Below are 57,671 nucleotides of genomic sequence, written 5' to 3'. Positions count from 1 at the left end.
ACAATGCCAAGGTTTTCTTAATGAACTAATCCCAACGGGCATTGCCGATCTTTTCTTCTTTGACGGAGAAAAAATAGCTGACCTTGCTGAAGATGAATCTGGAACAGTTCTGAAAACTGCAGTTCGTCGCCTACTTGGTTTGGATATCATTGCAAAACTGAAAAGTGATCTTGCAATTTTCCTCAAAAAACACGGTTCTGAGAAATTAAGCTTATCGGTAAAACAAGAACTTAATTCTTTAGACTCTATTCGAGCTAAGCATGAAGAAAATGCCAAACAACTCCGCAGTAAGGCAGATTCTATAGCAAAGGAAATAGAATCAACCTCGAGCGAAGTTCTCGAGTTAGAAAACAAGCTATCTCAAAATGGCGGCGCTTGGGCTAAAACTCGAGAAGATGAGCAACAAAAAGTCGATAGCTTGCTTAAAGAGAAAGTAGAGCTTGAAAAACAAATCCGCATGGAGATGGAGACAAGTCTTCCATTCGCACTTGCACCTAATGCAATGCAGCGCCTTCAAACTCAGATCAAACAAGAACAACAGATTAAAAAGAAACAGAACTTTGGCAATGAGCTGGACTCATTCTTAGAAACACTACGTTCAAAATACCCAAGTTTTGATACAGAAATGGCTCAAAGCGCGATTGCTGATAGCTTTAAAGTACACGTGGGTGAATTTGATTCTGCCGAGCTGCTTTTAGATATCTCCGACCGTCAAGCAAATACTATTGACTATCAACTATCTAATCTGTCTCATGAGTCTTTTTCGCGTTTTGATGAAGCACGGGTTCGTCTTCAAAAAGTAGAAGAAGAGATCGATAACGCATCAAACAATATTGCACGAGCTCCTGAGCAAGAGCAGGTGCAAGAGCTTTTTGCAGACGTACGCAAATTAGATAAGAAAAAAGAAAAGCTGATTATCGAATACCATGCTTTGCTTGAAGAAGCAAAACGCGAATTGCGCCAAGCACTAGAAACAGCTCGTCAAATTCAGAAGCTACACGATAAGAATAAAGATCAATCCAATAAAGATCAGAGTATTAGCAATGCTCAAAACTCTATCTTATTGCTTGAGAAATTTGGTGAGCACCTAACTAAAGCTCGCGTCAAGCAGTTAGAAAACGAGTTCGTCAAGTCTTACAAGAAGCTAGCTCGTAAAGAAGATTTACAGCTCACCGCTTCAATCAACCCAGCAACATTCGATGTTGAATTGGTTGATGAACATGGTATTAAGATCAATCGTAAGGCAATGTCTGCGGGTGAAAAGCAAATCTACGCGATCTCAATTCTAGAGGCTCTTGGTCGCACATCTGGCCGTAAGCTACCAATCATCATTGACACTCCACTAGGCAGATTGGACTCACATCACCGTGACAAGCTGGTAGAGAACTACTTCCCAACCGCAAGCCACCAAGTTGTGATTTTATCTACCGATACAGAGATCGATAGAAACTACACAAGTCTTATCCAAGACGATATTGCTCGTACTTACGAGATCTGTTTCGACGGTACAACTAAGGCTTCAACGTTGAAAGAAGGTTACTTCTGGAAAGAATCGATTAAGGAGGTCGTGTAATGCTACCTAATCGTATGAACTTAACCCGCTCTACTGAAGAGCAGCTTAAAAAGCTAAAGGGTTATACTGGAATCACTCCAAACGTATCAGCGCGTATCGCTTTCTTCCGCTCCATCGAAAGTGACTTTCGCTACCAAGGCCAAGAAGCCAAATTAGACGGCTCACTTGTACTAGATAAATACACGTGGCTTGGTGAAACAGGTGAAGTGACAGAGTTAGTGCTGAAGATGTACTACCCAGAGCTTGATACAAAAGAGTATCAACAAGCTTGGGCAGCACATGTGGAAGATGGAGTTGCTTCGATTCGAAACCATAAGAACCTAAGTAATCTGAGTCTTAGTATCTGACCAATCCATAGAAACCAGTAAGCCTGAATAATCAATGGTCAGGCTTACTGGTTGATCAGATCCGAATTGGTACAAATTATAGATCTCTAATTTTTCCCAAACTGTCTAAAAGGGACTTAAGAACTATCACTTGGCTCGTACCGTTTTCGTCTTGTATTTCATGAGTAAGGCCCTCAAACTTACAGTCTTCATGAGAGATTTCGTCAATAGAAGCCCCCTCGTTTTTTAGCTTAATGACTGCAACTACGAACTTTTGCTCTCGCTGTGTAGTAGTTGTTTTGTCAGCAGTTTGCACCAGACGTAAACCTGATATTCGTGGAGTGATTACTGTCTTGCGACGACCGCTACACCGACTTTATCAGCAAGTTTTAGAGCTTCGGCTTAAAATTGAGGGGGATGTTTTATTCTAGTTTTTAGTTGTCATGATTTACCTCGTTAGTAATTCTACTCACTTAACTCTGTGTCCAACAGTGGTGGTGCAGATCAGTCCGGTGCCTCACCAGTATTCTTACAATATCCATCTTTCAGCTAGAGGGGCGAGCTAACGAGGCTCGAACAAAAATTCACAAGTATAATTTATTTTGGGTATTAAAATTATTAAAAAAACAATAAATTAATATCTGAGTGTTGACATTGTCTAAAAAATGCATTTAGAATGAAAAGGTAATCAAGTCTGGTTAAGACAAATGACGATTACAAGCTCTGGATAGAGCACTGGAAAGGTTAACTGGTAAGTTAGCAGGAAAATATGAAAATCGCATCTGATCTCCTGATCTATCTTGCCTGAACCTTAACTTTATTTTTTAAATTAAGGAGCAGACAATGTCCTCAAAAGTCATTATCAAAGTACAAGACCAATCAATCCAAGAAGGCCTTGTAGAAAAAATCATCGGTAATACAGATCTCAAGTCTATTATCTCTCTTATCGACAGCACTGGTTTGAGTGCGAACCCTCGCAAAGCAAAAAGAAATGCTGTAACGGCAGCTATTATTGAAACTCTTCATGAGACCCCTGATCTCTTTCACTACATGTCAAAAGGTATTTTGCTTGCCTCAAGTAATGTCCGTGGTTTAGAGCGAAAACGCCTTGAGCTAAAGATTGATGATCCAACCAAAGAAGGTATTCTTGATGGTGGCCATAATACATTTGCGATTGGATGCTATGTTCTAAATTGGGCTGGATACCAAGCTTATGACAAGATCAAGGGTTGGGATCACCTCAAAGAGATCTGGGATGAATATGCAGATGAAATTGATGCCATCACATCAGACTTGCCGCGTGACATCCGTATTCCTATTGAAATCATCTATCCTTCGAAGGAAGCCTCTGGTCTTGACGATTTTAACGATTCAGTTTTAGCCATTAGTGCAGCCCGCAACAACAATGCCCAACTAAAAGAGACAGCGAAAGCAAACAAAGCTGGATTCTATGATGTTATCAAGGACTCCTTAGATCCTGAACTAGTTGGTGAGATCGAGTGGCAAGAAAATGATGGTGGTCGTATTAAAACTGCCGACATCGTTGCCCTAAGCTTGATTCCGCTATCAATTCTTCCTTCAGAAGAGTATACGTATGCAAAAGTCGTTCGAGATAACCCATCGATGATCTCTTCATCTAAGGGAGCTTGCATTAAATTGTACAATGAATTTATGAGCTCACCGGGTGTGACACAAAAAGACTCCGACGGTGTAAAAGTCCGAGTTTGCGACCCGCTTGTTGAATCTGCTTTAGAGATGATGCAAGACATTCCTCGTCTTTATGATTACATCTACAAAGCATTTCCTGATGCATACAATAGTGTAAGTAAAGGCTTTGGGCGCATTAAAAGCGTTAAAATTTTAGATGCAGAAAAGTGGAAAGACGACAAAAAGTCCTACATGCGCAAGCCAGCTCTTACCAAGTTCTATCAAGAAGAGGTTGCGTACCAGCTCCCGGACGGGTTCATTTATCCTTTGCTTGTTGCGATGAACGAGCATATGGAAATCAAAAACAATCGTGTTCAATGGAAGAGTGACCCGCAAGAGTTCCTGAAAAAGAACATTGGCTTTGTATTTGAGAATGGCCTCCAGTCACTGATCAAAGGTCAGAATTACGAACCTGGTAACGTGACAAAAGACAACAACACTTACAAGTTTGTTTCGAATATGTACAAGCTTGCATATCAACTTAATCAGTAACCAACCTGAATTTCTCTTGGGAGAGCTTGCTCTCCCATAATCAACACTCATGCTCTTCCATGACTTTTATTAGTTAGGGGTTTCTATACTCAAAATTTACATAATCGAGTATAGGACTCGAGCTTAGATCAAGTTCTAGCTGATAGAACAGTCTGAAGGGATTTACTACAAAAAGGAAAAAACATGCTAGAAGACCTAAATTTTCTAATTGACGCAAAAGCGAAACTTTTAGGGGTTTCGACAAATGAAATTAAATCAGCAATGGCAACTAAATATTTGCTAGACGAAGAGGGAGTCGATGACCCTCTTCAAATGATTAGAGACATCGACTTAAGTGATATCCGCAATTAAAGGTATATCTTGGGTAGCAACGCATCTTTGACCGGAACGTTGCTACCTCTTACATCCTACTATGCAACTTATGTGGAAACAACTGCGTAAACGTGCCACAAAATCAAATAGCCTAGTGGTAACTTTTTTAACTATCGGTGTACACACCATAGATATAAAGCATATTACTTGCAGTCTATCGAGAAGTCATAATTGTGAAGCCAAGGGCAAATAGTTGTGAGCCAGTCTTCTATAGTTCCTGCCGATTTTACTACATCGTGCGATACATACCCTTCAAGCGGTTCAGAGTCGATAAAATACTCTATGTCTAAACTTATCGATACTTCTACTCCTTGCTCGTCTGTTTCACCTACCTCCAAGTATCGAGATATCACAGATTCACTGCTTTCTATGATTGAATCTTCTGCTGATTGGTATCTATCAATCTCTTCAAATATTTTTTTTGCTCTTTCTTTATAAACTTTAATGAATTCGTCGTGCGACAACCCTTCTATCACATCGAATATTTTCCCTGTACTCTCAACTGGACAACCACCTAATAAATCTGACTCAAAATCACTTAGTTCTAATTTTCTTGCAATTGTATCCAATGAATACAGTTTTGCTTCTGCACAACTAATCCCGCTATATAATAATGCTAGTTCATAACTCATAAATGGCCTCTAACCTTGTAATTCCCAAAACGCTCTATCTCGCATCTTGACTATCTTCTTAGCACCATCGATGTATAAGCTATAGTGCTTCTCTAGCTTGTTGATGGTCTCCATCAGCTTCTCTTGTTCGGCTTTTTCGTTTACCCCAAACATGGCTTTAAGCTCTTGCGGGCGAATCTTGGCAACGCGGTGAATTACCCACGTAAGCACATAGCTTGAGTAGTCGTTCTCACCGGTTTGGAAGTGTGTAATGTCTTGAGTAGACAGAATCACACCAACGCCATACTCACGACCTTCTTTTAAGATCTTGCGCAAGCTTGGGAAATTTTGAGACATAAAGTTGTCGGCTTCGTCCACCAAGATCATCTTAGTGATTTGTCGGAAATCGCCTTGAACTTCTGGCTTACCTTTCTTCTGCATTTGTGAGTAGAACAAATCCAGTGTTAATGCTACAACGAGGTTTTGGATCTCTGACGGATAACCTGCCAATTCAACAACTGTAATGCCATCAACAAGATCGTAAAGGCTCATACAGTTGGTATTATCGTCTTCGAAAATCTCTAGTTCGTACAGGCTTTCAAGTGCCGCGTATAACGAATCTTCATCTGGGTCAGTTTCAATAAACAAGTCCCACACCTGTGAGATTGTCGGTGCTGGTTTTGTCCAAGTGCTTGGATCCGCTTTGCGAATACCAGCTAACTCATAAGCTTCACCCACCAACTTACGTAAACGCAGTTGCTGTTTTTGTCCTAAGCCAAAAGCTTTACCCATGGTTTCAGAAAAACCACGTGCGGTGTGCACAGGCAGCATTGGCGTATCACCAAACAAACTCAATGGGTTATATGGCAGTTTATGAAGGTTAAACTTCTTACCCGCTGTCGCTTGTTGGAACTTATCGTCTACATAATCAGATTTGTAGTCGAAAATAAGCATGCCAATTGGCGCACCGTTTACGTTGTCTGCCCGATTACGATAAAGCTGTGTAATCACCGATTTAGTGAACTGAGTTTTACCCGTACCCATGGTGCCTATGATACCGGTGTTGGTATTCATAAACTTGGCGGTATTAGTTGGTTCCCAGTTCAATGGGGCTTGTGTTAGAGCATTATGACCAAAGAGCACATTTAAGTTAGTGTCCGATGGCAGTGACTTGAAGGTATCTACTGCGTCAGCACCTTGCACCGAAACGTCTTTATCTGGAGCTGTTTGTCCTTCTTCGACCTCAGAGCAACACGCTTCAGCTTCGGTGTTTAGCTCAATCCCTGAGTCATCTGTTTCTTGGTGTACGTTATTACTCGTAACATTAACTTGGCTGTCGGCTTCGAGCGCTTCTGCTTGCGTTTTTCCACCTAGGACATATTCGGTCGGTACGTGACATAACTTGACGATATCTAACTCGTTAAGCACTTCTTGCAGTGGCGTTTCGACCAAACGAGGAAGTAAGCCCATCGGAAGGTCAACTTTTAGCACGCCTTCCAACATTTGGTATTCTGGTTGCAAGCAACTTGCGCCCTCAAGATGGCTGACAACAAATCCATCTGGATAATCAGCCACTTTTGCTAGCGAGTAATCGCCTTTCAGCCACTCTTCTTTGTTGTCTAGCAGTACGTCAAAGTAGTTTGGAGCGAACACGTTGTACAAGCGGTACTTGTCTACCTGCATGAGCACTTGACGCATGAACAGGCCGCGGTAAAGCTTGCTGGCAAGGTTGTCATTGCCAAGCAGATCTTCGCTCAGATAGCGCAACAACTCTTTTGATTGCTTAACTGCTTTTTTATAGTCAGGAATTGAACCCGTTTTTACTTCCACGGGTAGCAAGTACATGTCTTGCCCTTTAAAGCCAACAAGCAACACATCATCAGAAATCTCACCTTTTTTGTAGCCATGAACGTTACGCGAGAATTCACTGTCTGACATTTTCAGGCCGATGTTTCCTGAGACACGGATCATTTCTGCCACAGAAAGCGGAACCCATGTGATATCTGAGTTATGCACTAAGCTGGTTACAAACTTATAAGCACCAATAACACCTTTGCGCTCTTTGTTGATGGTTGGCGCGCAGGTCATCATCTTCAACAGCCAGTCACCATTAAAGGCATTGAACTCATTGATTTGGCCACCATCCCCCTGCTTAAGGACTTTTTCAAACAGACCACGCTCCGCTGTTACGGTAATCGCATCGTAGCTGGATGAGCTGGTGTACTGATCGGAATAGTGAATCAGCACCACATCTTCATTGCTGTGGAAGAAGTCTAATGTCACTTTTGGATCAATGATGGTTGTCCAAATGGAGCTGTCGTATGAGCGCTCTAGCAAACCTTTAAAATCTTCACTCACTGCAAGTGCAACTGCGTTTGCACCGTGATACTGCGTATTCGGCTTTAACGCCGGCTTGAGTAAAGCACCAACGTATTTGGCCATCATCAGGTGTGGATGGTCTTGATAATCCGTTCCCTTCAAACCAAAGCCAGTAAAGTAAGAGCCAGATTTACTCTCAGACGCGTCACCCGTTAATAGACCATCACATGCAATCCCCGAAGCCATGTCTTCGATTGCAATATCTGAGCAATCCACTTTGTCGTTATTACGGAAGAACGAGAGGTGCGCGTATGACTGGCCGTCTTTATTCGCCTGCTCATTGGTAAACTTACTGTAGGTTAAACGAGTGCGAAGGATATCAATGATGGTATCCGCCACTTCACGTACTTTACCTTTGTTCAGCTCTAACCACTCTTTCAGTTCGTCGTAATTGGCGGTTTCTGCAAATCGGTCAAACGCATTGAACGTCAGTTTGTCATCATAAAGGTTGATGTGAATCGAAGCCGCTTGTTCTTGATTGCTACGGATGTAATCGACTAGCCCCATGAACAACTCTTCAGCGCTGTCTTGATTCACTGCGTTAATGATGATGCTCTTTTCAGAACCTGTGAATAGTTGACTAAATGCGGTCTGGAACTCGTCAATTTTTTCTTTGACGAGTTTACGAACGAATGTCAGTGAGCTCTTCTCTTGAGGGACGCTCTTGATCCAAAATGCGTTTTCTTTCACCTGTTGGTTGTAAGCAAACTCATGCTGAGGATGATAAACATACGGCAACAAGCCTTTTGGTGATAGGCGCTCAAACGTCACATCTGGCAAGCTAGCAAAGCTTTCATCTTCACGAATCACTTTGCGTAGATTTAGGTAGTAAGCCAAGATTAACGGATGGAACGGAGAGTAATACTCTTCACCTTCAGATTTAACCAAACCAATTTGCAGCGCGGCTTTTTGCTCTTTGGTCAGCATACTGCCCGTTGGAATCGCTTCAAAATAAGCAAGACATGCATCGACTACATTTTGTACAAGCGTCGTGAAATCATCCCCCCAAGAGGCTAAAGATGGCGTACTACGGCGCTGCTCAAGGTAATCATACAATTCGACATAAGATGAATGCATTGCGTCATCAATGGCTTGCACATCATCCAACTTGATTGTGTCAGAGTCAGAAATAGAAACGACTTTGTCATTGATGAAGGCTTCTTCCCAGCGCAGCAGTTTTAAACGAACACCAGGTACAACAAATTCGCTGTTATCGATGCCAACTTTACCTTTTTGGGAGTAAAACTCGCCGTTGTATTCATCTTTGAATAACTTATGGTAACGGCCTCGGTTGAGTAGCAAAGGCAAGCTCAACGAGTCTGTTGCTACTGCACCTTCGACATTGAACTTAAGTTGGTTGTCACCTGATTTAACAGCGAAGTCAATCTCATCCGCTTCATTGGCAAGCGCCTCAAAGTCCACCAGCGAGTGTTCTGCTACGTCAACAACTTGTTTTGCATCCGTCAAAGAACAAGCTATCCCCTCTTCAGCTCGAATCTGAAGCTTATTTTCTTCCATGTTCAAGGTTAAACGCTGCTTCGCAGGCGCTGGCTCGATCAAGAAGATGTTTTTGAATGGCTCAATGTAAAATTCACCCTTACGAACAACGAGACAGCGGAAGTTGTAGACCTCAGACTTGTTCTCGCGCTTGAGCGCTAGGTTGAAGAACAGCGGTTCATTGTTGTATGTCCCTTTCAAACTTGCTCGTGTTGTTTTTAAACTGTTGCGTGTTTCAATTACTTCTTCGTTATTAAGCGCTTTTGCTGGCTGAATTTTGAATTGGCTTTTATCAAGATTACTTGCACCTTGGAAAATCAACTTCAATTCAAAGTCGTTGACGCCTTCATCAAGCTCAATAATAAGGTGGCGATCACGCATACCGGCTTTAGTTTCTGCACGGTTGCGCGCAGTAATAGTCATGCCCTCGCTAGCTTGCTCTTCTTCAAGAACAAGTTGCTGCTGTGAATTGCGTTTTTTCTCTTGTAGAAACGCCTCAAACTCAACATCTTTCCACGCATCAGTTTCAGAGAAGTTTTCGTTAATGAATTTCTCACCAAACGACTTCAAACGATCCTGAAGCTGATCGCCGAAGTGTTCCACTTCAAAAGAAAGTTCTTCATAGAGTGCACGGTTGTCTTCCAAACGTTTTTTAATTTGTTTTGGGTTACCACTCATCTCTGCAACGAGCGGATCTTCAAACATACCAAGCTCATTGAAGCGCAGATCACCATCTTCCACAGCTTTGTATAGTGATTCGAAACCGAACATGGTCGCGCCATCTTCAAGGATCGCATCAAACTGGTCATCCAAAAGACAATTAGACACATCACGGCCTTTGTCTTGTTGATCAATCAGCCCTTTCATCGCCGCTTTGATCTTGCTTGGGCTCCACACCTGACCAAGCTGAGCCAGATCTTCTGCTGAGTTAATCAAGGTATCCAACAAGCTATTGTGAATGACCACCAGCGCGCAGCCCTTCAAGTAGCCTGACTGGCTTGCAACTTCATCACGTAGGTGAGAGATATAGTTTTCTGTAAAGCCTTGGTACTCAGCAGGATCTTCACTATGAATAACAGGTACGATCTTACAGTTAGACAACTGAATAAATGGCAGCTCGATACCGTTACTCGCACTAATACTACTTTGTGAATGTGCGATCATTGCTTGGTACAAACGCACACTGTTTTCACTATCTGGTGACTTGAACTGATAACGGAAGCCTGCCTTGATGTGAGCTTCTGCATCAGCCAGAAACTGCTCAACTAGAAAGGTCTCAAATTGTTTTACGGACATAAACTGCGTCTCCACTATCACTCATGCGCTCAACGTTACCAATGCGCTCATAGAATTTAATTAGTTCTTGTTCGGTTTGTTTATCTACGAAAATGCCACGTTGTTTAAATGCGGCAATAAGCTCGTGGAAACGGAGTTTGTCCTTTTCTCCAACAACAAGGTTGGTTAATAAAATGATGTAGTCTTGGTTAAGTACCAACACTCGGCCACTGCGACCTCGGCTTTGAATAAAGTGAGCAGCAAGATACTTTTCTACTTCAGAAACGTATTTTTTGTTGATGTTGAATCGCTCGCCGAAACTAAACTGTGCCATGGCTAACTTCATGATATTGCCAAGCCAGTCCAACGCAGATTCCGATTCATCAAGTGATGTATCAAGTCCACGCTGTGCTTTAAATGCTCGCGCAAAGTTCTCTAAGTCACTTTTTAGATGTTCATAGCGAGATTCTTGAATCCCCTTTGAAATCGCCCACAATGGTACTTTGGCAGCATTCTTGTCACCCATGCCAGGCTGGAGAAGTTCTAGCATTGTCAACATTGGGAACAAACGAGTCGCCGATTCATTGAAAAGCTTGTAACCGTGATTTTTGATGTGCGTACGTTCATTGCTAGCACGCTCATGATCCATGATGAAGTACAAAGGCTTTGCTGTTGGCTCCTCACCAGAGCGCCAATCTGTGAGCGATAGGCTTAACTGAGCGGTGTAAGCAAAACCGTAAAAAGACAAAAACGATTCGATTTCACTTAACAGGTACTTAGGTCGACTTGCCAAAAACTTCAAATCATCACGAAATGCTTTAGATAGGTATGGCAAGTACGGATGCTCACTTGCTTGCATTGATGAATCACTCTTCATCTTGCCACGCAGAGTTGAAAGCATCTCTCGTTCGATAAAGTTGAGTTTTGCATCAAACTCTTCGACACGCATGTTCTGAAGTAAGTTGGTAAACATAGAAGCAACACGAGAATCGCCTGCTGCAAACTCACCTTTTTGCGCACGAAATAGTAAAAGCTCAGGGCTCACAGAGAAGATATCTTTGTTGTCAAAGTACATCTCTCGTAGTACTGCCCAAAACTCTTCTTCGCCTAACTTCTCTTCAAATGCAGACTGACAGTCAGAGACAAAATCCTCGTATTTGTAGCCTTCAATCTTCTTACGTAATAATCCACGCAATACAAGACCAATCACCGCATCGCTATCAAAGTCATTGCCTTTAGTACGAATTGGCAAATAGCTGTTCAAGCTGTTTTTGTTGGGTACGTCTTCCGCCGTTTGTGGCAATTTCTGATTAAACGGTTTGATGTATTTATCCATTGTCATCTTAAATACCACTCACTTCGAAATACTCGTCATCTTCATTGACGATCTTGTAGCGCTTATCATTTTTCAGGATAAACAGGGTGTTCTTCTCGTTTGCAACAGCGATGAGCTGTTCAATCACCTCATCCAACAAAAGCACCGCGTTTTTATCGTGCTTGTTAGGTCGATACCCCTGATTAATCTTTTCTAGCAACTCAAGTAAGTTAATACTGATTGGCATTGGAAGCAGAGCGTTATCATCAGCACGGATGTGCGCATTGAAAGAACCAATTTTGCCAACACCTTGAGTTTTGATAGCGGTAAAATCAGGTTTCACCTCAAGCTCTGCTGCGGTTTTAAACCCGTTGTATTCTGAGATAAAAAATTGGTCTTTATCGAGCGTTGGAGAGTTACGATTACAGTAACGATGAATCGCCGAAATTAAGATGTCTTTATAGAACTTGTTTAGCTCTTTTTTCTGTTTACCAGAACCATCAAACTCACGGTGAAGCAGCCAAGTATTCGCGTACTGATCCACTAAAGAGTTATCGAAGTCGATTTTCAGCTCGTTGATGTATTTATTTGCAAACTGCTCTTCATCTTTGAGCAAGTAAACCATACGCAGGTAAGAAGCAGCATTTGATACATCAAAAACACCTAGTGGCTTCACTTGTTCTTTCAACTGAGTAAAGCCTTCTTCTTCAATGCCCAAACCAAATTGCAGAACAAACTCATCAATCTTGCGAGTATGAATATTGCTTGGGTCAAAGCTCTGAATATGCTCTAGCAGCTCGTTATCCGCACCAGAGTACAAGTTGTCGAACAGATAACCTTCTTCCATTGCTAAGATCTGGAATACAAAATCCAGTAGAGCGCGTGCTGTTAAAAATTGGTCTTTGATCAAACGCGCTTTGAGTAACAGAGCGATAATGTTCTTTTGAACGGACTCCAACCCCAATAAAGCATAGTTTGCAGTCAGTACGCTGTGACCAGACTTTTTAACTTCACTGTCGTAGAGCGCATAAAACGGGTTATCTAAAGTTGGCTCAGTTAAGCGAGCTAGAAATTGAGCGGCAAAATCGGATGTGCTTACTTCGTGGCCAAGAGTAAATTTCGGATATTGTTCGAAATCTAGAAATGTATGGTTTGCTGGAATGTCGTCCGTTTGATTTTCCAGAAAAGCCTTTATCGACGCTTTCACATCGTTATGTTGGTCAGCACCTTCCTCAGCATAGTTACCCAACATACCAATATTAATGCCAACAACGAGTGGCTTGTCATTTCCTTTGAACTGAGTGAAACGCTCATCTAACGCATGAATAGCTGTTTGGCTCGGGTTGAAGCTGTGTGTCGCATCAAGATGAAAATCATGCGTTGCTTTATGCTTTTGGCTGTATTGAGTCAAAATCTCCGACTTGCCATCACCACTACTGCCACACAAAAAGATAATTTCATCTTTTTTGGCAGACAGAAGCGCTTGCTTAAAATCAGCTTCAATGTCGGTTTTGATGTAGATATGACTTTTATATTCAGCCAGAAGGTCTTGATTTTGCTCTCTTTCGGTACTTACCGCATAGGGTGAGGACTTGGAGAGAATGCTGAGGGCTTGTGCTAAATTCAAGGTTCTTTCTCTTCAAAGGTTGATTAAACGGACTTTCTTTGTGGGATTGAATACTACCAAACGAAGAAAACACACGATACCGTATATGAAATGCATCTAGTTTAAATGGGTAATTTATAACCACCATTTATGCAACCAGTTCATATTACTCTTCTCACACAAAAGTTGAATTCTGACCTTAATAAAATTTGAGCCAACTGACATTGCTATGAGTCAGAATTTTCAAATTTCGTAGGACGTAAGCACTATACCCCCAAGAAAAATGTACGTATATTCTGTATACATCAACATGTATCATTTTCAGGCATTAAAACAGCACAATGGCTATCAAATGGGACCAACTTCTTCGCTTCAAACTGATTGAAGTAGTGGCGTTGTGGGAAGGTCGAGTTACCACTAATCATTTATGTAACTCATTCAATATAAAGCGACAACAAGCATCTCGAGACATCAAAGCATTTCAAGAGCAGTTTGAGTTCCCTCCTCTTATCCACGATCGAAGTATTAAAGGCTATCGCCCGTCAGAAGACTTCGTCCCTCGCTTTACAAAAGGCACACCAAACGAATACTTGTCACTGTTGCACAAATACAGCAATGAGCACGTCGATGGTTTCGACATACAAAACTTAGGTCATGCCGATTCTATCGTTCTCTCTGTGCCAGATAGGCACGTCGCTCCGATCATTGTTCGTCGTTTGCTACAAGCTGCTAGAGAAAAGCGTCGTGTGGATATTGAGTACGTTTCAATGGATAGCCCAAAAGGCCGTGGTAGAAACATTGTTCCTCACACTATCGTATTTGACGGCTTTCGCTGGCATGTACGCGCTTACTGCGAAGATAGACAAATGTTCTTGGATTTTGTTTTAAGCCGCTTCCGAGGAGAACCAGAGCTGCTCGATAAGTCGAACATCGGAATGGATGCGGATGAAGACTGGATGATTGAAGAAACCATCCAAATCATTCCAAACCTGCACTTAACACCGGAACAACAAGCCATTGTTAAAGCAGATTACGGAATGGATGAGTCATCTTTTACTATCAGTTGCCGAAGAGCACTGATTAAGTACTTGGTTAAGCGATTAGATATATGCGTAGATCAGAGAAAGCTAAAATCCTCTCCGAAAAAATACCAACTAACAGCCGCTAACCCTCACGTGGTTAAACGTTGGCTTTTGTGATTGATTGCCCCTTTACAGCATGGAGCATCAGTTTAAAGATCAAACAACAGAAACGCGGTAGGAAAAGTCATTAATGGAAGTGATTCTAACCTGATTGCCTTCTTCTAAAGAGTGCTTTTCGAAGAATTGTTTTTGAATCGCTCGCTCTCTGAAAATTCGCTTTGTCCCATCAATGTCTGTGGTCACTGAACCGACACCAGTAAACTCTACCGTTAGCAATTCGGGAGCAATCAATGAGCGGTTCTTTCCACCAACTGTTGATTTAGGAAACTGGTCCATAAAGCCAGTCAAATACATATGAGAGTTTCGGATATTGCCGCCAGTCAACGTGATGACTTGATTCATATTGCAAGCTCCTGATTTTCATGGTTCCAAAACGACAAAACCCCGATAACTCGAAGAGCTATCGGGGTTTCTAAATAAATGGCACGCCCTATAGGATTCGAACCTATGACCACATCCTTAGAAGGGACGTGCTCTATCCAGCTGAGCTAAGGGCGCGCTACAGGGACAGGATTATACGAGTTCAAGCGCTTAAATCAACGGGTTTTCATAACATTCTGATCTGAATGCCTAAAAAAAGGGCACCAAAACGATAAATGTTCAAAAACACCACAAAGCAAACGTTTGCGTATGGATGTTAAATAGATTTTCTGCGACAATGCGCCGCAAATAATTTGCCTTCTCAATTTAAAAAGGAAAGTCATGACTGCTCAAAATATAGATGGAACTCTCATTTCCCAAACTGTTCGATCCGAAGTTGCAGCACGTGTGAAAGCTCGCGTTGAGGCTGGCCTTCGTGCTCCTGGTCTTGCAGTTGTTTTAGTTGGTGAAGATCCAGCTTCTCAAGTTTACGTTGGCAGTAAGCGCCGTGCGTGTGAAGAAGTTGGCTTTGTCTCTAAGTCTTTTGACCTTCCTGCGACAACGTCGGAAGAAGAGTTGTTGGCACTTATCGATGAGTTGAATAACGACGCAGAAATCGACGGTATTCTTGTTCAGTTGCCACTTCCTGCTGGCATTGATGCAACACACGTTCTTGAGCGTATTCACCCAGAAAAAGACGTGGATGGCTTCCACCCTTACAATGTGGGCCGTCTAGCGCAGCGCATTCCTAAGCTTCGTTCTTGTACGCCAAAAGGCATTATTACGCTGCTTGACCGTTACAACATCGAACTACGCGGTAAGCATGCGGTAGTGGTTGGCGCATCAAACATTGTTGGTCGCCCAATGACACTTGAGCTGCTTCTTGCTGGTTGTACGACAACGACTTGCCACCGCTTTACCAAAGACTTAGAAGGTCACGTTCGTCAAGCTGACCTTGTTGTGGTCGCAGTTGGTAAGCCGAACTTCATTCCTGGTGAGTGGATTAAGAAAGGCGCGGTTGTGGTCGATGTGGGCATCAACCGTCTTGAATCTGGCAAACTAGTTGGTGACGTGGAATACGATAAAGCACGTGAGAATGCGAGCTTCATTACTCCTGTACCGGGTGGTGTTGGCCCAATGACAGTAGCAAGCCTAATTGAGAACACGATGCTGGCTTGCGAACAGTTCCATACGAAGAAGTAAAGAATTACGATACTGAAAGGGCTCCGCAAGGGGCCCTTTCAGTTTGGAGTAATAACCCCCTCTAACTCCCCCTTGGAAATTGGGAAGACGGGACAGAGTTCGCTTTTGGTCTTCTGACTTATTCAAATACTCAAGCCGGATTTGGTTCGGAGCAACAACCCCCTCTAACTCCCCCTTGAAAGGGGGAGGACCGGACAGAGTTCGCTTTCTGTTTTCTGACTTATTCGAATATCGAAACCGGATTTAGTTTGGAGTAATAAGCCCCTCTAACTCCCCTTGAAAATGGGGAGGGCTGGGCTGAGATCGCTTTTACCTATGAAATCACAGCGCACATCATATTAATTGCCGACTGGTGCTTCACACTAAGCGCACTCTGGTCTAGTCCCCTCCCCTTTCTAAGGGGAGGGTTAGGGAGGGGTTAAGAACGCAAAGGAAGCACCAGTGCCACAACGAACTTTTAACTTAAAGTACCAAAAGCAAATCAGGAGTCAGTTACGTGCAAATATGCCAAAACCTGAAGAGGTACTCTGGCAAAGAATCAGACGTAAACAGCTTGGCGTAAAGTTTAGACGGCAACATGGCATTGGTCGCTATATTGTTGACTTCTATTGTGCGGAATTGAACTTAGTTATTGAGATTGATGGCGATAGCCACTTCTCTAATGAGGGAAAAGAGAGAGATGCAATGAGGGATACATTCATGGAAGCATTGGGGATTAAGGTTCTGCGATTTACCAACGAAGAAGTGATGAAGCAAACCGAGTCTGTTTTGGAAAGGTTATTCAATTTAGTTCGGAGCAGTAACCCCCTCTAACTCCCCCTTAAAAATGGGGAGGACCGGACTGAGATCGCTTTTAGTCTGTTGACTTATTCAAATACCTAAACCGGATTTAGTTCAGAGCAACAACCCCCTCTAACTCCCCCTTGAAAATGGGGAGGATCGGGCTGAGATCGCTTTTGGTCTTCTAACTTATCCAAATACCGAAACCGGATTTAGTTCGGAGCAACAACCCCCTCTAACCTCCCTTGAAAATGGAGAGGACAAGAAAGAGACCGATTCAACTAATACGATCGCCACAGACATTATATTAACTGTCGATTGGCGCTTCACAACCAGCGCACTCAGGTCTAGTCCCCTCCCCTTTCTAAGGGGAGGGTTAGGGAGGGGTTCTGTTACAAACTCAAAATCACGCCAGCGATTGATGCACTCATCAGGTTTGCCATTACGCCTGCTGCGATTGCACGGAAGCCATATTTAGAGATGAATGAACGCTTCTCTGGTACTAGTGAGCCTAGACCACCAATCAGCATTGCCATGGTTGAGATGTTCGCGAAACCACACAGTGCGAAGGTTACGATAGCTTGTGAGTGTGCGCTTAGCTGAGACTTCACTTCCATCAGTTGGATGAAGGCTACGAACTCGTTTACCACAATCTTGTTACCGATCAGTGAGCCAGCCACGATAGCTTCATTCCAAGGAATACCTAGCAACCATGCGATTGGTGCGAATAGGTAGCCAAGTACTAGCTCGAAGCTCAGTTCCATACCGAATAGACCGCCGAACCAGCCTAGAATGCCGTTTAGCATCGCGATAACACTCACGAACGCCAATAGGGTTGCACCTACCGCCACTGCGATGCGTAAACCAGACATTGCGCCGTCTGCCATTGCTTCAACCACGTTGGTTGCGCGTGGCATTTCTACTTGGTCTAGGTCGATATCTGGTGTTGTGGTGTCTGTCTCTGGCATCATGATTTTTGCCATCAGAAGACCCGCAGGCGCTGACATGAATGCTGCCGCGATTAGGAAGTTAAGATCCACACCCAGTGATGCGTAACCTACTAGCGTGCCACCAGCAACCGATGCCAAACCACCTGTCATTACTGCGAAGAACTGAGAATCACTCATGTGCTTCAGGTATGGCTTTACTACTAGCGGCGCTTCAATCATACCAACGAAGATGTTCGCTGTTGCAGATAACGATTCTGCACGACCTGTACCTAACAAACGCTGAAGACCACCACCGATTAGGTTGATCACTTTTGGCATTAGACCGATGTGGTACAAACCAGAAATCAGTGCCGAGAAGAAGATGATGATACCAAGTACGTTAATCGCGAAGGTAAAGCCACCTGTTGCTAGGTTGCCAAATAGGAACGCGATGCCCTCTTGACCGTAGTTGATTAGGTTAGAAACCGCGCCAGTTACTGTGTTAAGCGCTTCTTTACCCGCTGGTACATACAGCACCAATAGCGCGAAGATTACTTGCAGAGCAAAAGCCAAAGACACCGTTCGTAGACGAATGTTCTTACGGTTAGTCGAAAGCAGCCATGCTACGAATAGGATGGCTACGATACCAAGAATTGAGTTCATAAAATGAATCCGACAAAAGGGGGAACAGGAAAGGCGTCGGATTGTATAGAGTGAAAGAAATGCTGCAAGTTGGGGATGTTAACAGGCTGAGAATCTCGCCTGCTCACTCTTTAACCAACAAAATAACTCGTTGAATTAAATAAAGATAAACGTTTGCCTAAAGTTATTATTTCCAAATGGAAAAGATGTTTCTGAATTTGGAAAAATTTTGTGATTCAAATCACCTTATGTATTTCCTACTTCGGAATCGAAATATACGGCGCTAATCGCTGATCCCAATGGCAAGGCGATCCGATCTTCTGTTTGATGAATTCGATCACTGCTGAGATCTTTTTCGGCATATGCTGACGACTTGGGTACACCGCATAAAACGGCATGGATTGGCTGGCTTTCCAATCAGGTAGAAGCTGAATCAGTTTACCTGAGCGGAATTCATCCCCCAGCAAGTACGTTGCTAAGTAAGCAATCCCCCACCCTGCAATTGCCGCATCACGCACCGCTTCTGCCAAATCGACTGAGTAGTTGCCAGAGACTTTCACGTTGAGCTCTTGCTCGCGATTGGTGAACGCCCAACTGGTGTAGTCACGCTCCCAACTGCGGTAAATAAGGCAGTTGTGCTGCGACAAGTCATTCGGTTCGGTTGGCGTGTCGTACTTGAGTAGGTAATCCGGCGATGCAGCAACCACGAATTGGCAATCCGCTAAGCGCTGAGCAATGTAGCCTTCTGGTAGGTGTTCATTGTTGGTGATCCACAAATCCAAACCTTCTTCGAGCATATCGACTTTGTAATCGAACAAATGCACTTCGACTTGCAGTTGAGGGTATTTCTCACGAAGTTCTTGAATGGCAGGGATGATGTGCAGCGTGCCAAAAGACTGCGACAAGCCAAGACGAACCAAGCCGGCGACTTCATCGCGTTGGCTTTCCATCTCTAACGTGGCACTGCTAACGGCTTGCACCACTTGCTCACAGTGGTGATAGAAGGTTTGCCCCGCTTCGGTTGGCGTGAAGCTGCGCGTGGTGCGTTGCACAAGCTTGATACCAAGTGAAGCTTCCAACTGGCTGAGCTGTTTACTAACGTGAGAAACAGACACGCCTAGGCTCTTTGCCGCAGCGGTAAAGTTCTTGTGTTTGATCAACGCTGAGAAGATCACCATTTGTGCAGCACGTTCAGATAACACGCAAACCTCGTTTCAAGTAGAGAAAACAAAGGGCTCCGAAGAGCCCCTTTTTATTCGTTTATACATTCAACCTAGAATGTGATGCGGTCAGCTAAGTGACTTACCGCCAGTGCGAAGTAGTAAGAGCGGTTCCACTTCATCAACACATTGTAGTTGTTGTACACCAAGTAAGTACGGCCGTTCTCATCGTCTGGCATGATCAGCCAAGCTTTGATGTCTTCGTCCAGCTTAGGAAGTGGGCTGCCATCGTATTTGGTGATGCCAAGCTTGCTCCACTCTTGCAAGTACTTACCTTTTTCCGCTTCGCGACCTTGCAGGTTGTGGTCGATGCCGTGTGGTACTTTAACCTGGCGACCCCAAGTGAACTTATCATCCCAGCCAGATTTGCTTAGGTAGTTCGCAGTAGACGCAAACACGTCCGCTTCTGATTGCCAGATGTCTTTCTTGCCGTCGCCGTTACCATCCGCAGCAAAGCGTAGGAATGAGCTTGGCATAAACTGACATTGACCCATCGCGCCAGCCCAAGAACCTTTGAAGTTCTCTAGCTCGATATGACCTTCATCTAGGATTTGTAGTGCCGCCATGGTTTCTTTACGGAAGAACTCTTCACGACGACCTTCAAACGCCATGGTCGACAACGCGTCGATCACACGGAAGTTACCAGTGAACTTACCGAAGTTACTTTCTACGCCCCATAGCGCAACTATAAAGCGCGGCTGCACGCCAAACTCATCACCAATACGTTTTAGCTCAGCGTAGTGCTCTTTATACAGTTGCTTCGCTTGCTTAACCTTCCACTCAGGTACCGCGCGCGGAATGTATTCGTCTAACGTCAGTTTCTTCTCAGGTTGGTTACGGTCGGCTTTGACTGCACGTGGTTTGTATTCCACATCAGCAAAAGCGGCACTGATCACCTGTTCGGAAATGCCTTTATCACGCGCTTCTGCACGCAATCTATTTAGGTATTCATCAAAGCCATCGCTGCTTGCAAAGGCTGAAGTGCACATACCAACGCTGAGCATTGCTGCCAGTATCTTTTTCATATCGCCCTCCTTGAGCGAGGCAGAATTCCCAGATGAAAAGCGGTGACGTTATTCGCCTTTCTGCTGGGCTTTTTGTTCTTTGTATTTTTCTAGTAGGTTTTCCGGCGGAGGCGGAACCTGTAGGAAGAAACCATCATTAATTAATGACGCTTTCACTTTCTCGACATCAACTTGTGCCAAAGTACGACCATCAAGTTTGATTGTCATCACTGGCATAGGCTTACCGAACATCTGCATTAGCGTGTCAGGAACCTGTGAGAAATCATCCTTTTTCGGAATATAGAGATAAGTGCCTTCTTTTCTGGAACTTTTATAAATAGAACAAAGCATGACGAGCCTTTTGTGCTGATTTACCCGCTTTGAATGCGGATTTTGTTGAAAACGTAAAATTCTCGCAAACTTGATAGCAAATTTGAGATTAATTCACTTATTTGCCCGCTTGAGAACTTGCTGCGCTAAAGGATGAAATATAACATGACAGACCTAGTTTAAGGCAACGCTCTTTCAATAAAGGCAAGAAGTCCACGATGACCCATTCACCTGACCTTAAAGGTAGCAGTTTTACATTGTCAGTTTTACACCTTTCTGACAACGAGATCGCTAAGACTGTCGAATTTTTGCAAGAAAAGGTTTCTCAAGCACCCTCTTTCTTCGCATCCGCACCTCTGGTTATCAATATAGCAAAAGTAGAAGGCGATATTGATTTCACCGCACTTAAACAAGGCATCGCCGATGCAGGGTTTATTCCGGTTGGTGTGACTGGCTGTAAAGATAAGCGCGTTCAAAACCTTGCCTCAGAAGCGGGTTTCGCCATCATGTCTGCGAGCAAATCTCCAACTCAAGCACCAGCGAAAATGGCGCCGACCAAAATCATTCGTACACCGGTACGTTCTGGTCAGCAGATTTACGCCAAAGACGGTGACTTGGTTGTACTAGCACACGTAAGCGCTGGTGCAGAAGTGATTGCTGATGGCTCTATCCACATTCATGGCACCCTACGTGGACGCGCCATTGCTGGGGCGAGCGGCCAACAAGAAGCACGAATTATTTGTCACGATTTACAAGCTGAACTGGTTTCCATTGCAGGAGATTACTGGTTGAGCGATCAAATTGAGAGTGAGTATTGGCAAAAGAAAGTAATGATCAGTAAAGCCGAAGAATCATTACATCTAGAAACACTCACGATTTAGTCTAAAAAGGAAATAAAATGGCACGCATTATTGTAGTAACGTCTGGTAAAGGTGGCGTTGGTAAAACCACTTCAAGCGCAGCCATCGCCTCTGGTCTGGCTCTTAAGGGCAAAAAGACTGCGGTGATCGATTTTGATATCGGCTTGCGTAACCTCGATCTTATCATGGGCTGTGAGCGCCGCGTGGTGTATGACTTTGTTAACGTCATCAACGGTGAAGCAACGCTTAACCAAGCGATGATCAAAGACAAGCGCACAGATAACCTATTCATTCTTCCAGCTTCTCAAACACGTGATAAAGACGCGCTAACCAAAGATGGCGTGCAACGTGTGTTCACTGAGTTGGATGAAATGGGCTTCGACTTCATCATCTGTGACTCTCCAGCTGGTATCGAGCAAGGTGCTCTAATGGCGCTGTACTACGCAGATGAAGCGATTGTAACGACCAACCCAGAAGTGTCTTCGGTACGTGACTCTGACCGCATCCTAGGTATTTTGGATTCTAAGTCGCTACGTGCTGAGCAAGGTCTTGAGCCAGTTAAGCAGCACCTACTACTTACGCGTTACAACCCATCTCGCGTTACACAAGGTGAGATGCTAAGCGTTGAAGACGTAGAAGAGATCCTACACATTTCTCTACTGGGCGTGATTCCAGAAAGCCAAGCGGTACTGAATGCATCAAACAAAGGTGTGCCAGTGATCTTTGACGAGAACACAGACGCAGGCATGGCTTACTCTGATACGGTAGATCGCCTACTGGGCAATCAGGTTGAATTTCGTTTCCTTACTGAGGAGAAGAAAGGACTCTTTAAACGACTATTCGGAGGCTAGACATGTCACTACTAGAATTTTTCCGCCCACAAAAGAAAACTTCTGCGAATCTAGCCAAAGAGCGTTTGCAGATCATCGTTGCTGAGCGTCGTAGCCAGAACGATCCTGCGCCTTCTTACTTACCTCAATTGAAAGAGGACATCTTGAAGGTGATCAGCAAATACGTTGCGATTGATCCAAACATGGTGGATTTGACGTTTGAACACAAGGACGATGATATTTCGGTTCTTGAGCTAAACGTGAAGTTGCCAGAAGACGAGAAGTAATTACTTTTCGACTTTGCTTGAGCGCTCTAAGCACATGAGCACTCAAAACAAAAAACAAATGCGTGTTACAAAAAAGGTTGGCGATAGTGCCAACCTTTTTTATTTGGTACTTACTTCAGTACCTTATTCATCTTCTCGCCGAGCAATTCAAGACGCCAGCCTTGCATCACATCCGGTAGACGCGCTGGGTCGCGGTCTTTCTTCCATACCCAACTGATGATTTGGTTGATCTGCTTTTTAGACGCCAAGAACTCGGTCGCCAAGCCTGATTTCTGCGATGCTACCTTCACCACATCTTTCATGTTCTTGAAGATCTGCTTGTAGCCTGGGTAATCCATCAAACGTTCAATTTTCGCTGGGTAATCATCGACAGGAGTTTGCTTTGCACTTTTCACGATAGCCGCAATTCGTGCGCCGTGGCGGTTAATCGCACGAATGTCGATGCCTTCCGCTTCCATCTTCTTAAAGTTTGTCAGCCCAAGGCGAGCCACCGTCAGCAAGTCGCCCTCTTTAAAAATGAAGTTCAATGCAAGGTCGCGCTTGATCGCTTCGCGGTAACGCCAAGTCGCTAAAGGCTTAAGAATCGCAAGTTCAGCCGGTCTTAGTTGCCATGCACCTTTGATGTCTAGGTAGACGGTTTCTTCGTTTACGTTGCGAATACGCTTTGATACCAGTAGGTCGCTCTCTTGCTGAACCGCCTCCCACCAGCCTGCTTCGTTCACTTTATCTAATAGCTTCTCGTAAAGAGGCATTAGGTAGTGCACGTCCGCCGCGGCGTAATCAAGCTGCTTTTGAGTCAGTGGGCGCGCCATCCAGTCGGTGCGAGATTCGCTCTTGTCTAGCTCGACGCCTAGGTATTCTTCCACCAGCGTAGCGAAGCCCGTCGACAGGCCGTGACCTAGGAAAGCCGCCATCAACTGCGTATCCACCATTGGGAATGGTGTACAGCCAAAGGCATTTTGGAAGACTTCTAAATCTTCACCACACGCGTGCAGTACTTTTAGCACTGAGGTGTCTTTTAGCAACTCGACGAACGACGTCATGTCCGTCAGTTCCGTCGGGTCGATAAGGGAAAGTTGTTTGCCATCGAAAAGCTGAATCAAACCTAGTTGCGGATAGTAAGTCCTGATTCGAACGAATTCGGTATCCAGCATAACTACGTCGGCTTCTCTTGCTAGAGCGCAGACTTCTTCTAGGTCTTTGTTTTTCGTAATGATCTGATAGTTCACATGCTTCTCGCTATAAAAAAATGCCAGCAAAACGCTGGCATTCTAACACTATTTGGCAATAAATGATTGTTGCACAAAGAAATCCGCTTATGCGCTCTTCTTCGCTAGCTCTGCGTCGTTTTCTTCACGCAGTACGCGACGTAGGATCTTACCTACGTTGGTCTTCGGTAGATCTTCACGGAACTCAACCAACTTCGGCACTTTGTAGCCAGTTAGGTGTTGGCGACAGTGTGCAATCACTTCGTCTTTGGTTAGGCTTGGATCGCGTTTTACAACGTAGATCTTCACCAGCTCGCCAGACACTTCATGAGGCTGACCGATTGCCGCGACTTCTAGCACTTTACCGTGCAGAGCAACCACGTCTTCGATTTCGTTCGGGTAAACGTTGAAGCCAGACACAAGAATCATGTCTTTCTTACGGTCAACGATGTGTAGGAAGCCTTCATCATCAAACTTAACGATGTCACCCGTCGATAGCCAACCGTCTTCGTTGATCACTTCTTTAGTCGCTTCTGGGCGCTGCCAGTAACCTTGCATCACTTGAGGACCGCGAACTTGAAGCTCACCGGTCTCTGTGTTTGCTAGTGGGTTACCTTCTTCATCAACAATACGTACTTCAGTTGATGGCACAGGCAGACCGATAGAGCCGTTGTATTCCACTAGGTCGTGCGGGTAAGCCGCCACCAATGGAGAACATTCTGTTAGACCGTAACCTTCTAGTAGGTAACAGCCTGTGGTCTTTTGCCATTTTTCAGCGACGGCACGTTGCACTGCCATACCACCACCTACTGCTAGGCGAAGGTTGCTGAAATCTAGCTCATGGAAATCTTCATTGTTCACTAGCGCGTTAAACAGCGTGTTTACGCCAGTAATTGCAGTGAACTGGTATTTTTGTAGCTCTTTCACAAAGCCCGGAATATCACGCGGGTTAGTGATAAGCAGGTTGTTGCCACCCATTTCAACGAACAGTAGACAGTTCACTGTTAGTGCGAATACGTGGTAAAGCGGCAGCGCTGTTACAACAAGCTCGCGACCCGGAGACAATACTGGACCATAAGCACCTTTCGCCTGCATTACATTAGCGATCATATTGCGGTGCGTCAGGATTGCGCCTTTCGCTACGCCCGTTGTACCACCAGTGTACTGTAGGAATGCAATATCATCGCCAGACATAAATGGTTTCACGTACTGAAGACGACGACCTTTGTGCAGCGCTTTACGCATTGAGATTGCACCCGGTAGATCGTACTTAGGCACCATGCCCTTCACGTACTTAACCACGAAGTCGACAAGCGTACCTTTCGCACGTGGCAGCATTTGACCAAGGCTGGTCAGAACCACGTGTTTCACTGGCGTGTTTTCTACGATTTGCTCTAGTGTGTTCGCGAAATTTGAAACGATAACGATCGCTGTTGCGCCAGCATCGTTTAGCTGGTGCTCAAGCTCACGAGGAGTGTAAAGTGGGTTCACGTTCACAGCGATACAGCCTGCACGCAAAATACCAAATAGCGCGACAGGGTATTGAAGCAGGTTTGGCATCATAAGAGCAACGCGGTCGCCCTTCTTCAGCTTAAGTTCGTTTTGTAGGTATGCGGCGAATGCGCGGCTACGCTCTTCCAATTTGCGGAAGGTCATGACCGAGCCCATGTTCATGAATGCCGGTTGGTCTGCGTATTTTTGAACAGACTGCTCGAACATTTCTACCAAAGACTCATATTGCTCTGGATTAATGGTTTCAGGTACGTCACTTGGATAACGTGAAAGCCATGGTTTATCCACGATGTTACTCCTCGTTTATAACTGGCTAAAAAATAGCGTCCTTTTTATTTTGAGCACTATTACAGCACAGCAAACGTGCTTGAGCACGTAACTCTCAAACACTTGTTTAAATTTTGTTAACTACACCAAGAATTCGCTTTGCGACCTCGAGTGTTTGCTCTAAATGGCAATGATGCCCACCCGCGACAGAAACCACTTTCGGTGGATTTTCGCCCCAATCGACTTGGTTAGACTGTAAATGCTGAAATCCTTTGTCACCCAATATGATTAGGTGCGGACAGCGTATTTGGCTGGTGATCGAGTTCGCGTGATCCTGTGCCATGCGATAAAGAGAATCGCATTTTAATTTGGCATCGTGTCGCCAAAACCACTGGTTCTCACGACATTCAGTTCCGCGCTCTACGATTGGCATCAACTGCTCGGTGGTCAGGTGATTCGCTTGCATGCGTAGCTTTAACGCCAGATCGAAAGAAGCGATAGCTCGCTCCGGTTTGTTGCGTTGACGTTGTCGGTTAAGGACGCCATCACGCAGTCGTTTTACGCTATTGGAAGGCTGTTCTGCGAGTGGACCCGCTCCTTCAATTTGCACTAACGCTTCGACCTGTTCAGGAAAGGCAGCACTATAGCAACTTGCGATTAAAGCGCCTAGTGAATGCCCTACTAACACCAGTCTGTTTGGCGATAATTCATCCAATAATTGGTGTAAATCAGCAATGTAGTCGTGGAAGGGGTAGTAATTGTCTGAGGATTTATGACTGGATAAGCCATGACCAAATAGGTCAATTGCTAGTAAATGAAGATCAGGGTTGCAGTGATGGATAGCTTTCATCAAGGTTTTGAAGCTGCCCGCGTTATCCATCCACCCATGAAGAAAAACGACTGAACAAGCAGTCGTTTTTTCGTTTCCGATTTCTAAGGCTGCCATGCTCCCATTTGGGAGTTCGAAAAGGCGCTCATTCATCACAGATTATTTAACCTTCTTGATCACCTTGCCGTCTTGAGGGAAATCATTTCGCCACATTCGGCAGTTAATGGAGTAACAAGGGTAGTAATAGGTTGGCGTGTCGTACATACGTACGCGCTCTTCAATCTTCCATAAGCGGTAACCATCGCCTTTGATGACTGGGAAGATGTATTGGTGTTCACCAATTTTGCCTTCTTCTTCGCCCGCACCTTTACCCACTACAGTAATGATTCGACCTTTACTGAAAGCAACTGGCTCTAAGTAACCATCAAAATAAACCGCGAAGCGACCCGTTGGTTCTTGGTCGATGTCCGGCTTGCCTGATTTGCTGATTGGTAGGTTTACAATCTCCAGACGCGTTTGGTCTTTCAAGTTATCCACTTTCGCGATAACACCACCAAGACGGACATCATTAGCAGCCTGTCCTTGGTCTTCAGCAAAGGCTTTGTAATCCGTCAAAACCTGCTCGGTGCTTGCATTCAGCTCTTCAGGAAGAGAGCTACAGGCAGAAAGCCCGAATGCTGCGATAATAACCAGAAAAATACGTCCAGAAAGTTTCATAAACCCCCACTATAAATTCTTTGTTTTACACATAGATATCGACACCGAGTAACTGAGCAAGTTCCTCTTTCTTCGCTCGATTCATGACGTCCATATACTGTTCCATTGCTTTGCGAGCATGACCCTCGGGCAAATCATATTGCACTTGAGCGCGATGAATCTGAGACTCATCCACTTGCTTAATGGAGTGCGCGACAGCGTTCGCCACCTTAGAAGGTTGACCAACGGGCTGCTTATCTTGAGTTTTCTTTACCTGCCCTTTTTTACCGACTTTATTGGTGCGATTTGCACCCGGTATTAACGCGGGAGGTAAACCATTGATAGACGCCATAACGCTCCATAAAAATACAGGGCAAACGCCCTGCACTTTGTCATGTCATTGAAAGTCCGATTATTCGCGACCCGGAAGTTTCTTCCACGTCACATTATCACGCAGATAAACCGGGCTAGATTCTTCTACTGGGACTGTGTTGCCTTTCTTAAGTTCCTGCTCAGCAAGAATCACAATGTCTTGTGAATCAGGGTAAAGAACATCACCACTGGTGACGTTGAATGGAAGTTTGCCAAGATCTTCTTGGTAAGCATCCCAACCAGTACCAGCTTTAGTCCACGTTTTGTCGTCTGCTTGTGCTTCTTCCGCTAGACGCGCTGGTGGAATAACACATTCTGCATCCACACCTGCCCACTCACCGTTTTCTTGGCGAGTGTAACGTGCCCAGTAAACTTCACCCATGCGCGCATCAATCGCAACAGCAGCATTTGTAGCACCGTGTAGGCGGTAGCTTGCTTGTGCCATCGCAGCCAGCGTTGAAACACCGATCATTGGTAAGTCAGCACCGAACGCCAAACCTTGCGCGATACCAATACCGATACGAACGCCAGTAAAGCTGCCCGGACCACGACCAAACGCCAATGCGTCTAGATCTTGTAGAGTCAGACCGGCTTCTTTCAGTACCTCGTCTACCATAGGCAGTACTTTCTTAGTGTGGTCACGAGGAGCCACTTCACTGCGTGAAATCACTCGGTCATTAACCAGTAGCGCAACTGAACAGTTCTCAGTTGCCGTATCGATAGCAAGAATTTTTGCGCTCATGTAACTCTCTACAATTCTTCTTTAATTTATTGATGCCACAGCGCATTAGCCTGCGGCAGGTTGTTCTGTTTTTAGGAATGTTTTGATTCGTTCCAAATCCCGTGTTCTTGGGATTGGCGGTAAACTGCCGAGGAAGATGCCACCATAATCACGCGTCACCAAACGGTTGTCGCAAATGATTAAGGCACCATGGTCTTTTTGGTCTCGAATCAAACGTCCTACGCCCTGCTTTAGCGTGATAACCGCATCCGGGATTTGCACTTCTGCAAACGGCTCACCACCACGTAATCGACAATCTTCGATTCGGGCTTTGAGTAGCGGATCATCAGGGGCAGTAAACGGTAATTTGTCGATGATAACACAGCTCAGCGCATCACCTCTAACATCGATCCCTTCCCAGAATGCACCCGTCGCCACCAGCAGTGCATTACCCAGTTCCATAAACTCGGTAAGGGTCTTTTGTTTGCTCATCTCACCTTGCATTAGCACAGGCAGATCCAGTACTTCACGGAAGCGTTCACCAAGCTCACGCATCATGCTGTGCGAAGTACACAGGAAGAAACAACGCCCGTCGTTTTCTTCAATTACAGGCGCAAGCATTCGCACCAGTTTGTCGGCTAAGCCTGGGCTATTTGGCTCTGGTAAATAACGAGGCACACATAGGCGCGCTTGCTTCTCGTAATCGAACGGAGATGGCAACGAAAACTGCTGCTTCGGCTTCAATCCAAGACGGTCGGTAAAGTGTTTAAAGTCACCCGAAACCGCTAGGGTTGCTGAGGTAAAAATCCACGCGCCTTGTTTGATTTCTATTTGCTCATGGAATTTATCCGCTACCGATAGCGGCGTAATGTGCAGAGCAAAATGACGGGGAGATGTGTCGTACCAGTATGAGTAACCGGTAATATCGACATCACAGACGCGATCAATTCGCCCTTTGATCAAGTTGGCACGCTCAAAGGCAGTATCCAGCAATTGGCTTCGACCTAGCGCCAGTTTCAATACGTCAATCGCCAAATCTAAGCTATCGGTTAAACGCACTAATTCACGTTTTATCGATTCCGATTGCAGCGCTTCACGCCAGTTACCACGAAAGCCCGGCTCACCCAGTACGATGCGCATATCCATCGCACTTTGCATCAGCTTATCGCCGACTTTTTGTAGCTGGCGCATGTCTTTTGCTTCTGTGCGATAAGCAATCTCAATGTCCTTAGCGAGCTCTTGGATTTGACGGCTAGAGATCGATTGTCCGAAGTATTCACTGGCAATGTCTGGAAGCTGGTGGGCTTCGTCGAAGATAAACACGTCAGCTTCTGGGATCAATTCACCAAAGCCGGTTTCTTTGATCGCAAGGTCTGCAAGGAACAAGTGGTGGTTAACGACAACAATGTCTGAATCCATCGCGCGTTTGCGTGCTTTTAAGACGAAACAATCGGTGTAGCTCGGACACTCTTTACCCAAACAGTTGTCGTTGGTTGAAGTAATGGTCGGGATAATCATGCTGTCTTCTGGCAGATCATCACAATCCCCTAAATCGCCCGTTTTGGTTTCAGACGACCAAGTACGGACTTTAACCAATTGAGTCAACAGTGTTGGATCAGCTTCATTAGTATGGCTCTCGACCATTTGTCGGCTAAGACGATCCAAACATAGGTAGTTGGAGCGACCTTTTAGTAGCGCGACTTGTCCATAAAAGCCCAAAGCACTGACCATCAACGGTAGGTCGCGGTGATACAACTGCTCTTGTAGGTTCTTCGACCCGGTACTGATGATGACTTTTTTGCCGCTCAAGAGCGCAGGCACAAGGTAAGCGAAGGTCTTCCCCGTTCCCGTTCCGGCTTCAACCACCAGCTGAGTTTGGTCTTTGATCGCACTGCTGACAGCTTCTGCCATATCGATTTGTGGCTGGCGAGCTTGAAAGCCCGGAATGGCTTTGCCTAACGCGCCCTCAGAGGAGAATGTTTTTGCGATCATGCCTGACATCTGGTTGGAAAAATTGTCGTGAGTATATCAGGAGTTGAGCGTAAACATCAGCCAACAAAAGCACTAGGTTTTAGCATCGCGCGGATAATTTGTTGAAACCGCGCCGAGAATAGATTATTTATGAAGTCAGATTGCAGTACGATTCACGCTTCTGACGTGACCCTTTTATTCGTACGCTAGAAAAATAATGCATGGAAGTATCTGATTTATGGAAAAGAAAACACTGTTAACCCATTGTTCTGACGCACCGGGTTTGATCTCAAAAATCACCAATATCTGTTATAAGCATCAGCTGAATATCGTTCATAATAACGAGTTTGTTGATAACACCAGTGGGCACTTTTTCATGAGAACCGAGTTGGAGGGTTACTTCAACGATCAAACGCTACTCGCCGATTTAGACCAAGCACTGCCACAAGGCGCAAAACGCAAACTCATTAGCTCTCGCCGCAAACGCATCGTTATCCTAGTAACCAAAGAAGCGCACTGTCTGGGTGATATTCTGATGAAGACTTACGATGGCAGCTTAGATGTTGAAATTGCTGCGGTTGTTGGTAACTACGACAAACTGCAAACACTCACGGAGCGTTTTGATATCCCTTACCATCACGTCACTCACGAAGATCTTAGCCGTGAAGAGCACGAGCAGAAGATGCTTGAAGTGATTGATCAATACGATGCCGATTACCTTGTACTTGCGAAGTACATGCGAGTTCTCACTCCGACTTTCGTAGAGAAATACCGTCACAAGATCATCAACATCCACCACAGCTTCTTACCCGCGTTTATCGGTGCAAAACCGTACCAACAAGCTTACGACCGCGGTGTGAAGATCATCGGTGCTACGGCGCACTTCGTGACAAATGACTTGGATGAAGGTCCAATCATCAAGCAGGACGTTATTCCAGTGGATCACACGTTCAGCGCACAAGATATGGCGCAAGCAGGTCGCGATGTAGAGAAGAACGTATTGAGCAAGGCTTTGAATAAAGTGATCAATGACCACGTATTTGTCTACGGCAATAAGACGGTTATTCTTTAAGTTCACCGCATTTGAAAAAAGAAAGGGTTGCTCATTTGGCAACCCTTTCTTCTTTATAGTTGTTCAGAGCCAACTTATTCAGCCTGCTCAGACTCAACAATACGCTTGAGTGAATGCGGGTGCAGCTTGATACAAATGCCTTGATACTTAAACGCCACCGTTGGGTTGTTCAAGCGCTCGCCTTCCCCTTTCGGGCTCGATAGTTTGATCTTCACACCCAGCTCTTCCAACTCGTCAAAACGCGCGCCAAACGTTGGGTAAGTGTGTTTCAAATCAGCAAGAAACTCGTCTGCGGTTTCGGCATGAGATGGAATCACGAACTCCACATGCTCCCAACTTTCGCTTGGGTAGATTTTGCCTTCCGCAGGGTATGGCAACTCCAGACACTCTATCTTCCAGCCACGGCTTTCTAACGCTTTGTCGAATTCAATAACAATAATCGGGCGACCGTTGATTTTCGCTTGTGAAATCACCTTACCGTATTGATTCCATGCTTCATGTGCGGCTCTCGCTGTTTCAGTATCATTAATACGCAGCGCAATATGGTCAGCTTGAGCAAAGCTCAGATCCAGTTTTAACAGGGATGCAAGCTCTTCAATCTTCGCCATAAATGCATCCAGATCTTGGATCATCAATTCAGGCGCTAGGCGTTTTTCAACTAGTTGAGTCGTCATTGTGGCTCTCTTATGGGGCGATTTATCTCATTACTCTGCACGCAATAGTAAACGCAAACCAAGCCACATTTCCATTCAATCGAAAAAGTATAAATTTCCCCAATTCCTCTCTGTATGAAAAGCAATAAAGTTGTTATCATTAGCCCCATTTTTGTGAACTCCAACAGAACTCGGCACTTACTTCGCCGAGTTCTTCGTCCTTGAATTGAAGGAAACGCGTGTGAATATCCAAGCACTTATTAATGACAAAGTATCTCAGGCTCTAGAAGCCGCTGGCGCACCTGCAGGCAGTCCTGCGGCAGTACGCCAATCAGCAAAGCCACAATTTGGTGACTACCAAGCAAACGGCGTAATGGGCGTTGCTAAAAAATTGGGTACTAACCCACGAGAATTTGCACAGAAAGTACTGGATGTTCTAGACCTAGATGGTATTGCGAGCAAGACAGAAATCGCAGGTCCTGGTTTCATCAACATTTTCCTAAGCGAAGAGTTCCTAGCAAAACAAGCGGAAGCAGCACTGGCTGACTCACGTCTTGGCGTTGCAGCAGACGAAGCTCAAACTATCGTTGCTGACTACTCTGCACCAAACGTTGCTAAAGAAATGCACGTTGGTCACCTACGTTCAACCATCATCGGTGATGCAGTAGTACGTACTCTTGAGTTCCTAGGTCACAAAGTGATCCGTGCGAACCATATCGGTGACTGGGGTACTCAGTTCGGTATGCTTATCGCAAACCTTGAGCGTGTACAACAAGAGTCTGGCGAAGTTTCTATGGAGCTGGCTGACCTTGAAGGCTTCTACCGTGAGTCTAAGAAACTGTACGACGAAGACGAAGAATTCGCAGTGAAAGCACGTAACTACGTTGTGAAACTGCAAAGCGGCGACGAGTTCTGCGCAGAAATGTGGAAGAAGTTGGTTGACGTAACCATGATCCAAAACCAACGCAACTACGATCGTCTAAACGTATCTCTATCTCGTGATGACGTAATGGGCGAAAGCATGTACAACGACATGCTACCTAAGATCGTAGCAGACCTTAAAGCACAAGGTCTTGCGGTTGAAGATGACGGCGCGCAAGTTGTGTTCCTTGAAGAATTCAAGAACAAAGACGGCGAAGCGATGGGCGTTATCGTTCAGAAACGCGACGGCGGCTTCCTATACACAACAACGGACATCGCATGTGCGAAATACCGTTACGAAGAACTAGGCGCGGACCGCGTACTTTACTTCATCGACTCTCGTCAGCACCAACACCTAATGCAAGCTTGGACTATCGTTCGTAAAGCGGGTTACGTGCCAGAGTCAGTATCTCTTGAGCACCACGCGTTCGGTATGATGCTAGGTAAAGACGGTAAGCCATTCAAGACTCGTGCAGGCGGTACGGTTCGTCTTGCTGATCTTCTTGATGAAGCAGAAGTTCGTGCAGCACAGCTGATCGAATCTAAGAACCCAGAACTAGCAGAAGACGAGAAGAAAGCGATCGCAAACACAGTTGCAATGGCAGCGGTTAAATACGCAGACCTTTCTAAGCACCGTACCACGGACTACGTGTTCGATTGGGATAACATGCTAGCGTTCGAAGGTAACACTGCACCGTACATGCAATACGCTTACACTCGTGTAGCATCTGTATTCGCTAAAGCTGGCGTTTCTATGGATGATCTACAAGGTGAAATTAAGATCACTGACGAGAAAGAAAAAGCGCTTATCGCAAAACTTATGCAGTTCGAAGAAGCGGTTCAATCTGTTGCTCGCGAAGGTCAACCACACATCATGTGTAGCTACCTATTCGAACTAGCAGGTCAGTTCTCTAGCTTCTACGAAGCATGCCCTATCCTAGTTGCTGAAGATGAAGCTGTGAAACAAAGCCGTCTGAAACTAGCAGCGCTAACAGCGAAGACCATCAAGCAGGGTCTGTCTCTACTAGGTATCGATACTCTAGAGCGTATGTAAGCAAATCGAGAATCGAGATGATTTCGAAAGGTTGGCGTGAAAGCGTCAACCTTTTGTTTTATCTGGCGTATACTGATGTCATTCAATTCAAATCGGATAATATAATGAGCTTTGAACTGCACCCTCAATTGGCAAAAGACACTACCGTTATCGGTCACTTCCCACTGTGTGTGGCGCTTCTGCATAAAGACAATGCCGTGCCATGGGTTATCTTGGTACCAAAACGTGCAAACCTAAAAGAGCTTCACCACTTGCCAATGAAAGAACAGCAACAGTTTTTACTAGAGTCTCAGGCAGTAAGCCAAGCACTGGAAGCAACATTCCGTCCAGACAAGTTAAACCTCGGTGCACTAGGTAACATGGTGCCGCAGCTGCACATTCACCATATTGCTCGCTTCAAAGATGACGTAGCATGGCCGGGACCAGTTTGGGGTAACACCAAAGGTGAATTCCGTACAGAAGAAGAGCAAAACGAATTACTTGGTCGCATTAAAAACGTGTTGTCACTGAGCTCTATTTTCCAAAAAACTTAACTGGGAAACTTTGCAAAATCTGAGCTTATAAGTTGAAAAAAGCCGCATCAGTAATGATGCGGCTTTTTCGTTTTAACGTGATAATTTTTAGATGACTAATTTTGATAGTCGCTACATGGTGACTGTCAGAGATAAACCATCTTGTTTAGTCACTGAGTAGCGAACTCGAGTCACGTCATGAGCTTTATTTGTGTCGACTAAGCGGCTAATTTTACCCTTCTTAATCCACACGCTTAACATCGCGTCGGCACCATCTTCACTCATCCCAAACTGCTTAGCCAGATCTGACTGGGAGACGGTTCCTTTGTCTGCAATGTATTGATAAAGCTCTTTTAAAATCATGCTACTTGCGCCTCTAATGCACCGTTTTGCTTCTTGCCAACTCGTTTGAACACACGATATGTGCCAAAGAAGATAGCTACGATCACTGCCATCCAAATGCCACTTGTCACTGGGCTATCTGCGAAATGCGTCAATTGGTTGTAGAACGTCGCACATAGGTAAGCCAAGCCCATTGTCCAAACCGCGATAAAGCGTGCGAACTTATGACCAAACTCACGTACATAAGCACCCATCGCCGCCACACAAGGAGTGTACAGTAGGATAAAGATTAGGTAAGCAAATGCGGCATTGCCAGAAGCAAACTGCGATTTAATGTTACCGAAGATAGAAGCATCGACCTCCTGTTCTTCTGCAACCGCATTTGAGTCAGTTAAGTCACCCACTTCAATACCTAGTGGATCTGAGTAGCTCAAACCGGCTAGGTTTTCAGGGATACTCATTACTGCCTCTTCTAGGCTGCCCATTAGGTCAAATTCTGCATCTTCACCATCGCTTGGCGTCGTGTATAGACTGTTCAGCGTACCAACTACCGCCTCTTTTGCGAAGATACCAGTAATGATACCTACCGTCGCTGGCCAGTTGTCTTCTTGAACACCGATTGGTGAGAATACCGGAGTCACAACTTGCGCCGCTTTAGAAAGCACAGAGTTTTCGCTGTCTTCGTTACCAAAACTGCCATCAGTACCCAATGAGTTGAAGAAACTCAGAATAGCAACAACGATAACGATGGTTTTACCTGCACCAAGTACAAAGCGCTTTAGCTTTTGCCAAGTTTTGATCACCACGTTTTGTAGCGTCGGAAGCTCGTAATCAGGCATTTCCATCACTAGGCTATCGCTGCTACCTGGGTAAAGCGTGTGCTTAAGGAAAAGACCTGTGAAGATCGCTGCCACAATACCAAGTAGGTAAAGTGCGAATACAATGTTCTGACCAGAACCAGGGAAGAATGCCGCAGCGAATAGTGCGTAGACAGGCAGACGAGCACCACATGACATAAATGGCGCCATAGATGCAGCCAGTTTACGCTCACGTTCTTGGTCTAGAGTACGAGTTGCCATGATTGACGGAACGTTACAGCCAAAACCAAGAACCAACGGTACAAATGCTTTGCCCGGTAGACCGATCTTCTGCATCACTTTATCTAGTACGAATGCTGCACGAGCCATGTAACCTGAGCTCTCAAGTACCGCTAGGAACAGGTACAAACACGCGATAACCGGAATGAAGGTTGCAACCGTCTGGATACCACCACCGATACCATCAGCAAGAACCGTCACTAACCACACAGGTAAATGACCGTCTAACAAGTGGTGACCACCATCAACCAACAGAGCACCAACACCGATATCGAAGAAGTCGATGAATGCACTACCAATGTTGATAGAGAACATGAACATTAGGTACATCACAACAAAGAAGAATGGGATGCCCACCCACTTGTTCAAAATGAATTGGTCTAGCTTTTCAGTCACGCTGCGGCTTAGCTTGCCTTCGCTACGGCGTACTTTCTTACACTCTTCATGAAGATGTGTGTATTTGGTGTCAGCCACATGCAGGTCAACATCAAGATCTAGCTCGGCAATCGTATTTTCAACACTATTGCGGTCTGCATCCGACATGCTGTTAAGAACCAGTGCATCTTTTTCTAGTGCGCGAATCGCCAATGCTCGGTGAGAAACGGTTTGATCATTGAAAAGAGCCGAAACTTTGCCGATCGCCGCTTCCATTTGTTCGCCGTAATTCAAAGCGACTTCTTTTAACGCGACACCTTGAACCACAGACTTGTGCAACTTCTCTTTAAATTCTGCTACTTGTGCTTTGTTTGTCGCTGACAGGCTAACTACCGGGCAACCCAACGTTTTTTCAAGTTCTGCAACGTTGATGATTTGGCGTTCACGCTTAAGTGCGTCCATTTTGTTTAATACAACAATCATAGGACGACCAAGCTCGCGCAGCTGCAGTGTCATATATAAGCTACGTTCAAGACTTGTTGCATCGACTACGTTGATGATCAGATCAGCAGGGTGCGTCAGAACCGCACGAGACGCGATAGACTCATCGATACTATTACTGTCATTACCACTATCTAGAGAGTAGATACCCGGAAGGTCTGTCAGCAGAAATTCATCGCCAGCGTGTTTGAACTGGCCAGTTTTCTTTTCAACCGTTACACCAGCCCAGTTGCCGACTTGTTGTTTTGCACCAGTAAGGCCATTAAAAAGTGTCGTTTTACCGCTGTTTGGGTTACCGACCGTAAGAATTTGGTATTGCATTATGCTCGCTCCACTTCAATGTTCTGCGCAATGGCCTCTCGCAATGCAACAGAAACACCACGAACTTCAACTTGCAGTGGGTCGCCCATTGGAGCACGTCGAATAACTTTAACCTCAGTATTTGGAAGTAATCCCATTACCATTAGCTTTTTTCTGACGTCCGACGTAAGTCCTTCTAACAACCGAATTGTCACTGTTTCGCCAGGTTTAATTTCTGATAGCTTCATAGTGGCCCTTAAGAGTAGTGCAAATGATAAATATTATTATTAATAGTATAGGGCGCTAATGTTACTCTTCTATACCCTCTCATTCATTGTGTGAAATCAAAGATTTCATTAATGCTTTTGGCGAAATGAAACGTCAACTCCGTTAATTAATCTCACGTCATTTTCGTCAAAATCGAATATTTTCAGCCAAATGGAGATTAACACAAACGTAACATTTAAACTCATCAACAGTAAAAATCACATTAAATACAGTTAGTTATAAATAAAAATACAACTTGTCGCTTTTCTCACATAAAGCTGTCGTTATTTTTATAAGAAAAATAAGTAAGGTCTCGTATAGTTAACCCATCGAGAGACAACAGCCTCTCAAAAGAATTCCAGAGGTGGCATGGCAACATGTCACTCCGGCAGCAAGCGAAGGTGTCATTGACACCCGTGGTATAGTCCCCCCGGCTATACCACGATATTTTTTTCTTCTCTTTCTTCATTCGCATCTCAATTAACTCCCTATAATTTCTTAACCTTCTTCTCAAACAAAGCCCAATTATCTCTATTATCTGTCACCATCTTTCATAACCGTTTTACTGCACATGTTCTTCATTAGATGGCTTGTGCGCCTTATCCCTTATCCCTTATCCCTTATCCCTTATCCTGCCAAATTAGAGAGCATGCCCTTCTGTCCAATATCTATATGAAGTTCTGCACAACACCGTTCGTTTCACAGGCATAAAAAAGCCCAGCACTAAGGCTGGGCTAGCTAATGTCAAATTAAGAGCTAAATGCTCGTCTGGCTATCTTGAGTCATTGCAAACTTGGATGGAGGTAAGCCAAAGTGCAACTTAAACTTCTGACTAAAGTACGATGGGTCATTAAAGCCACAGTTAAATGCGACCTCACTGATTTTCTCTCCTGCTAATAGCTGTTCACAGGCTGTTTCTAATCTTACTTCTGTCACGTAGTCTTTTAGCGTTCTTGACGAAGCCGACTTAAAGCGCCGTTGTAGGCTTCGCTCAGACATATAAAGCATCTTCGCAGCAGATGCCGTACCAAACTCCGGATCGTGATAATGCTCAGCAACCAGTTGGTAAACTTTCATCAACCACTCTTGCTCTGGTGAGGTAGTTTGCTGCTGTGGTTCAACCTCCGTAAACTCGGGCAGTACTTCTTCAACATGGCTCGGTTCTTGAGCACATGGCCAAGTAATCTCTATTTTATTTTGAGCATCAGAAGCAAACATAGATAAATGCCCACCACTTGCGGCAACGAGTTGAGGTAAGTTATCCATACTCAAATCTACATTACTGGCATTGGTTGGGCGCATTACTGCCGCTTTACTTGGTAATTGCGTTCCGTAGTCAATAAAACTCAATGAGACGATGTCATTAGCCTCGTCCAATACCAATTTAACCGACTGCCCTCGGAAAGAGCGTTTGATGATATTGGCGAAAATACTGTTGAATATGACATCAAGGTTAAAGCTTTCTAATGAAATACGGCTTGCTTTGTGATTGTCTTGCAGCTCAACACTGATACCGGCTTTAGAAAAGTCCTCACGCCAAACATCCACAACAGATTGCGTTATCTGACTCAGGTTATAGTTTTGACTCCCGTTACTGGTGTCTCCCGGAGAGCTCTTTAGTTCGTTTAGCTGCCAATACGTTTTCGATAGATGATCTTGAGTCACTGAATCTAAATCAACAGGTAACTTATGCGCTATCGAGTCAACGCTCGACTTAATTGACTGTGCAACATGGTCCACCAGCAAGTTTCTCACTTGAATCTGCTTTCTTAGTTGCTGATTACTGGTCAATAAAACTCGACTTTGATGGCGAAGCTGGTTGGTTTTTAACGTCACTTGTGCTGCCAAGTCACGGTTCGCTTGCAACACATACCGTGAGCGCCAATACATCAAAAGAGCGATAATGGCGATGGTAACCAAAGTAAATCCAGAGATCGCCAGCTTGGACAAATACCAAGGTTTTAATACCGTGAATTTTGATTCCAAACCGATTAAGCCAGACGCGAGCTGCGAATCATTACTCACCTGCAAGTGATAATCACCTGAGTTGAGGTGTTCTAGTGTTAATTGACCACCTTCAAGCGATTGCCACTGGTCGCTCTCGTTCAAGCGATAATAGAGGTTTTGGTTATCTGGTTTCGGCATCACCCCAAAAAGAAAGCTTAACGAAGAGCCATAAGGTAGCTTCATACTTTCTAGGTCAGCACTACCAACTTGAACCACCTCATTTTCTAGCATGACTTGACTAACGATCAGTTGGGATTCTGGCGTGTTGGATACGAGTAACTTTGACGAATCAGCTTTGACTAAACCATATTGAGAGCCAAAGATAAGTTGGCGGTCACTATCTTCTGAGCGACGAATAACATTACAAACACCCGGAAGAAATTCATTATTAATGAGGCCGGATGCTGAAGAATAATGCTTCATCAACTGCCCTGAGAGATGGTAATAGCTAAGCCCCACTGATGAAGCAAGCCACACACCTTCTGAGTCACTGAGTAAACAGGCCGGGCGAGAGTTTGATACGCTCATTTCCATCACTTCTTTTGCATCGCTACCCGGTACCGTTTTGAAAACACCATAAGCAGAAGCAAACCAATGAGAACCATCAATCGCGGTAATGATATCGAGTGACTCACCGTACTTTTCTGAGAAGCGGTTAAATCGAATTCGCTCACCATCGTATTCATAGACGCCGTGGTCAGTACCAATCAAAAGCAAATCTTTTTTGTCATATAAACGGGTGATTTTCGCAGGCAAAAACTGACTGACTAACCAATCGCTGCCAAAGTTTCTCATCTGCTGATTCGCAGCATCGATATTAAATAGTTGATAGCCGCTAGAAACCCAAAGTCGGTCGGTTCCATCAGAGACGATATGATCAATTTCCCTTCCAGCAATGACGCGAAGGTATGGGAACGTCACACGCTGTAAGTTATTTAGGTTGTAAATCTCTAAACCGGAAGACGTGGCTATCCAGAGTTTTTCACCTTGAAAAGCAAATTCATTTATCTGGGATGTTAGATGTAAGACTTCAGTAATCTCTGAACTTCCTGAACGGTACAGCTTGTGGTCGTCAGCAAACCATAATACGCCATCCGGCCCTGTTAACGTTTGTCGTATACGTCCGGTCAGTGTTTGTTGGTCATAGCTACTGAAGGTGATCCGCTCAAACTTTTTACTGAATAATGAGTAATAGCGAATACCTTGGTTGGTTGCTATCCACATACCACCCATATTGTCGTTCAATAACGAGTAGATTTTAGTGCTCGCTAATTCCAACTCAAGGAAGCTTGCTGGAGTTACTTGAGTCACCTCACCACTCAAGAAAGAATACAAGTAGAGCCCCTGCTCCGTTCCTACCCAGTATTCTTGGTTGGTTTCCGCAAAAGTCAGCACATGCGAAGCACCGATTCTTATAACCGGTTTATTTGGTTCATAGATATTGAAGATCAGCGCCCCTTTGAGCGTGCCAACTAAAATCTCTCGCCTTGTATGGGAGTAATACACCTTTTCAATATAATGCTTACCAGAAGAAACCACGTGGTTGAATTTACTTCCCTCAGATAGATAAACGCCTGACGTGGTCGCTAATGCCCATTTCGTTTCTACAAAAATAGCGTCATTAATATAAACGTAGCTGTTGTTGCTGTGCTGATAGAGCTGAAGCAAAGAGAAAGAGTTCAGTTCGCTGGTTTCAATATTGTAGGTATAGAAATGCGCACCATCGCTCACCCAAATAAAGTTACCCGATGAACCAATCTTTCGAATCTGCGAGCCAGGATTGAGGCTAAAAACCAAGCGACGCTCTTGGTTAGGGTAAGTTTGGTACACTTCATTTTCGACAAACGTCCAGAATGAGCCTTTATGGTAGGCCAGTTGCTCGGCTTTTGTTTGCAGAAAACTTCCTGATTTAGGCAAGGTTGTCTGCCCATTGTAGAACAGCACTCGGCCATGAACATCATGGATCCAAAGCCCACCGTGCTCGCCAGGAAACAATTTTTTCGCTGCAATAAAAGTACCCTTAACCTGATTTGGCAAAGGGTAGAAGATCGCATTCGCTTCACTTGAAGCAAACGCTTGAAATGAGGGGATAAAAGCCCAAAAAAATAGGGCTAGTTGGCGCAGCAAGATAAAATCCTTACATGTATCAATACGTGCGACTCATGGTTTACTCATGCCTTCCATAGCTGAGTGCGTATATGGTTATTTTGAGCCGCTAATTATTGATAATGATATCTCAATTCCATTGATAGAAAAGACTCACTGCGCCAAAGGTTTGTAATTCTTACTGCCAGATCACGTTAAACGCGTGTTCTGTATAGAGAACAACAACACAATTGTTACTTTTCACTCAAACACTGACTAAGGCTGTTTGAAATTCCTTTCAAGAATACAAAGTAACTACCTGATTTAACATCAACACTGCTACCCAATGGGTCAAGAACTCCAGCATTAACATCGCTGCCACGCATCACACTTTCAACCACAGCAGGGGTGAATTGTGGTTCTGAGAACACACAAGCGACATCACCCGTGCCCAATGTTTTACGGATATGAATCAATGTTTTTGCTCCCGGTTTACGATCTGGAGAAACCGTAAAGTGCCCGAGTTGATTTAGGTTGTAGCGTGATTCAAAATAGCCGTAAGCATCGTGGAAAACAAAATAACCTTTGTCTTGCACTGGTGTCAGTTGTTGCTTAATCTCCGCATCCGTAGCTTTTAACTCCGCTTCAAACTTCTTCAAGTTTGCTGCGTAAGTGTCTGCATTCGTAGGATCGATTTCTGCAAGTTTGTGAGCGATAGCGTTGGCAACTTGTTTTACGGTTTCAACACCCAACCAGAAATGTGGATCGTGTGTGCCGTGATCGTGACCATCATGGTGGTCATGCTCACCACTAAATGCACGTAACGATAGGCCCGGAATTTCGCTAACGGTTAGCGTGTTACCTTTATCCGTCACCACTTTCTCTAGGAAAGGTTCGAGATCATGGCCGTACCAAATAACAAGGTCGGCAGCAGCTACCTTCTTCACATCCGATGGGCGCAAAGCGTAATCGTGTGGCGAAGCATTGTTTTGTAGCAGAACTTCTGGCTCAGTAACGCCTTCCGTCAGCTCGGTTGTGATCATTTGAATAGGTTTAATACTAGTCAACACGGTTACCGCATGAGCAGGTAAGGTTAACATTGCTGAAACAGCAAGAATTATAGCTCTTTTCATAGTTTTACTTGGGGTATAGCGTGGAAAGTGAGATAATGTTACATTATAACATTAACAATTTGCAAATGAGTTTCATTCATGTCTTCACTAGTCCGTCTTGAGCAACTGTGCGTCGAGTTTGACGAACGCAGAGTTCTCGACAATGTCACAATGGAATTAGAAAAGGGCAAGATCACTACCCTAATTGGTCCCAACGGAGCGGGAAAATCGACGTTAGTTAAAGTCATTCTAGGTCTCCAAAAACCAACCAGTGGTAAATTAACCAAGCAACGTAAGCTGAAAATTGGTTATGTACCCCAGAAGCTGAAACTCAACGACTCTCTTCCATTGAATGTCATTCGTTTCCTAAACCTTGCTGGCAAGTATAGCAAGCAGGAATGCCTCGACGCGTTACGTCTTGTCGGCGCTGAACATCTCATCAAAAGTAACATGCACCGTCTTTCTGGTGGTGAAAACCAACGTGTGCTGCTTGCTCGCGCCCTACTTCAACGTCCTGAATTGCTCGTGCTTGATGAACCAGCTCAAGGTGTTGATGTTCAAGGTCAAATCGATTTATACGATCTGATCGAGAGCATTCGCCATCGCTTCGATTGTGGCGTTTTTATGGTATCCCATGATCTGCATTTGGTCATGGCTAAGACCGATGATGTGATCTGCTTGCATCATCACGTATGCTGCTCTGGCTCACCGGCAACCATTACTCAGCACCCGTCTTATATCGCGTTGTTTGGCAATGCGACTCGTGAGTCATTGGCATTCTATCACCATGACCACGACCATCATCACCACGATTTAGCAGGCACTCCAGTGACGGGTGATGCAACATCATGTTCTAACCACTCTCACGGACACCATCATCATGATTGAGTTTTTGTTGCCTTCAATTTTAGCCGGTATCGGTATCGCAATCATTGCTGGTCCACTCGGCTCTTTCGTGGTTTGGCGAAAAATGGCCTACTTTGGCGATACGCTCGCCCATGCCTCTTTAATGGGCTTGGCACTAGGCTTCTTGCTCAACATAAACCTTTACCTAGCATTGTTGGTTTGTTGCTTAGCACTTGCTGTACTGCTGGTTACTTTGCAAAAACAACAGCTTGTCGCTACCGATACGCTGCTAGGTATTCTGGCACACAGCGCCTTATCGATTGGCTTGGTGTCGGTCAGCTTCCTAGAGAACGTTCGCGTGGATTTGATGAGCTACCTGTTTGGTGATTTGCTTGCAGTTTCACCACAGGATTTAATGTTCATCTACGCTGGAGTGATCGGTGTCAGTGCTTGTCTGTATGCATTCTGGCGACCGCTTTTATCAAGCACTGTAAGTGAGGAGCTAGCTGCCGTTGAGGGCGTGAATACCGATTTAGTGCGCTTAGTGCTAATGCTCATGGTCGGTGTCGTTATCGCTGTCGGGATGAAGTTTGTGGGTGCGCTGATCATGACTTCTCTATTGATTATCCCAGCCGCAACTGCACGTAAAGTGTCGTCTTCACCAGAACAAATGGCCTTGTTTGCCTCAATTATTGGCTCTATCGCGGTGCTGATGGGCCTAAGCCTGTCTTGGCATTTCGATACACCAGCAGGCCCTTCAGTTGTGATTAGCGCGACATTCCTATTTATGCTTAGCCAGCTGATTAAACGCAAAGCCTAGTAACGGAATAACTAAATCGCTAAATCGCTAAATCGCGTTAAAGATTAAACACAAACCATTGTGAAACAGAAAAAGAAAAGCCTGCGAAATCGCAGGCTTTTTAATGCTTATACAATGGTTTGGTTGATTACCAACCTGTCACTTCACGTAGACCTTTACCAATCTCAGCTAGAGATTTCACAGTCTTAACGCCAGCCGCTTCTAGTGCTGCGAATTTGTCTTCTGCAGTACCTTTACCACCTGAGATGATAGCACCTGCGTGACCCATACGTTTACCTGGAGGAGCGGTAACACCAGCAATGTAAGAAACCACTGGCTTAGTTACGTTTTCTTTGATGTAAGCCGCCGCTTCTTCTTCCGCAGTACCACCGATTTCACCAATCATTACGATTGCTTCTGTTTCAGGGTCTTCTTGGAAAAGCTTCAGGATGTCGATGAAGTTTGAACCTGGGATTGGGTCACCACCGATACCAACACACGTTGATTGACCGAAGCCTTCATCCGTTGTTTGCTTAACCGCTTCGTACGTTAGAGTACCTGAGCGAGACACGATACCCACTTTACCTTTCTTGTGGATGTGACCAGGCATGATACCGATCTTACACTCATCAGGCGTGATAACACCCGGACAGTTAGGACCGATCATGCGAACGCCAGTTTCTTCTAGCTTCACTTTAACGTCGATCATATCTGTTGTTGGGATGCCTTCAGTGATCGTTACGATTAGCTCGATGCCTGCGTCGATCGCTTCTAGGATTGCATCTTTACAGAATGGTGCTGGAACGTAGATAACTGTTGCTGTTGCGCCAGTTACTTCTACTGCTTCACGTACCGTGTTGAATACAGGAAGACCAAGGTGAGTTTGACCACCTTTACCTGGAGATACACCACCAACCATTTGTGTACCGTAAGCAATTGCCTGCTCTGAGTGGAAAGTACCTTGACCACCAGTGAAGCCCTGACAGATTACTTTAGTGTCTTTGTTAATTAGTACAGACATTATTTAGCCTCCGCAGCAGCAACAACTTTCTGAGCAGCATCTGTTAGCGACTCAGCAGCAATGATATCAACATCAGAATTAGCAAGAACTTCGCGACCTAGGTCAGCGTTAGTACCTTCTAGACGAACAACAACAGGTACCGTTACACCAACTTCTTTCACTGCACCGATGATGCCTTCTGCGATCATGTCACAACGAACGATACCGCCGAAGATGTTTACTAGAACGGCTTTCACGTTGTCATCAGATAGGATGATCTTGAATGCTTCTGCTACACGCTCTTTTGTCGCGCCGCCACCTACGTCTAGGAAATTCGCAGGCTTGCCGCCGTGTAGGTTTACAATGTCCATTGTACCCATTGCTAGACCCGCGCCGTTAACCATACAGCCAACGTTACCGTCTAGTGCTACGTAGTTCAGTTCCCACTGAGCTGCGTGCGCTTCACGCTCATCTTCTTGTGAAGGATCGTGCATTTCACGAAGCTTAGGCTGACGGTATAGCGCGTTTGAGTCGATGTTGATCTTACCGTCAAGACATAGCAGGTTGCCTTCACCAGTAATAACCAATGGGTTGATCTCTAGTAGCGCTAGGTCGTACTGAGAGAACATCGTGCCAAGACCCATAAAGATCTTAACGAATTGTTTGATTTGGTCACCTTCAAGACCAAGTTTGAACGCTAGCTCGCGACCTTGGTAAGCTTGAGGGCCTACTAGTGGATCGATTGCCGCTTTGTGGATTAGCTCCGGCGTTTCTTCCGCAACTTTTTCGATTTCCACACCACCTTCAGTAGAAGCCATGAAAACGATCTTACGAGTCGCACGGTCTACAACCGCACCAAGGTAAAGTTCGTTAGCGATGTTAGACGCTTCTTCTACAAGGATTTTAGTAACAGGCTGACCATTTGCGTCTGTTTGGTAAGTAACCAAGTTCTTACCTAGCCATTTTTGTGCGAATTCTTTTACGCCATCTTTTGTATCGTGTAGTTCAACACCGCCCGCTTTACCGCGGCCACCAGCGTGAACCTGACACTTTACAACTTTCTTTTCAGTAGTGATGCGACCCGCAGCTTCAAAAGCTTCTTGTGGCGTATCACATGCGTAGCCTTCCGGTACAGGCAAACCGAATTCTGCAAACAGCTGTTTGGCTTGGTATTCATGCAAATTCATTTTGATATTCCGTTTGTTTATCCCTTAAGGGATTTATTATTTCCATAACGCCGCTTGATGCGGTACGTCTGTAGGGTCTTCTCAAATCAACTGCTTATAGATATATCGGGGGCAGTTCAAGTGAAGGCCAGACGCTGAGCCAGTCTAGCCTTGGATGCTGTAGACGTCGAGCTATCAGGGACAACTCGACGTTTTAGCGATATTAAACGTCTAATAGCAGACGCGCTGGGTCTTCAAGTAGCTCTTTAATCGTTACTAGGAAGCCCACTGACTCACGGCCATCGATCAAACGGTGGTCGTAAGATAGTGCTAGGTACATCATTGGCAAGATTTCTACTTTGCCATCAACCGCCATTGGGCGCTCTTGGATTTTATGCATACCCAAGATTGCTGATTGTGGTGGGTTGATAATTGGAGTAGACATCAGTGAACCAAATACACCACCGTTAGTGATAGTGAAGTTGCCACCCATTAGTTCATCAACGGTTAGCTTGCCATCACGACCTTTAATTGCTAACTCTTTAATGCCCTTTTCAACATCTGCAAAACCTAGTGTGTCACAGTCTTTAAGTACTGGTGTCACTAGACCACGTGGCGTAGAAACCGCCATGCTGATATCGAAGTAGTTGTGGTAAACAATGTCATCACCATCGATAGATGCATTCACTTCTGGGTAACGTTTTAGTGCTTCTGTTACAGCTTTCACGTAGAAAGACATGAAGCCTAGACGAATACCGTGACGCTCTTCGAACTGGTCTTTGTACTGCTTACGAAGATCCATGATTGGCTTCATGTTCACTTCGTTAAACGTAGTTAGCATTGCCGTATTGTTCTTCGCTTCTAGAAGACGGTTTGCTACCGTCTTACGTAGACGCGTCATAGGAACACGTTTTTGGCTGCGTGCGGCTGCAGGTGCTTCAACTGCTGCTGGAGCTTCTGCTTTTGGCGCAGCTTTTGCGTTTGCAAGGTGAGCTTCGATATCTTCGCGAGTAATACGACCGCCAACACCAGAGCCTTTCACTTGGCTTGCTTCTAGGCCGTGTTCAGCTAGAAGACGACGAACCGCTGGACTTAGCGCATCATTGCTTTCTTCTGTCAGCGCAGCTTTATGACGCTTATCAGGAGACGCTTCTTTATCTTCTGTTGAATCTGTTGTTGGTTCGCCCGCTACAGCACCAGGCTTAAGCTTCGCGATCAACTGCTTAGAAAGTACTGTTGCACCTTCTTCTTCAATAATGGCTTCTAATACGCCGGCTTCCGGAGCTGGAACTTCAAGCACTACTTTATCGGTTTCGATATCAACCAGAACTTCATCACGCTCGACTACGTCGCCTGGTTGTTTGTGCCATGTCGCTACGGTTGCGTCAGCAACTGATTCAGGTAAATCTGGAACCAGAATTTCAATTGTCATATCTGTTTCTTCCTTTAACTTCTAGTTCTTAATGCGAAGTTTTTGAGTTCACGTTCAGAGCGTCTTCAACCAACGCTTTTTGTTGTTTCAAGTGCACCGACATGTAGCCTACTGCTGGCGAAGCAGAAGCTGGGCGACCTGCGTATTTAAGATCTGCACCTGCTGGAATAGCAGCACGGAAGTTGTGTTGGCTACAGTACCAAGCACCCTGGTTTTGAGGCTCTTCCTGACACCAAACGAAATCTTCAACATTCGTGTATTGCGCAATCGCCGCTTGTACTTCATCCAGAGGGAATGGGTACAGTTGCTCGATACGCACAATAGCAACATCATCTTGTTCGTTATTGCGACGCTGTTCTAGAAGGTCGAAATAAACCTTACCTGAACAGAACACAACACGTTTCACTTTGCTTGACTCCAGATTATCAATCTCTGGGATCGCAGGCTGGAATGTGCCTTCAGAAAGATCTTCTAATGAAGACGTACAAAGTGGATGACGCAGTAGCGACTTAGGTGACATAACAATCAGTGGACGACGCATAGGACGCACCACCTGACGACGGATCATGTGGTAAACCTGCGCAGGTGTAGATGGCACTACAACTTGCATGTTTTGTTCTGCACACAATTGTAGGTAACGCTCTAGACGCGCTGATGAGTGCTCTGGACCTTGACCTTCATAACCGTGTGGCAACAGCATAGTTAGGCCACACAGACGAGCCCACTTTTGCTCACCTGACGAGATAAATTGGTCAATCACAACTTGCGCGCCGTTTGCGAAGTCACCAAACTGTGCTTCCCAAATAGTCAAGCCGCTTGGTTCTGCCGTTGCATAACCGTACTCAAACGCCAATACCGCTTCTTCTGACAACACAGAGTCAAAGACTTGGAATGGCCCTTGTTTGTCATGAATATTCGCTAGTGGGATGTAAGTACTCGCATCATTTTGGTTATGCAGAACAGAGTGGCGGTGGAAGAAAGTACCACGACCTGAGTCCTGACCAGAGATACGAATACGCTTGCCATCGTCAACTAGGGTCGCGTACGCAAGTGTCTCTGCCATACCCCAATCTAATGGCTTCTCACCACTGATCATTGCAGCACGATCGTTGTAAAGCTTGTTTACACGGCTTTGTAGCTTATGGCTATCTGGGTATTGAATTAGGCGTTGACCAAGCTCTTTCAAGCGGGTTGAATCAAATTTGTTGTCCCACTCAACATCCCAGTCGTGACCTAAGTACGGAGACCAGTCAACAGAGTGAAGTGCCATTGGACGCCACTCTTTCACCACAACTTCACCTTTATCAAGTGCGTCGCGGTACTCATTCACAAGCTGAGTTGCCACTTCGATGTCTGATTCGTTTTTATCAATCAACACATCAGCGTACAGCTTACGAGGCGTTGGGTGTTTCTTGATTTTTTGGTACATCAACGGCTGAGTTGCATTCGGCTCATCCGCTTCGTTGTGACCATGACGGCGGTAACACACCAAATCAATCACAACATCACGTTTGAACTCGTTACGGTAATCCAATGCAATACGCGTTACGAAAGCAACCGCTTCTGGATCGTCAGCGTTAACGTGGAAAATCGGAGCCTGTACCATCTTAGCGATATCAGTACAGTACATGGTAGAACGCGTATCACGAGGGTTAGAGGTTGTGAAACCAACTTGGTTGTTCACAACAATACGCACTGTACCACCGACGCAGAAACCACGAGCAAGAGACATGTTGAACGTCTCAGCCACAACACCCTGACCCGCAATCGCAGAATCACCGTGAATAGTGATTGGTAGTACGCGGCTGCCATCAAAGTCACCAAGGCGATCTTGACGTGCACGAACTGAACCGATAACTACTGGGTTTACAATCTCAAGGTGAGATGGGTTAAATGCGAGCGCTAGGTGAACATCACCACCAGGCGTTGCAAAGTCTGCCGAGAAACCTTGGTGGTACTTAACATCACCAGTACCCCATGTTTCGTCGTGTTTACCCGCAAACTCATCAAACAAATCTTGAGGCTTCTTACCAAGAACGTTGACCAACATGTTCAAACGTCCACGGTGAGCCATACCGATAACCACTTCACGCATGCCGCTGGTACCAGCATGACGAATCAGTTCTTTTGTCATCGGAATCAGTGCATCACCACCTTCTAACGAGAAACGTTTTGCTCCTGGGAACTTAGCACCCAAGTAACGCTCGAGACCTTCAGCAGCCGTAAGCTCCTCAAGGAATGTACGTTTTTCGTCTTTATCGAAAGATGGCTGACCAACCACAGACTCTAAACGTTGCTGGATCCAACGCTTTTGCTCTGTATCTGTCATGTGCATGTATTCTGCACCAATAGAACCACAGTAGGTTTTCTTTAGTGCCGAGTAGATGTCTTTCAACTGCATCGTCTCTTGGCCAATGGCAAAAGAACCTACGTTGAAAGTTTCTGCGAAGTCATCTTCGGTGAGATTGTGGAATGCAGGGTCTAGCTCCGCCACAGGTGGGCGTTGCCATAGACCTAGAGGATCGAGCTCTGCAGCTTCATGACCGCGGAAGCGGTATGCGTTGATAAGCTGGAGAACTTTTACTTGCTTAGCGTCGACATCTGGATCACTAACTTGGACACTGTAATGCTTTGTTTCTTGAGCGAGTCGTCGGAAGTAGTCACGGACACGCGAATGCGGCTGTTCAGCCACTTCTTCTGAGCTTTTAGGCAGCTCATCAAATACGCGTTTCCACTCCTCACTTACCAGATCGGGGTCACTTAGATACAGTTCGTAGAGGTCCTCTACATACGTTGCATTGGCGCCAGCCAAGTGTGAAGACTCGAGCCATGCCTTCATCACGCCGTTGTGCATATTTTCCCTTAACCAGTAGTTTTCACGTTTGCTTCGGTCTGCGCCGAGCTATTAAGAGCCGACCCATTTGGGTCGGCAATTTTTGTTGCTAATTAAATCGAACGATTGACTAGCATCGACTTGATGTGACCGATGGCTTTCGTTGGATTTAGCCCCTTAGGACAAACACTTACACAATTCATGATGCCATGGCAACGAAAAACGCTAAATGCATCATCAAGATCGGACAAACGTTCATCAGTTGCCGTATCTCGGCTATCAATTAGCCAACGGTAAGCTGCTAGAAGACCAGCAGGGCCGATAAATTTATCTGGGTTCCACCAGAATGATGGACAAGAAGTTGTACAACATGCACACATAATACATTCGTACAATCCATCTAAATGCGCACGCTCATCAGGCGTTTGTAAGTTCTCGCGAGATGGAGGTAGAGCACCATCATCAATCAAGAAAGGCTTAACTTTCGCATAGTTATCGTAGAACTGTGTCATGTCAACGATAAGATCACGCACTACTGGTAGGCCCGGTAAAGGTCGAATGACAATCTTGTCACCTTGCAGTGCAGATAGCGGTGTAATACACGCTAGACCATTCTTGCCATTCATGTTTAGGCCGTCAGAGCCGCATACCCCTTCGCGGCATGAACGACGGAATGCAATGCTAGGGTCTTGCTCCTTCAAAAGGATCAATGCATCCAGAAGCATCATGTCTGATCCTTCTTCCACCTCAAGCGTGTAGTCTTTCATGTATGGCTTTTGGTCGACATCCGGGTTGTAGCGGTACAAAGAGAAATTCAGTTTCATAATATTGCCCTCCTTTCCTTAGTACGTACGTGCTTTTGGCGGAAATGCTTCACGATGGATTGGCTCCATGTTTACACCACGTTTCGTCATTGCTTCCGTTTCCGGGTTGTAGATAGAGTGACATAGCCACTGCTCATCATCACGGTCAGGGAAGTCAAAGCGAGCATGCGCACCACGGCTTTCTGTACGGTAGTTAGCCGCAACCGCCGTTGCATAAGCAGTTTCCATCAAGTTTTCTAGTTCAAGACACTCAATGCGTTGTGTGTTGAACTCAGTCGACTTATCAGCAAGGTGAGCGTTTTTCAGACGTTCACGGATAGCTTTCAGCTCTACCAGACCTTTTGCCATTGCATCACCTTCACGGAATACCGAGAAGTTGTTTTGCATACACTGTTGTAGGTCTTTACGAATTTGCGCTGGATCTTCACCGTCAGTGCTATTTTCCCAACGGTTGTAACGCTCTAGTGAACGTTCAATATCAGCTTCTGTCGCAGGTTTCGCGTCAGCTTGTTTAAGCAGTGTTTCACCCAGATGAAGGCCCGTCGCACGACCAAATACCACAAGGTCAAGTAGTGAGTTACCACCTAGACGGTTTGCACCGTGTACCGATACAGAAGCAATCTCACCACAAGCAAATAGACCTTGAACTTCAACGTCAGCGCCATTCTCATCTTGGCGAATCGCTTGGCCTGATACCTGAGTAGGGATACCACCCATCATATAGTGACACGTAGGAATTACAGGGATTGGCTCTTTGACCGGATCAACGTGCGCAAATGTACGAGACAACTCACAAACGCCCGGTAGACGAGACTCCAGAGTATCTTTACCTAGGTGATCAAGTTTCAGTTTAATGTGTGGACCCCAAGGACCATCACAGCCGCGGCCTTCACGGATTTCAATCATCATTGAACGAGCAACGACGTCACGACCAGCAAGGTCTTTCGCGTTTGGTGCGTAGCGCTCCATGAAGCGTTCACCATCTTTGTTTAGAAGGTAACCACCTTCACCACGACAACCTTCGGTTACAAGCACACCTGCGCCAGCGATACCCGTTGGGTGGAACTGCCACATTTCCATATCTTGCATCGGAACACCCGCACGAAGTGCCATACCAACACCATCACCAGTATTGATGTGCGCATTAGTTGTTGATGCGTAGATACGACCTGCACCACCAGTTGCTAAGATAGTTGCTTTCGATTTGAAGTAGCACACTTCACCCGTTTCCATGCATAGCGCAGTACAGCCTAGAACAACACCATCTTCATTTTTAACGATATCAAGAGCATACCACTCAGAGAATACCGTTGTTTTGTGCTTGATGTTTTGTTGGTAAAGCGTGTGTAGAAGCGCGTGACCAGTACGGTCAGCCGCAGCCGCGGTACGTGCCGCTTGCTCACCACCAAAGTTCTTTGACTGGCCACCAAACGGGCGTTGGTAAATAGTGCCGTTATCAAAACGAGAGAAAGGAAGACCCATTTTCTCTAGCTCGATAACAGATTCAGGACCGTTCTTACACATGTACTCGATTGCGTCTTGGTCACCGATATAGTCAGAACCTTTAACCGTATCGTACATGTGCTGTTCCCAATGGTCTTCGTGTGCGTTACCTAGCGCAACCGTAATACCACCTTGAGCAGAAACAGTGTGTGAACGTGTTGGGAAAACTTTAGATAGCAACGCACAAGAAAGGCCTTGCTCCGAAATTTGTAGTGCAGCGCGCATGCCCGCACCACCAGCGCCGATTACTACGGCGTCAAACTCACGAACTGGAATAGACACTTACGCACCCCACAAAATAAATAGACCAGAGAAGACATAGCCGAATAGCACGGCAATAACACCAAGTTGAAGTGCACCACGAAGTTTCGCGCACTTAATGTAATCCGTTAAAACTTGCCATAAGCCGATCCACGCGTGAATCAAAATAGAAACAAGTGCCAACATGGTGAAGACTTTAGTGAACGTGCCACCAAAGAACTGGGTCCAAGATGCGTAAGAGATGTCTGAGAAAGCACAAAAGCTCACCAGATAAATCGTGTATAGAGTCATAATGATGGCGGACGCACGAATCAATAAGAAATCGTGAACACCATTACGACCGAATGAAGAAACGTGTTTTACCATACCAAGATCCCCGCCAATAGTGATAACACTGCAGTAGCACCAAACGCGACTTTAGCGCTCATTGCGCCTGAATCTAGTTCTTCAAAGTGGCCTAGGTCCATCAGTAAGTGACGAACACCACCAGCAATGTGGTAGGCAAGTGCAGTTAGAATGCCCCACAGAATGAATTTCACGAAGAAGCTATCGACGATGTCAGCGGCTTCCATAAAACCCATCGGGGATGACAGAGAAATGGACAGTAACCAAAGTAATATACCCACCGCAACAAACGTAATCACACCCGACACACGGTGCAGGATTGACGCGATTGCTGTGATGGGAAAGCGGATGGTCTGTAAATCTAAATTAACAGGTCTTGACTTTCTTTCTTTCACGGGCTTGCTCACTCAGCTCCATTGAGCATTTATTGTTATAACCAATTTCAGCTTCCAAACGTACAAAAGTTAACATTTGATTAACAAATACTCGCAATAAGCTCGGAGATAATTGTAAATACTTTGTTAACAAACGGAGTCCACAAACAAACCTCACTTTTGTTTCTAGCCCCGAATTTATAAGGATTTAACTAAAATTTTCTGTGCCAATATACGGCCAGCAACATTCTAATACAATTGATGTAACAAATTATGCTACATAGAACAGATTTTTAACGATTTTCATGAGAAAAATCATAACAAGTGCACACAAAAATGGAGAAAAATTGACTTTAAGCTTTAACAACAGTACAAAAATGGCACATAAACATCCTGGACGGATTAAATAATAAACAAAGGAGATTGTTATGGCGGATAAGAAAGCTACCCTTCACATCGAAGGTCATGCGCCAATCGAACTGCCAATTATGGACGGTACGCTAGGTACACCTGTGATTGATGTTCGTAAACTGGGAGCCAATGGTTACTTTACTTTTGACCCAGGTTTTCTTGCCACTGCATCTTGTGAATCATCAATCACGTACATCGATGGCGGCAAAGGTATTCTTTTGCACCGCGGTTACCCGATTGATCAATTAGCCAATAACGCAGATTACTTGGAAGTATGTTACATCCTGCTTTATGGTGAAGCCCCTACCCGTGAGCAATACGAGCAATTCAAAACAACGGTTACTCGCCATACTATGGTGCACGAGCAAATCGCAAGCTTCTTCCACGGCTTCCGACGCGACGCTCACCCAATGGCAGTAATGTGTGGTGTAGTTGGTGCACTAGCGGCCTTCTACCACGATTCACTAGATATCAACAACGACGAACACCGTGAAATCGCGGCGTACCGTCTACTATCGAAAATGCCTACTTTGGCGGCGATGTGTTACAAATACTCAATCGGTCAGCCATTTATCTACCCTCGTAACGACCTAAGCTACGCAGAAAACTTCCTACACATGATGTACGCAAACCCATGTGAAGAATACGAAGTAAATCCTGTTGTTGCGCGTGCGATGGATAAGATCTTCACGCTTCACGCAGATCACGAACAAAACGCATCAACGTCGACGGTTCGTCTATCTGGTTCTTCTGGTGCGAACCCATTCGCATGTATTGCCGCAGGTATTGCTTCTCTATGGGGTCCTGCACACGGTGGTGCAAACGAAGCATGTCTGAAGATGCTTGAAGAGATCGGCAGCGTAGACAACATTCCTGAGTACGTAGAACGTGCAAAAGACAAAGATGACCCATTCCGTCTAATGGGCTTCGGTCACCGCGTTTACAAAAACTACGACCCACGTGCAACGGTAATGCGTGAAACATGTCATGAAGTTCTAAAAGAGCTAAACATCAAAGATCCACTACTAGACGTAGCGATGGAACTTGAGCGTATTGCGCTTTCTGACGAATACTTCGTGTCTAAGAAGCTATACCCGAACGTAGACTTCTACTCAGGCATCATCCTAAAAGCAATCGGTATTCCTGTATCGATGTTTACGGTAATCTTCGCGATTTCTCGTACTATCGGTTGGATTGCTCACTGGAACGAAATGCACAGCGATCCACTAAACCGAATCGGTCGTCCTCGCCAGCTATACACTGGTGAAACTCAACGTGAGTTTTCTCCACTGCATGAGCGCGAGTAAGCGTTAGAATCGAGAATCGAGAATCGAGAATCGAGAATCGAGAATCGAGAATCGAATAAATATGAGGGTTGACGTGAAAGCGTCAACCCTTTCTATTTTGAAGAGATGAGAACGAGCTGCGCTCTATAGAGCGCTTCGCCTCGAGATGCGAGAGATAATTGCGTAACACTTTCGCATCTCAGAGGACAAAGCCCGTCCCTTCTATACTGGGTTATCAATATCAATAAACGTAACGTCTAAACCGTGCTCTTGTGCCAACCATTCACCCAACGCTTTAATGCCGTAACGTTCGGTTGCGTGATGACCTGCAGAGAAGTAATGGATATCCAATTCACGAGCCGTGTAAGTCGTACGTTCTGAGATCTCGCCCGAAATAAACGCATCTAATCCATGCTGAGCAGCAAGCTCAATGAAGTCTTGACCACCGCCGGTACACCAACCAACTGTCTCAATCATTTTTTCTGCATTGTCAGGCGCGATATGCAAAGGTTCACGGTTTAATACGTGATTGATTTTGTTTGCGAAGTCAGCGCCAGTCATTGCTTGTTTCAAGCGGCCAAACAGAGCGACAGATTGAGGGTGTCCTTCTAAGCCACCTTCCACTTCAATGTCTAGCAAGCGTGCAAGCTCCGCGTTATTGCCTAGTTCTGGGTGAATATCTAGCGGCAGATGGTAGCCGTAAAGGTTGATGTCACTTTTGATCAAACTGCGGATACGCTTTCCTTTCATACCACGAATTGGCTCTGGTTCACCTTTCCAAAAATAGCCGTGGTGAACAAGCAATGCATCAGCCTCTAACTCGATCGCTTTATCGATCAATGCTTGTGAGGCCGTTACGCCTGTCACGATGCGTTTGATTTCTGATTTGCCTTCAACTTGCATTCCATTCGGTGCGTAGTCTTTAATAAGTTGCGGCGATAATTTCTCGTTAAGGATCTTTTCCAGCTGTAAATTATTCATTGTTACTTCCAATACTTGTGGCTTGAACAAAGTGTATATCGAACCGCGATCAGGATGCTAGTTGTGGCATCCCCAACCAGAATAAATTTCGATACAATAGAAAGGCTTTGCCCGTGACAACAAGGATAATGGATGAATTCACTACAACGTTTCCATCATTGGATTGCTAACACCCCACCTCTTTTCAAACTTAAGGAACCTTTCGTCACTGTTGAAGATATTCCGACCTTACCTCTATCGGACAACGAAAATTATGATGGCAACCCTCGACTCGGATTCCTCTATCAACACCTTTGTACCAAGTTGCTGACTTGCTCTTCACGATATGAACTGATTGCCGAAGAAATCCAACTTAATGACACTACTGGGCGCACAATTGGCGCCGTCGATTTGATCCTCGAAAATCAGGAAACAAACCAACACGAGCATTGGGAAGTCGCCATTAAATTCTACTTACTGCATGAAGGCATTTGGTATGGCCCGAATGCACACGACCAACTGCATAAGAAACTCGATCGTATGCTCACTCACCAACTAAAAATGAGCCAGAGAGAAGAGTTCCACCAACAGTTACCGTTAGACACCACACCGAGTGAACACTTGCTGATGCAAGGTCGCCTCTATGTAAATCCTTTCGCGGCCGAACCAACCCCCACAACCTGTTTAGGTTACGAACTAAACCAAAGCCAAATATCCGGCAATTGGTGTTATCAAAGCCAATGGGAAGAGATCAAAGAACCTTTATATGCTCTTTCCAAACCACTGTGGGCAATCGGCAATGAGGAGTTTTTAGAGCCTATCGATAAGCCATCAGATAGGTTTGTTCACGCTCAAACAAAGAGCGGTCAATTTTGGTTTGTTGTACCGGATACTTGGCCGAACTAAAACGGGAAACGGGAAACGGGAAACGGGAAACGGGAAACGGGAAACGGGAAA

48 protein-coding genes and 1 tRNA gene (1 of these 49 running past the window's edge) are annotated in these 57,671 nt (G+C 45.1%); 17 read left to right on the top strand and 32 right to left on the bottom strand.

The genetic code is table 11. The features are described 5' to 3' along the window. The 4 genes from dndD to KIT90_RS16925 form a co-directional block, all read left to right on the top strand. Nucleotides 1-1,573, top strand: partial view of a DNA sulfur modification protein DndD gene (gene dndD / locus KIT90_RS16940; protein ID WP_285377695.1) — the 3' portion only. Its footprint begins 437 nt before the window's first position; the window shows 1,573 of its 2,010 coding nt (coding positions 438-2,010); its start codon lies off the left edge, out of view; the stop codon is at nucleotides 1,571-1,573. Then, nucleotides 1,573-1,920 carry a DNA sulfur modification protein DndE gene (gene dndE, locus KIT90_RS16935; RefSeq protein WP_285377693.1) on the top strand — a complete coding sequence of 116 codons (348 nt, stop codon included), beginning with the start codon at nucleotides 1,573-1,575 and terminating at the stop codon, nucleotides 1,918-1,920. The genes dndD and dndE overlap by 1 nt, the downstream gene beginning before the upstream one ends. 822 nt (nucleotides 1,921-2,742) lie before the next feature. Further along, a complete protein-coding gene (locus KIT90_RS16930) occupies nucleotides 2,743-4,098 on the top strand; it encodes an AIPR family protein (protein WP_285377691.1) in 1,356 nt (451 codons plus the stop codon). A gap of 183 nt (nucleotides 4,099-4,281) precedes the next feature. Next, nucleotides 4,282-4,449, top strand: coding sequence for a hypothetical protein (locus KIT90_RS16925; protein ID WP_285377689.1), 168 nt, complete (start codon nucleotides 4,282-4,284; stop codon nucleotides 4,447-4,449). A 164-nt stretch (nucleotides 4,450-4,613) separates the two neighbouring features. Here KIT90_RS16925 and KIT90_RS16920 read toward each other — a convergent pair whose 3' ends face one another. The 4 genes from KIT90_RS16920 to dptF are packed head-to-tail and all read right to left on the bottom strand — an operon-like array spanning nucleotide 4,614 to nucleotide 13,174. Further along, nucleotides 4,614-5,102 carry a hypothetical protein gene (locus KIT90_RS16920; protein WP_285377687.1) on the bottom strand — a complete coding sequence of 163 codons (489 nt, stop codon included), beginning with the start codon at nucleotides 5,100-5,102 and terminating at the stop codon, nucleotides 4,614-4,616. Between the two features lie 9 nt (nucleotides 5,103-5,111). Continuing rightward, on the bottom strand, nucleotides 5,112-10,253 hold the full coding sequence (gene dptH, locus KIT90_RS16915; protein WP_285377685.1) for a DNA phosphorothioation-dependent restriction protein DptH: 5,142 nt from the start codon (nucleotides 10,251-10,253) through the stop codon (nucleotides 5,112-5,114). After that, a complete protein-coding gene (dptG, locus tag KIT90_RS16910; RefSeq protein ID WP_285377683.1) occupies nucleotides 10,234-11,574 on the bottom strand; it encodes a DNA phosphorothioation-dependent restriction protein DptG in 1,341 nt (446 codons plus the stop codon). The genes dptH and dptG overlap by 20 nt, the downstream gene beginning before the upstream one ends. 1 nt (nucleotide 11,575) lies before the next feature. Next, on the bottom strand, nucleotides 11,576-13,174 hold the full coding sequence (dptF, locus tag KIT90_RS16905; protein WP_285377681.1) for a DNA phosphorothioation-dependent restriction protein DptF: 1,599 nt from the start codon (nucleotides 13,172-13,174) through the stop codon (nucleotides 11,576-11,578). A gap of 320 nt (nucleotides 13,175-13,494) precedes the next feature. On the opposite strand from dptF, the gene KIT90_RS16900 reads away from it, so the two are divergent. Then, nucleotides 13,495-14,352, top strand: coding sequence for a WYL domain-containing protein (locus KIT90_RS16900; protein WP_285377680.1), 858 nt, complete (start codon nucleotides 13,495-13,497; stop codon nucleotides 14,350-14,352). A gap of 39 nt (nucleotides 14,353-14,391) precedes the next feature. Here the strand turns inward: KIT90_RS16900 and KIT90_RS16895 are convergent, their stop codons facing one another. Together KIT90_RS16895 and KIT90_RS16890 are read right to left on the bottom strand one after the other, a co-directional pair. Beyond that, entirely contained in the window at nucleotides 14,392-14,697 is a 306-nt protein-coding gene (locus KIT90_RS16895; RefSeq protein WP_285377678.1) for a hypothetical protein, read from the bottom strand. 79 nt (nucleotides 14,698-14,776) lie between these two features. Further along, nucleotides 14,777-14,853: transfer RNA gene (locus KIT90_RS16890), tRNA-Arg, on the bottom strand. 204 nt (nucleotides 14,854-15,057) lie between these two features. Between KIT90_RS16890 and folD the strand changes: the two genes are divergently transcribed. Both folD and KIT90_RS16880 read left to right on the top strand, forming a co-directional pair. Further along, complete coding sequence (gene folD, locus KIT90_RS16885) at nucleotides 15,058-15,918, top strand: bifunctional methylenetetrahydrofolate dehydrogenase/methenyltetrahydrofolate cyclohydrolase FolD (RefSeq protein WP_005430847.1); 861 nt, start codon at nucleotides 15,058-15,060, stop codon at nucleotides 15,916-15,918. Nucleotides 15,919-16,359: 441 nt separating this feature from the next. After that, nucleotides 16,360-16,731 (top strand): endonuclease domain-containing protein, encoded by a 372-nt coding sequence (locus KIT90_RS16880; RefSeq protein ID WP_285377676.1) that lies wholly within the window; start codon nucleotides 16,360-16,362, stop codon nucleotides 16,729-16,731. Nucleotides 16,732-17,090: 359 nt separating this feature from the next. Here KIT90_RS16880 and KIT90_RS16875 read toward each other — a convergent pair whose 3' ends face one another. The 4 genes from KIT90_RS16875 to KIT90_RS16860 form a co-directional block, all read right to left on the bottom strand. Continuing rightward, nucleotides 17,091-18,290 (bottom strand): NupC/NupG family nucleoside CNT transporter, encoded by a 1,200-nt coding sequence (locus tag KIT90_RS16875; RefSeq protein ID WP_285377674.1) that lies wholly within the window; start codon nucleotides 18,288-18,290, stop codon nucleotides 17,091-17,093. Between the two features lie 236 nt (nucleotides 18,291-18,526). Continuing rightward, nucleotides 18,527-19,471: a LysR family transcriptional regulator gene (locus tag KIT90_RS16870; protein WP_038893276.1), complete on the bottom strand. Its 945-nt coding sequence runs from the start codon at nucleotides 19,469-19,471 to the stop codon at nucleotides 18,527-18,529. Nucleotides 19,472-19,542: 71 nt separating this feature from the next. Further along, nucleotides 19,543-20,514: a lytic transglycosylase domain-containing protein gene (locus KIT90_RS16865; protein ID WP_285377672.1), complete on the bottom strand. Its 972-nt coding sequence runs from the start codon at nucleotides 20,512-20,514 to the stop codon at nucleotides 19,543-19,545. A 48-nt stretch (nucleotides 20,515-20,562) separates the two neighbouring features. Then, nucleotides 20,563-20,844, bottom strand: coding sequence for a YcgL domain-containing protein (locus KIT90_RS16860; RefSeq protein ID WP_012127285.1), 282 nt, complete (start codon nucleotides 20,842-20,844; stop codon nucleotides 20,563-20,565). A gap of 197 nt (nucleotides 20,845-21,041) precedes the next feature. On the opposite strand from KIT90_RS16860, the gene minC reads away from it, so the two are divergent. Genes minC through minE form a run of 3 tightly spaced genes read left to right on the top strand, consistent with a single transcriptional unit; the run spans nucleotide 21,042 to nucleotide 22,800 of the window. Next, a complete protein-coding gene (gene minC / locus KIT90_RS16855) occupies nucleotides 21,042-21,704 on the top strand; it encodes a septum site-determining protein MinC (protein WP_285377670.1) in 663 nt (220 codons plus the stop codon). 17 nt (nucleotides 21,705-21,721) lie between these two features. Beyond that, nucleotides 21,722-22,534 (top strand): septum site-determining protein MinD, encoded by an 813-nt coding sequence (gene minD, locus KIT90_RS16850; RefSeq protein WP_005437688.1) that lies wholly within the window; start codon nucleotides 21,722-21,724, stop codon nucleotides 22,532-22,534. Between the two features lie 2 nt (nucleotides 22,535-22,536). Beyond that, on the top strand, nucleotides 22,537-22,800 hold the full coding sequence (minE, locus tag KIT90_RS16845) for a cell division topological specificity factor MinE (RefSeq protein WP_005437690.1): 264 nt from the start codon (nucleotides 22,537-22,539) through the stop codon (nucleotides 22,798-22,800). Between the two features lie 110 nt (nucleotides 22,801-22,910). On the opposite strand, the gene rnd is transcribed toward minE, so the two are convergent. The 7 genes from rnd to KIT90_RS16810 form a co-directional block, all read right to left on the bottom strand. Then, nucleotides 22,911-24,029: a ribonuclease D gene (rnd, locus tag KIT90_RS16840; RefSeq protein WP_285377669.1), complete on the bottom strand. Its 1,119-nt coding sequence runs from the start codon at nucleotides 24,027-24,029 to the stop codon at nucleotides 22,911-22,913. Nucleotides 24,030-24,116: 87 nt separating this feature from the next. Further along, nucleotides 24,117-25,808: a long-chain-fatty-acid--CoA ligase FadD gene (gene fadD / locus KIT90_RS16835; RefSeq protein ID WP_005437015.1), complete on the bottom strand. Its 1,692-nt coding sequence runs from the start codon at nucleotides 25,806-25,808 to the stop codon at nucleotides 24,117-24,119. A gap of 106 nt (nucleotides 25,809-25,914) precedes the next feature. Beyond that, a complete protein-coding gene (locus KIT90_RS16830) occupies nucleotides 25,915-26,769 on the bottom strand; it encodes an alpha/beta fold hydrolase (RefSeq protein WP_285377667.1) in 855 nt (284 codons plus the stop codon). Nucleotides 26,770-26,775: 6 nt separating this feature from the next. Then, entirely contained in the window at nucleotides 26,776-27,333 is a 558-nt protein-coding gene (locus KIT90_RS16825; RefSeq protein WP_005437007.1) for a Slp family lipoprotein, read from the bottom strand. 25 nt (nucleotides 27,334-27,358) lie between these two features. Then, the gene (locus KIT90_RS16820) at nucleotides 27,359-27,664 is read right to left on the bottom strand and encodes a hypothetical protein (protein ID WP_010645556.1); all 306 of its coding nucleotides are present in this window, start codon (nucleotides 27,662-27,664) and stop codon (nucleotides 27,359-27,361) included. A 60-nt stretch (nucleotides 27,665-27,724) separates the two neighbouring features. Continuing rightward, complete coding sequence (tsaB, locus tag KIT90_RS16815) at nucleotides 27,725-28,426, bottom strand: tRNA (adenosine(37)-N6)-threonylcarbamoyltransferase complex dimerization subunit type 1 TsaB (RefSeq protein WP_009707199.1); 702 nt, start codon at nucleotides 28,424-28,426, stop codon at nucleotides 27,725-27,727. A gap of 45 nt (nucleotides 28,427-28,471) precedes the next feature. Continuing rightward, nucleotides 28,472-30,397, bottom strand: coding sequence for an ATP-dependent DNA helicase (locus KIT90_RS16810; protein WP_285377663.1), 1,926 nt, complete (start codon nucleotides 30,395-30,397; stop codon nucleotides 28,472-28,474). Nucleotides 30,398-30,614: 217 nt separating this feature from the next. Between KIT90_RS16810 and purU the strand changes: the two genes are divergently transcribed. Then, the gene (gene purU, locus KIT90_RS16805; protein WP_005428723.1) at nucleotides 30,615-31,448 is read left to right on the top strand and encodes a formyltetrahydrofolate deformylase; all 834 of its coding nucleotides are present in this window, start codon (nucleotides 30,615-30,617) and stop codon (nucleotides 31,446-31,448) included. Nucleotides 31,449-31,522: 74 nt separating this feature from the next. Here the strand turns inward: purU and KIT90_RS16800 are convergent, their stop codons facing one another. Then, nucleotides 31,523-32,122 carry a VOC family protein gene (locus KIT90_RS16800; RefSeq protein WP_285377661.1) on the bottom strand — a complete coding sequence of 200 codons (600 nt, stop codon included), beginning with the start codon at nucleotides 32,120-32,122 and terminating at the stop codon, nucleotides 31,523-31,525. Nucleotides 32,123-32,342: 220 nt separating this feature from the next. Between KIT90_RS16800 and argS the strand changes: the two genes are divergently transcribed. Next, nucleotides 32,343-34,076, top strand: coding sequence for an arginine--tRNA ligase (argS, locus tag KIT90_RS16795; protein ID WP_005446437.1), 1,734 nt, complete (start codon nucleotides 32,343-32,345; stop codon nucleotides 34,074-34,076). 104 nt (nucleotides 34,077-34,180) lie between these two features. Continuing rightward, nucleotides 34,181-34,609: an HIT domain-containing protein gene (locus tag KIT90_RS16790; protein WP_285377659.1), complete on the top strand. Its 429-nt coding sequence runs from the start codon at nucleotides 34,181-34,183 to the stop codon at nucleotides 34,607-34,609. A 111-nt stretch (nucleotides 34,610-34,720) separates the two neighbouring features. Here the strand turns inward: KIT90_RS16790 and KIT90_RS16785 are convergent, their stop codons facing one another. The 5 genes from KIT90_RS16785 to znuA all read right to left on the bottom strand — a co-directional run bounded on the left by KIT90_RS16785 (nucleotide 34,721) and on the right by znuA (nucleotide 42,695). Next, nucleotides 34,721-34,951 (bottom strand): FeoC-like transcriptional regulator, encoded by a 231-nt coding sequence (locus tag KIT90_RS16785; RefSeq protein WP_005426709.1) that lies wholly within the window; start codon nucleotides 34,949-34,951, stop codon nucleotides 34,721-34,723. Continuing rightward, on the bottom strand, nucleotides 34,948-37,224 hold the full coding sequence (gene feoB, locus KIT90_RS16780) for a Fe(2+) transporter permease subunit FeoB (protein ID WP_039841465.1): 2,277 nt from the start codon (nucleotides 37,222-37,224) through the stop codon (nucleotides 34,948-34,950). The genes KIT90_RS16785 and feoB overlap by 4 nt, the downstream gene beginning before the upstream one ends. Beyond that, a complete protein-coding gene (locus KIT90_RS16775) occupies nucleotides 37,224-37,451 on the bottom strand; it encodes a FeoA family protein (protein ID WP_033005426.1) in 228 nt (75 codons plus the stop codon). Before KIT90_RS16775 ends, feoB begins: the two co-directional genes overlap by 1 nt. A 775-nt stretch (nucleotides 37,452-38,226) precedes the next feature. After that, complete coding sequence (locus KIT90_RS16770; protein ID WP_285377654.1) at nucleotides 38,227-41,604, bottom strand: AraC family transcriptional regulator; 3,378 nt, start codon at nucleotides 41,602-41,604, stop codon at nucleotides 38,227-38,229. Nucleotides 41,605-41,816: 212 nt separating this feature from the next. Continuing rightward, the gene (gene znuA / locus KIT90_RS16765; RefSeq protein WP_285377652.1) at nucleotides 41,817-42,695 is read right to left on the bottom strand and encodes a zinc ABC transporter substrate-binding protein ZnuA; all 879 of its coding nucleotides are present in this window, start codon (nucleotides 42,693-42,695) and stop codon (nucleotides 41,817-41,819) included. 78 nt (nucleotides 42,696-42,773) lie between these two features. Between znuA and znuC the strand changes: the two genes are divergently transcribed. Both znuC and znuB read left to right on the top strand, forming a co-directional pair. Then, nucleotides 42,774-43,562 carry a zinc ABC transporter ATP-binding protein ZnuC gene (gene znuC, locus KIT90_RS16760; RefSeq protein ID WP_285377650.1) on the top strand — a complete coding sequence of 263 codons (789 nt, stop codon included), beginning with the start codon at nucleotides 42,774-42,776 and terminating at the stop codon, nucleotides 43,560-43,562. Next, nucleotides 43,555-44,340: a zinc ABC transporter permease subunit ZnuB gene (gene znuB, locus KIT90_RS16755; RefSeq protein WP_005436990.1), complete on the top strand. Its 786-nt coding sequence runs from the start codon at nucleotides 43,555-43,557 to the stop codon at nucleotides 44,338-44,340. Before znuC ends, znuB begins: the two co-directional genes overlap by 8 nt. A 127-nt stretch (nucleotides 44,341-44,467) precedes the next feature. Here znuB and sucD read toward each other — a convergent pair whose 3' ends face one another. The 8 genes from sucD to sdhC all read right to left on the bottom strand — a co-directional run bounded on the left by sucD (nucleotide 44,468) and on the right by sdhC (nucleotide 54,090). Next, nucleotides 44,468-45,340 (bottom strand): succinate--CoA ligase subunit alpha, encoded by an 873-nt coding sequence (gene sucD, locus KIT90_RS16750; RefSeq protein WP_005436989.1) that lies wholly within the window; start codon nucleotides 45,338-45,340, stop codon nucleotides 44,468-44,470. After that, the gene (gene sucC / locus KIT90_RS16745; protein ID WP_005426700.1) at nucleotides 45,340-46,506 is read right to left on the bottom strand and encodes an ADP-forming succinate--CoA ligase subunit beta; all 1,167 of its coding nucleotides are present in this window, start codon (nucleotides 46,504-46,506) and stop codon (nucleotides 45,340-45,342) included. Before sucC ends, sucD begins: the two co-directional genes overlap by 1 nt. A gap of 202 nt (nucleotides 46,507-46,708) precedes the next feature. Continuing rightward, complete coding sequence (odhB, locus tag KIT90_RS16740) at nucleotides 46,709-47,917, bottom strand: 2-oxoglutarate dehydrogenase complex dihydrolipoyllysine-residue succinyltransferase (RefSeq protein ID WP_020196060.1); 1,209 nt, start codon at nucleotides 47,915-47,917, stop codon at nucleotides 46,709-46,711. Between the two features lie 28 nt (nucleotides 47,918-47,945). Beyond that, on the bottom strand, nucleotides 47,946-50,771 hold the full coding sequence (gene sucA / locus KIT90_RS16735; RefSeq protein ID WP_285377648.1) for a 2-oxoglutarate dehydrogenase E1 component: 2,826 nt from the start codon (nucleotides 50,769-50,771) through the stop codon (nucleotides 47,946-47,948). A gap of 92 nt (nucleotides 50,772-50,863) precedes the next feature. After that, entirely contained in the window at nucleotides 50,864-51,574 is a 711-nt protein-coding gene (locus KIT90_RS16730; protein ID WP_005436982.1) for a succinate dehydrogenase iron-sulfur subunit, read from the bottom strand. Nucleotides 51,575-51,592: 18 nt separating this feature from the next. Further along, nucleotides 51,593-53,359, bottom strand: coding sequence for a succinate dehydrogenase flavoprotein subunit (sdhA, locus tag KIT90_RS16725; RefSeq protein WP_005436979.1), 1,767 nt, complete (start codon nucleotides 53,357-53,359; stop codon nucleotides 51,593-51,595). Then, the gene (gene sdhD, locus KIT90_RS16720; protein WP_005426689.1) at nucleotides 53,360-53,704 is read right to left on the bottom strand and encodes a succinate dehydrogenase, hydrophobic membrane anchor protein; all 345 of its coding nucleotides are present in this window, start codon (nucleotides 53,702-53,704) and stop codon (nucleotides 53,360-53,362) included. It lies immediately after the preceding gene. Continuing rightward, on the bottom strand, nucleotides 53,698-54,090 hold the full coding sequence (sdhC, locus tag KIT90_RS16715) for a succinate dehydrogenase cytochrome b556 subunit (RefSeq protein ID WP_005446421.1): 393 nt from the start codon (nucleotides 54,088-54,090) through the stop codon (nucleotides 53,698-53,700). Before sdhC ends, sdhD begins: the two co-directional genes overlap by 7 nt. 395 nt (nucleotides 54,091-54,485) lie before the next feature. Here sdhC and KIT90_RS16710 point away from each other — a divergent pair, with 395 nt between their 5' ends. After that, nucleotides 54,486-55,775, top strand: a complete 1,290-nt coding sequence (locus KIT90_RS16710; protein WP_005436975.1) for a citrate synthase — start codon at nucleotides 54,486-54,488, stop codon at nucleotides 55,773-55,775. Between the two features lie 201 nt (nucleotides 55,776-55,976). Here KIT90_RS16710 and KIT90_RS16705 read toward each other — a convergent pair whose 3' ends face one another. Then, nucleotides 55,977-56,735 (bottom strand): Nif3-like dinuclear metal center hexameric protein, encoded by a 759-nt coding sequence (locus KIT90_RS16705; RefSeq protein WP_038893270.1) that lies wholly within the window; start codon nucleotides 56,733-56,735, stop codon nucleotides 55,977-55,979. A gap of 132 nt (nucleotides 56,736-56,867) precedes the next feature. Here KIT90_RS16705 and KIT90_RS16700 point away from each other — a divergent pair, with 132 nt between their 5' ends. Further along, nucleotides 56,868-57,620: a DUF1853 family protein gene (locus tag KIT90_RS16700; RefSeq protein WP_285377643.1), complete on the top strand. Its 753-nt coding sequence runs from the start codon at nucleotides 56,868-56,870 to the stop codon at nucleotides 57,618-57,620. The last annotated feature ends 51 nt before the right edge of the window (nucleotides 57,621-57,671 follow it).

The sequence above is a fragment of the Vibrio sp. B172a genome (genome assembly GCF_030248355.1).
GTDB lineage: Bacteria > Pseudomonadota > Gammaproteobacteria > Enterobacterales > Vibrionaceae > Vibrio > Vibrio owensii.
This window is presented reverse-complemented; position numbering and strand designations above follow the sequence as displayed.

Bases quoted from the DNA above. Each gene is read 5' to 3' on its own strand.
- znuA (WP_285377652.1), bottom strand. From the start codon at position 42,695: ATGAAAAGAGCTATAATTCTTGCTGTTTCAGCAATGTTAACCTTACCT.
- KIT90_RS16900 (WP_285377680.1), top strand. From the start codon at position 13,495: ATGGCTATCAAATGGGACCAACTTCTTCGCTTCAAACTGATTGAAGTA.
- KIT90_RS16810 (WP_285377663.1), bottom strand. From the start codon at position 30,397: ATGATCGCAAAAACATTCTCCTCTGAGGGCGCGTTAGGCAAAGCCATT.
- KIT90_RS16895 (WP_285377678.1), bottom strand. From the start codon at position 14,697: ATGAATCAAGTCATCACGTTGACTGGCGGCAATATCCGAAACTCTCAT.
- dptH (WP_285377685.1), bottom strand. From the start codon at position 10,253: ATGTCCGTAAAACAATTTGAGACCTTTCTAGTTGAGCAGTTTCTGGCT.
- sucC (WP_005426700.1), bottom strand. From the start codon at position 46,506: ATGAATTTGCATGAATACCAAGCCAAACAGCTGTTTGCAGAATTCGGT.
- znuC (WP_285377650.1), top strand. From the start codon at position 42,774: ATGTCTTCACTAGTCCGTCTTGAGCAACTGTGCGTCGAGTTTGACGAA.
- sdhD (WP_005426689.1), bottom strand. From the start codon at position 53,704: ATGGTAAAACACGTTTCTTCATTCGGTCGTAATGGTGTTCACGATTTC.
- KIT90_RS16860 (WP_012127285.1), bottom strand. From the start codon at position 20,844: ATGCTTTGTTCTATTTATAAAAGTTCCAGAAAAGAAGGCACTTATCTC.
- minC (WP_285377670.1), top strand. From the start codon at position 21,042: ATGACCCATTCACCTGACCTTAAAGGTAGCAGTTTTACATTGTCAGTT.
- sucD (WP_005436989.1), bottom strand. From the start codon at position 45,340: ATGTCTGTACTAATTAACAAAGACACTAAAGTAATCTGTCAGGGCTTC.
- KIT90_RS16800 (WP_285377661.1), bottom strand. From the start codon at position 32,122: ATGACGACTCAACTAGTTGAAAAACGCCTAGCGCCTGAATTGATGATC.
- KIT90_RS16775 (WP_033005426.1), bottom strand. From the start codon at position 37,451: ATGAAGCTATCAGAAATTAAACCTGGCGAAACAGTGACAATTCGGTTG.
- minE (WP_005437690.1), top strand. From the start codon at position 22,537: ATGTCACTACTAGAATTTTTCCGCCCACAAAAGAAAACTTCTGCGAAT.
- KIT90_RS16920 (WP_285377687.1), bottom strand. From the start codon at position 5,102: ATGAGTTATGAACTAGCATTATTATATAGCGGGATTAGTTGTGCAGAA.
- KIT90_RS16790 (WP_285377659.1), top strand. From the start codon at position 34,181: ATGAGCTTTGAACTGCACCCTCAATTGGCAAAAGACACTACCGTTATC.
- KIT90_RS16865 (WP_285377672.1), bottom strand. From the start codon at position 20,514: ATGAAAAAGATACTGGCAGCAATGCTCAGCGTTGGTATGTGCACTTCA.
- dptG (WP_285377683.1), bottom strand. From the start codon at position 11,574: ATGACAATGGATAAATACATCAAACCGTTTAATCAGAAATTGCCACAA.
- KIT90_RS16700 (WP_285377643.1), top strand. From the start codon at position 56,868: ATGAATTCACTACAACGTTTCCATCATTGGATTGCTAACACCCCACCT.
- minD (WP_005437688.1), top strand. From the start codon at position 21,722: ATGGCACGCATTATTGTAGTAACGTCTGGTAAAGGTGGCGTTGGTAAA.
- KIT90_RS16925 (WP_285377689.1), top strand. From the start codon at position 4,282: ATGCTAGAAGACCTAAATTTTCTAATTGACGCAAAAGCGAAACTTTTA.
- KIT90_RS16730 (WP_005436982.1), bottom strand. From the start codon at position 51,574: ATGAAACTGAATTTCTCTTTGTACCGCTACAACCCGGATGTCGACCAA.
- sucA (WP_285377648.1), bottom strand. From the start codon at position 50,771: ATGCACAACGGCGTGATGAAGGCATGGCTCGAGTCTTCACACTTGGCT.
- feoB (WP_039841465.1), bottom strand. From the start codon at position 37,224: ATGCAATACCAAATTCTTACGGTCGGTAACCCAAACAGCGGTAAAACG.
- folD (WP_005430847.1), top strand. From the start codon at position 15,058: ATGACTGCTCAAAATATAGATGGAACTCTCATTTCCCAAACTGTTCGA.
- znuB (WP_005436990.1), top strand. From the start codon at position 43,555: ATGATTGAGTTTTTGTTGCCTTCAATTTTAGCCGGTATCGGTATCGCA.
- KIT90_RS16830 (WP_285377667.1), bottom strand. From the start codon at position 26,769: ATGAATGAGCGCCTTTTCGAACTCCCAAATGGGAGCATGGCAGCCTTA.
- purU (WP_005428723.1), top strand. From the start codon at position 30,615: ATGGAAAAGAAAACACTGTTAACCCATTGTTCTGACGCACCGGGTTTG.
- KIT90_RS16825 (WP_005437007.1), bottom strand. From the start codon at position 27,333: ATGAAACTTTCTGGACGTATTTTTCTGGTTATTATCGCAGCATTCGGG.
- dndE (WP_285377693.1), top strand. From the start codon at position 1,573: ATGCTACCTAATCGTATGAACTTAACCCGCTCTACTGAAGAGCAGCTT.
- KIT90_RS16705 (WP_038893270.1), bottom strand. From the start codon at position 56,735: ATGAATAATTTACAGCTGGAAAAGATCCTTAACGAGAAATTATCGCCG.
- KIT90_RS16930 (WP_285377691.1), top strand. From the start codon at position 2,743: ATGTCCTCAAAAGTCATTATCAAAGTACAAGACCAATCAATCCAAGAA.
- KIT90_RS16785 (WP_005426709.1), bottom strand. From the start codon at position 34,951: ATGATTTTAAAAGAGCTTTATCAATACATTGCAGACAAAGGAACCGTC.
- KIT90_RS16820 (WP_010645556.1), bottom strand. From the start codon at position 27,664: ATGGCGTCTATCAATGGTTTACCTCCCGCGTTAATACCGGGTGCAAAT.
- KIT90_RS16875 (WP_285377674.1), bottom strand. From the start codon at position 18,290: ATGAACTCAATTCTTGGTATCGTAGCCATCCTATTCGTAGCATGGCTG.
- odhB (WP_020196060.1), bottom strand. From the start codon at position 47,917: ATGACAATTGAAATTCTGGTTCCAGATTTACCTGAATCAGTTGCTGAC.
- tsaB (WP_009707199.1), bottom strand. From the start codon at position 28,426: ATGAGCGCAAAAATTCTTGCTATCGATACGGCAACTGAGAACTGTTCA.
- KIT90_RS16710 (WP_005436975.1), top strand. From the start codon at position 54,486: ATGGCGGATAAGAAAGCTACCCTTCACATCGAAGGTCATGCGCCAATC.